Source organism: Mesorhizobium sp. WSM4841, from assembly GCF_055811515.1.
In genome coordinates this window covers 156106-211832 of the sequence record NZ_JBVVQC010000005.1, presented here as the reverse complement: position 1 = coordinate 211832, position 55727 = coordinate 156106, and the positions used below count along the sequence as shown (strand labels likewise).

The following is a 55727-nucleotide window of genomic DNA, read 5'->3' as shown; positions in this document are numbered from 1 at the left end:
TACGAGTGTGGGCACGAGCATGGCGCCGGCGACCGCTGCCTCTCCTATCATTTCAGCCCGGCCTATATGGAACAGATCGTCGCCGACACGCCGGGCACGAAGAAGCTGGCCTTCGAGACGCCGCGGCTGCCGCCGTTACCGGCGCTGGCACCGCTGCTGGCCGAGGCGGAAGCCGCACGCGAGATGGCCGACATCGAGGCGTTCGAGGAACTCGCTTTGCGCATTGCCGGCGCAGCCGTTGCCTCCGGCGTCACGCCTGCTGCCCGGGTGCCGAGCCGCCGTGACCAGAAACGTGTCGCGGAGGCGGTGCGGCGCATTGAGCTGGATGCCGACCGGCCGGTCTCAATTGCCGAGCTTGCAAGCGAGACGGCGACTAGCCCCTACCATTTCCTGCGCACCTTCCGACACGTCGCGGGCATGGCGCCCTACCAGTTCCTGCTGAAAACCCGGCTGCACAGGGCAGCGGTGCGGCTGCGCATGTCGGACGAGCCAATCTCGACGATCGCCTTCGAGGCCGGGTTCAACGATTTGTCGACCTTCAACCGTCGTTTCCGGCGCGTGATGGGGGTGGCGCCCGGCGCCTATCGGCTCCAGCGGCGAGGCGATAAAGCGCTGAACGCATCTGCCGTTACGGCTTTGTGAAGCAAAATTGGCCTGACAATGAGCTTTGCCGCGACAGCCACGAAAAAGCGCCTCGGCCATATCGTCGCAATCAGTGATATCCTTTTGAAATCACCACAAAAATCGCCACTGGAAAACTGCCGCGGACATTGGAGTTTCGACCCGGCTTCCTATATAAGCACCGAGTGATTCCCGATTAGATTGTGACCTGATTTGACCGACCAGAAGACACCGCGCGGCGCCGACGGCGGCCCGACCGGCATCGAGCCGATATCCATCATCGAGGAGATGCAGCGCTCCTACCTCGATTACGCCATGAGCGTGATCGTCAGCCGTGCGCTGCCCGACGTGCGAGACGGGCTGAAGCCGGTGCATCGCCGCATCCTCTATGCCGCGCATGAGAGCGGCTACCACTGGAATCGCAAATATGTGAAGTCGGCGCGCCCGGTCGCCGACGTGATGGGCAAATACCATCCGCATGGCGACGCCTCGATCTACGACGCCTTGGTGCGCATGGCGCAGGATTGGTCGCTGCGCGTGCCGCTGATCGACGGGCAGGGCAATTTCGGCTCGATCGACGGTGATCCGCCGGCGGCGATGCGTTACACCGAATCGCGCCTGACCAAGGTCGCGCATGAGTTGCTGGAAGACATCGACAAGGACACCGTCGATTTCCAGGACACTTATGATGCGTCCGGCAGTGAACCGAAAGTCCTGCCGGCGCGCTTTCCAAATCTGTTGGTCAACGGCTCCGGCGGTATCGCCGTCGGCATGGCCACCAACATCCCGCCGCACAATCTGGGCGAGGTCTGCAACGGCGCCATCGCCCTCATCGACAATCCGGCGATCGATCTGCCGGCGCTGATGGAGATCATTCCGGGGCCGGATTTCCCGACCGGCGGCATCGTGCTCGGCCGCTCCGGCATCTACAGCGCCTATTCGACCGGCCGCGGTTCCATCGTCATGCGCGGGCGCGTCAACGTCGAGGCGCGTGGCAACGACCGTGAATCGATCGTCATCACCGAGGTTCCCTACCAGGTGAACAAGTCGTCGATGATCGAGAAGATGGCCGAGCTTGTGCGCGACAAGCGCATCGAGGGCATTTCCGACATTCGCGACGAGAGCGACCGCCAGGGCTACCGCGTCGTCATCGAACTGAAGCGCGATGCGGTCGCCGACGTCATCCTCAACCAGCTCTACCGGTTTACGCCGCTGCAGACGTCGTTCGGCGCCAATATGGTGGCGCTGAACGGCGGCAAGCCGGAATTGCTGACGCTGACCGGCATGCTGAAGGCGTTCGTCGCCTTCCGCGAGGACGTGATCAGCCGGCGCACGAAATTCCTGCTGCGCAAGGCGCGCGACCGCGCCCATGTGCTGGTTGGCCTTGCCATTGCCGTCGCCAACATCGACGAGGTCATCAAGCTGATCCGCAGCGCGCCGGACCCGCAAACGGCGCGCGAGCAGTTGATGGAGCGGCGCTGGCCCTCGGGCGACGTCGAATCGCTGATCCTGCTGATCGACGATCCGCGCCACCGCATCAATGAGGACGGCACCTACAATCTGTCCGAGGAACAGGCCCGCGCCATCCTCGAACTGCGCCTGCAGCGGCTGACCGCGCTCGGCCGCGACGAAATCGCCGACGAGTTGAACACGATAGGCGACGAGATCAAGGATTACCTGGACATCCTGTCGTCCCGAGCCCGCATTCAGCAGATCGTCAAGGACGAGCTTGCCGCCGTGCGCGACGAGTTCGGCACGCCGCGCCGCACCGAACTCTCAGAGGGCGGGGCTGATATGGAAGACGAGGACCTGATCCAGCGCGAGGACATGGTCGTGACGGTCAGCCATTCCGGCTACATCAAGCGTGTGCCGCTGTCGCTCTACCGGGCACAGCGCCGCGGCGGCAAGGGCCGCTCCGGCATGTCGACCAAGGAAGAGGATTTCGTCACCCGGCTGTTCGTCGCCAACACCCACACGCCGGTGCTGTTCTTCTCCTCGCGTGGCATCGTCTACAAGGAAAAGGTCTGGCGCCTGCCGATCGGCAATCCGCAGTCGCGCGGCAAGGCGCTGATCAACATGCTGCCGCTGGAGCAGGGCGAACGCATCACCACCATCATGCCGCTGCCCGAGGACGAGACCAGCTGGGGCGAGCTCGACGTGATGTTCGCCACGACGCGCGGCACGGTGCGCCGCAACAAGCTGTCGGACTTCGTCCAGGTCAACCGCAACGGCAAGATCGCCATGAAGCTGGAAGAGGAAGGCGACGAGATTCTCGGCGTCGAGACCTGCACCGATAATGACGACGTGCTTCTGACCGCAAGCTCCGGCCAGTGCATCCGCTTCTCGGTCAGCGACGTGCGCGTCTTCCAGAGCCGCAACTCGGTCGGCGTGCGCGGCATCGCCATGGCTGCCACCGACCGGGTGATCTCGATGGCGGTGATCGAACATGTCGAGGCGCCGCCGGCCGAGCGCGCCGCCTATCTCAAGCGGGTGGCGGCCGAAAGGCGGCTCGCCGCCGGCATTGCGGCGGGCGAGGACGAAGATATCCAGCTCACTAATGAGGAGGTCGGCGAGGAGACGGAGCTTTCCGACGAGCGCTACGAATTCCTCAAGGAACACGAGCAGTTCGTGCTGACGGTGACGGAATATGGCTACGGCAAGCGTTCGTCTTCCTATGATTTCCGCCTCACAGGGCGCGGCGGCAAGGGCATCCGCGCCACCGATGTGTCGAAAGCGGCTGAGATCGGCCGCCTGGTGGCGACTTTCCCGGTAGGCAACGACGATCAGATCATGCTTGTCTCGGACGGCGGCACCGTCATCCGCGTGCCGGTCAACGGCATTCGTTTCGCCAGCCGCGCCACCAAGGGCGTGACCATCTTCAACACGGCTGACGGCGAGAAGGTCGTTTCGGTGGAGCGGATAACGGAACCGCAATCAGACGAGGAAGCCGAAGAGAGCGTCGACGGCGACGCAACTCTGGATATCGGTACTGAAGGCGCTGGCCCGGAGAACAACGCCGACTAAGCCTTGATTGGGGTGTGCCGGCCCGTGGGTCCGGCGCCGTCAACAGATAGCGGCCGGTTCAGAAGTGGCGATAAGGCTTGCGGATACCGAAGCCTTCGAACCGTTTGGTATTGACCTTGGCGCGGATACGCCCTGCTTCCTGATGCAGCCCGAATACAGTGGCTATCAGCATGGCGACGGTCATTGCGGCGGCGAGCATGTAGATCAGCATGTGCGTGTTCTCCTGCACCTAGCAACGATTAAATGGGGTTTTGGTTTCATCTTCTGAAGCTGCAACCTAGTGAACGCTGCGTGAAGCCTTCGTGATCGGCCCATTCATTGGTCGTTCATCTCGGCCAAAAGGTTCACTCAAAGCGCATCGCGATTAACGTGGCTCAGCCGATGCGCTTCGAGTCCCTTTCTGGGTGCATGTCGTTGTCCCAAAGCCGCCGCGCACCCTCGGGTCAGGCCCGAGGGCATGCTTTTGCGGCGACATGCATTGGCGGCTCGCTGATCGGATTGCCTTTGCGAGAGAGGCTCGCTAGAAGCACCCTGCCATGACCGAACGCATCGCCCTTTATGCCGGCTCCTTCGACCCGCCGACCAACGGCCATCTCGACGTGCTGAAGGCGTCGCTGGCCGTGGCGGACACCGTGTATGCGGCGATCGGCACTCATCCTGGCAAAAAGCCGCTGTTTTCGTTCGAGGAACGGGTCGGCCTGATCGAAGCAGCGACGAAGGCCGAATTCGGCCGCGACGGCGCGCGCATCAAGGTTGTCGCTTTCGACGGGCTGGTCATCGACGCGGCCAGGAAGCAGGGCGCCTCGATCATGATCCGCGGCCTGCGCGACGGCACCGATCTCGACTACGAGATGCAGATGGCCGGCATGAACGAGACCATGGCGCCGGAATTGCAGACGGTTTTTCTGCCCGCCAGCCCCTCGGTGCGAACCATTACCGCCACACTTGTCCGTCAGATAGCCTCGATGGGAGGTGACATCCGCCCCTTCGTGCCGGCGGCTGTGGCCGGCGCACTTACCGCCAAATTTGCGAAATAATGCGTGTCGCCCCAACGTGGAACCCGGTTTTGGGACAACGACATGCATGAAACAAAGGTTTTCGGAGAAATATCCATGCCGCTCAAAAGGCTCGCCACCTGCTTTGTCGTTGTTTTCGGTCTTGTGGCTGCAACCGTTTCGGCGTTCGCCGCCGATCCGGAAAACACCATGATCATCACGCTGAAGGGCGGCGACGTGACCATCGCGCTCAGGCCCGATCTCGCGCCGAAGCATGTCGAGCAGATCAAAAAGCTGGTGCGTCAGGGCGCTTACGACAACGTCGCTTTCCACCGCGTCATCGACGGCTTCATGGCGCAGACCGGCGACGTGAAGTTCGGCAACATGAAAAACGGCTTCAACGCCGATGCTGTGGGTACCGGCGGTTCCGATCTTCCCGACCTGCCGGCCGAATTCTCGACGTCCGAGCGCTACGAGCGCGGCGTGGTCGGAATGGCCCGCTCGCAGGACCCGGATTCCGCCAATTCGCAGTTCTTCATCATGTTCGCGCCGGCGCCGCCGCTCGATGGCCAGTACACCATCGTCGGTAATGTCGAGAAAGGCATGGAATTGGTGGACCAGATAAAGAAAGGCGACGAGGCGCAGAACGGGGTCGTCACCGGTCCCGATCGCATGATCAAGGTGCGCATCGCCGCCGACGGCAAGTAAACCTATTTGTTTCAAAGGATATTCTGACATGGCCGAGATCAAGGACCGCGAGAACGCGCTCATCATGGAAACGACCAAGGGCAAGGTCGTCATCGAACTGTTTCCCGATCTGGCACCCGGCCATGTCGGCCGTATCAAGGAACTGGCGCGCGAAGGCGCTTATGACGGCGTGGTGTTCCACCGCGTCATCGACGGCTTCATGGCGCAGACCGGGGACGTGAAATTCGGCAATTCCAGCAAGCCCTCTTTCGCACCGTCGCGCGCCGGCACCGGCGGCTCCGACAAGCCCGACCTGAAGGCGGAGTTCTCCAACGCCAATCACGGCCGCGGCACCTGCTCGATGGCACGCTCGCAGAACCCGAACTCGGCCAACTCGCAGTTCTTCATCTGCTTCGACGATGCCGCCTTCCTCAACCGCCAATACACGGTCTGGGGCCAGGTCATCGAAGGCATGGACAATGTCGACAAGATCAAGCGCGGCGAGCCGGTGCCGGATCCTGACAAGATCGTGTCGCTGAAGGTGGCGGCCGACGTAAAATGACCTACCGAGCTGTCGCGGCGATCACTCTGATGCTTGTCGCGGCGGCTACTCCGGCGCTGGCGACAGAATCGATTGTTTGCAGCGCTGAGGGCGACGCGGCATCGATCGACGTCCTGATGGGGCACACTGCCGTCATCGCGGTTGCGCGCGTATGGCTTGATGCCGGCGGCAGGAACTGGACCACCGACGGTCAGCCGGGTTCGACGAAAGTCATCGTCGGACAGGCATTCGAGGACGACCAGCAGATGGCGATCGACCTCACCGATGAGGGCATCAGCTCGATCGTAGCCAAATTGCGACTGGTCAAGGCCAGCGAACAGTCCAATTTCGCAATGGGCGGCACGCTGAGCATCGACGGTGTTGGCGCCTGGGCGGTGACCTGCCCGGAATTTTGAGGCGGGGTTTTCTTGCGCGTCGATCTATTCGACTTTGATCTGCCGGAGGAGCGCATCGCGCTTCGACCGGCGGAACCGCGCGACAGCGCCAAAATGCTGGTTGTCAGGCCGGGTGAGGGACTTGAGGACCGGACGGTGCGCGAGCTGCCGTCCCTGCTCGAGACCGGTGACGTGCTGGTCTTCAACGATACCAAGGTCATCCCGGCGCAGCTGAAAGGCATCAGGCGGCGCGGCGAAGCAGCGGCGCAGGTCGAAGCCACGCTGCACATGCGAGTGGCTCCCGACCGCTGGCTGGCTTTCATGCGGCCGGGCAAGCGCATCGCCGTTGGCGACCGCATCCATTTCGGCCATGACGCCAATTCCTGCTTTCTCGGCCAGCTCGATGCCACGGTGATCGAGAAGGGCGAGGCCGGCGAGGCTTTGCTCGGTTTTGACCTGTCAGGTCCGTTTCTCGATGAGGCGCTACACGCCGTCGGCCACATTCCGCTGCCGCCTTACATCGCTTCGAAGCGCGACGACGACGAACGCGACCGCAGCGACTACCAGACCATCTATGCCAGGGAGGAGGGGGCTGTGGCGGCACCCACTGCCGGCCTGCATTTCACGCCCGAGCTTTTCGCCGCTCTCGATGCCAAGGGCGTCGAGCGGCGCTTCGTCACCCTGCATGTCGGCGCCGGCACGTTCCTGCCGGTGAAAGTCGACGACACCGCCGACCACAAGATGCATGCCGAGATCGGTTCTGTCAGCCCGGAAACCGCCGCGGCGCTCAACGCGGCGAAGGCGCGCGACGGGCGCATCATCGCCGTCGGCACGACGTCGCTGCGCCTGCTGGAGAGCGCCACGCGGGAGGACGGCACATTGGCCGGATGGTCGGGTCCGACCGACATCTTCATCACACCCGGTTACCGATTCAAGGCCGCCGACATGCTGATGACCAATTTCCATCTGCCGCGTTCGACGCTGTTCATGCTGGTTTCGGCGTTTTGCGGTCTGGAAACGATGCGTGCGGCCTATGCGCATGCCATCGAGACCCGCTACAGGTTCTACTCCTACGGAGATGCAAGCCTTCTGTTCAAAGAGGACAACGATGGACGCGCTCCCGGTATAGAACAAGGAATTCAATGACTAAGGCGTTCACCTTCGAGGTGCTGGCGACCGACGGCAAAGCGCGGCGCGGCTCCATCACCATGCCGCGCGGAGAAGTCCGCACGCCGGCCTTCATGCCGGTCGGCACCGGCGGCACGGTCAAGACCATGTATATGGACCAGGTGCGCGGTGTCGGCTCGGACATCATCCTGGGCAACACCTATCATCTGATGCTGCGGCCCGGCGCCGAACGTGTGGCGCGGCTTGGCGGCCTGCATGAATTCGCCCGCTGGCCGCATCCGATCCTGACCGACAGCGGCGGCTTCCAGGTGATGTCGCTGTCGAAGCTTAGGAAACTGACCGAAAACGGCGTCACCTTCCGCTCGCATATCGACGGCGCCGCCCATGAGATGTCGCCCGAGCGCTCGATCGAGATCCAAGGGCTGCTCGATTCCGACATCCAGATGCAGCTCGACGAATGCACCGCGCTGCCGGCCATGGAGAAGGAGATCGAGCGGGCCATGGACCTGTCGCTGCGCTGGGCCGAGCGTTGCAAGACGGCGTTCGGCGACCAGCCGGGCAAGGCGATGTTTGGCATCGTCCAGGGCGGCGACATACCGGCCCTGCGGCTGCGCTCGGCGCAGGCGCTGAAAGCGATGGACCTCAAGGGCTATGCGATCGGCGGGCTGGCGGTCGGCGAGCCGCAAGCGGTGATGCTCGAAATGCTCGACATCACCTGCCCGGAACTGCCCGCCGACAGGCCGCGTTATCTGATGGGTGTCGGCACGCCCGACGACATATTGAAATCGGTGGCGCGCGGCATCGACATGTTCGATTGCGTGATGCCGACGCGCGCCGGCCGCCATGGCCTCGCCTATACAAGGCGCGGCAAGGTCAATCTGCGCAACGCCCGCCATGCCGAGGATCCGCGTCCGCTCGACGAGGAAAGCGACTGCCCGGCCGCCAGAGATTATTCACGCGCCTATCTGCATCATCTGGTCCGCTCGCAAGAGGCGCTGGGGGCGATGCTTCTGACCTGGAACAACCTTTCCTACTACCAGAGGCTGATGCAGGACATTCGTGCCGCCATCGACGCCGGCGCCTTCGAGGCGCGGGCGGCGGAAATTTCCGAGGGCTGGGCTAGGGGCGATATCCCGGCGATGTGATCGAGCGCTCAGGTGCTCAGCGAAGTGCCGCGCGCAGGTTGCAGCCAGTGATGCGGGAACTGCCGTCGGGTAATCCTTGCCGTCCGGCCCGACGATCAGCGGGCGCGAACATTTCGGCGATTGGCTGCACTTAAGCCGGGTTCCGCCTGAGCGCCGTCCTGATGCTTGAAAGCCGGGCGGCAGTCTGCCACAAGGGCCGATATGCGTGCAAGCTTGAGCAGGACCGGGCAATGAAGGCATTTTTCGTGCAGATAAAGTGCGATCTGGGCAAGTCCTATGACGTTGCCGGCGCGTTGGCCGATGCCGAGATCGCCTCGGAAATCTACTCGACAGCCGGCGACTACGATCTGCTCGCCAAATTCTATGTCGACGACGAGGAAGACATCGGCCATTTCGTCAACGAGAAGGTGCAGATTCTTCCAGGTATCAAGGACACGTTTACAGTCGTCACCTTCCGCGCGTTCTGAGCGGCGCCGGCCGCCTGCCCGGGCACGAGGCAAAGCCTGACCCAGCCATATCGGCGATGCCCTAATTTTAGGCAGGTCGCGACATACTGATCGCCAGCATCCTCCAAATCACCGATTGCGCTTGATTTTCTCGCGTGACGCCAGTGAAATGGCCTCACAGGGGAGTATGCGATTGGCAGCGTTCGACGAAATGCTTCCGGAAATCTCCGGATTGAGAAAACCGTATTCGGCTTACGACCGCTGGCTGAAGGAGCAGGATCCGGCCAGGCTTAGCGAGAAGATGCAGGACGCCGAACGCGTCTTTCGCAAGACCGGTATCACCTTTGCCGTCTATGGCGAGCAGGAAGCCTCCGAACGCCTTATTCCCTTCGATATCGTCCCGCGCATCATTTCCGGCAATGAATGGCGACGGCTGACGCAGGGCATCGAGCAGCGCGTCCAGGCGCTGAACGCGTTTCTCGACGATATCTACCACCGCCAGGAGATCTTGCGCGCCGGGCGCGTCCCCAAGGAATTGATCGCCAAGAACGAGGCGTTCCTGCCGGAGATGATCGGGGTACGGCCGCCGGCCGGCGTCTACACCCATATCATCGGCGTCGATATCGTTCGCATCAGCGAGAACGAGTTCTACGTGCTGGAGGACAATGCGCGCACGCCGTCCGGCGTCTCCTACATGCTGGAGAACCGCGAGACGATGATGCAGCTCTTCCCAGAGCTGTTCCAGCAGATCAAGGTGCGGCCGGTGGAAAACTATCCGCAGCTCTTGCGCCAGTCGCTGGCAGCGGTGCGACCGCTGAGCACCAAGGGTGCGCCGACCATTGCCGTGCTGACGCCGGGCAGCTTCAACTCAGCCTATTTCGAACATGCCTTCCTTGCCGACCAGATGGGCGTGCAGCTTGTCGAGGGGCAGGATCTGCGCGTCGTCGATGGCCACGTCGCGATGCGTACGACCGAAGGCTACAAGCAGATCGACGTGCTTTATCGAAGGGTGGACGATTCTTTCCTCGATCCGTTGACCTTCCGTCCGGACTCAGCACTTGGCGTGCCGGGCATCATGGATGTCTACCGCGCCGGCAACATCACCATCGCCAATGCGCCGGGAACCGGCATCGCCGACGACAAGGCGATCTATTCCTACATGCCCGAGATCGTCGAATTCTACACCGGCCGCAAGGCAATCCTCGGCAACATCCCGACTTGGCGCTGCTCGGAGCCGGACAGCCTGAAATACGTGCTCGAACATATCGACGAGTTGGTGGTGAAGGAGGTGCACGGCTCCGGCGGCTACGGCATGCTGGTCGGGCCGGCGGCGACCAAGAAGGAATGCGAGGACTTTTCCAAAAAACTCGCGGCAAAACCGTCGAACTACATCGCCCAGCCGACGCTGGCGCTGTCGACCTGTCCGATCCTGACCGACAAGGGGCTGGCGCCGCGCCATGTCGATCTCAGGCCCTACGTGCTGGTTTCCGACCGCATCCAGATCGTGCCGGGCGGGCTGACGCGCGTGGCGCTGAAGGAGGGCTCGCTGGTGGTCAATTCGTCCCAGGGCGGCGGCACCAAGGATACATGGGTGCTGGATGATTAGTGAATAGTGAATAGTGAATAGTGAGTAGTCAGTAGTCAGTAGTCAGTAGTCAGTAGTCAGTAGTCAGTAGTCAGTAGTAAGTATTCAGTAGTCGGCAGCAGAGGAAAGCACAATGTCATATTCCGTCGAAATCCAAACATTCACTATTCACTACTCACCACTCACTACTCACTAGCCCCGAAGGGCCGCTTTCCATGCTTCTCGGCCGCACCGCCAACGGGCTCTACTGGATGAACCGCTACATCGAGCGGGCGGAAAACATGGCGCGGCTGGTCGATGCCGGGCTGCGCATGGCGCTGACTCGTACCCAGAACGCCTCCGAAGAGTGGAATTCGGTGCTTCTCAGTGCCGGTTCGGACGCTGCCTTCACGCAGAAATATTCCGACTATACCGCCGCCAACGTCGCGGATTTCCTGCTGCGCGACACATCGAACCCGTCGAGCACGATGGTGTCGATCGAGACGGCCCGCAACAACGCCCGCATGGTGCGCACCGCGCTGACGCGCGAAACCTGGGAAAGCATCAACGAGGCCTGGATGTCGCTGAAGCGCATGCTGGCCAAGCCGATCGACGAACGCGACCTGCCCAGCGTGCTCGACGCGATCAAGCGCGAAACGGCGCTGATCCGCGGTTCGTTCTACGGCACCATGCTGCGCAACGAGATCTTCGATTTCTCGCAGCTCGGCACCTATGTCGAACGCGCCGACAACACGGCGCGCATCCTGGACGTGAAATATTACGTGCTGTTGCCGTCGATCTCGTGGGTCGGCTCGACGCTCGACAACTACCAGTGGGAATCGATCCTGCGTTCGGTGTCGGCGCACCGCTCCTATCGCTGGGTCTATGAGGCAGACTACAAGCCGAGCAACATCGCCGACTATCTGATCCTCAACGTTCGCATGCCGCGCTCGCTGACATTCTGCTACCGTTTCCTGACGGAGCACCTCAGATTCCTGGGCGACGACTATGGCGAGCGCCATGCCTGTCATGCGACAGCGGGCAAGACCCAGGCCATGCTGACGGCCGGCTCGATCAAGGACATATTCGACGCCGGCCTGCATGAATTCCTGGCCAATTTCATTCGCGACAACACCAGGCTCGGCGACGAGATCGCGCAGGACTACAGGTTCTATTGAGCATGATCCCGGAAAGTGAAAGCCTGTTTCCGGAAATGATCATGCTCAGGGGACGAGAGCAATGCGGCTGAGGATCACCCACCGGACCGAATACCGCTACGATGCGCCGGTGCACTATCTGTTGCAGCGGTTGCGGCTGCTTCCGGTCAGCGGGCCGACGCAGACCGTTTTGTCCTGGGCGCTGACGATCGAGGGGGCGCGCGAGGAAGTTCGCTTCACCGACCATTTCGGCAATGACACGCGGCTGTTGAGCGTCGAAGGCGAGCGCGATTTCATCACCGTCGAGGCATCAGGCGAGGTGGTGACACGCGACACATCTGGCGTCTCCGGGCCACATCAGGGTTTCGCGCCGCTCTGGCTGTTTGGCCATGAAACCCCGTTGACCACGGTCGGCAGCGGCATTCGCGAACTCGCGGCCTCGGTCGGCGAGGGGACTGATATCGAAAGATTGCACCGGCTGATGGCGGTGATCGGCGAGCGCGTCGCCTATACGCCGGGCACCACCAATGCGGCGACGCCGGCCGAGGACGCGCTGGCGCTCAAGACCGGCGTCTGCCAGGACCACAGCCACATCTTTGCCGCCGCCGCACGCGCCATGGGCTTTCCGGCCCGCTACGTCAGCGGCTATTTGATGATGGATGCGGCGGTCGAGCAGGCGGCTAGCCATGCCTGGGCCGAGGCGCATGTTGCGGGCCTTGGCTGGGTCGCGTTCGACGTCGCCAACGGCATTTCGCCCGACGAACGCTATGTAAAGGTGGCGACCGGCCGTGATTACCGCGACGCCACGCCCGTATCAGGAATTCGGCTGGGACAAGCGGAAGAACAGCTTGCGGTCATCGTCACCGTGGAGCAGTAATCCACGGCAAGATTGCCGCCAAAGAGATTCGATGACCTATTGCGTCGGCCTGAAGATCGATCGTGGGCTCGTGTTCATGTCTGACACGCGTACCAATGCCGGCATGGATTCAATCTCGACCTTCAAGAAGATGCATGTCTGGGAGGAGCCGGGCGAGCGCGTCATCGTGCTGATGTCGGCCGGCAATCTGGCGACGACGCAGGCCGTCGTCAGTTTGCTCGACGAACGCACCAAGGCGGTGGCCGATCGCCACGCGACGCTGCTCGAAACGCCTTCCATGTACCAGACGGTACGGATGGTCGGCGACACCGTCAAGGAAGTCATCGCCAGTTCGTCGCCGGCGGGCGAGAAGGCCGATTCCTATTTCAATGCCTCCTTTATCCTCGGCGGCCAGATCAAGGGCAGCGCGCCGCGGCTGTTCATGATCTATCCGGAAGGCAATTTCATCGAATCCACCGACGACACGCCGTTTTTCCAGATCGGCGAGACCAAATACGGCAAGCCGATCATCATCCGCGCCTATGAAAAGACGATGAGTTTCGCCGAGACGGTGAAACTGCTGCTGGTGTCGTTCGACTCGACGCTGAAATCGAACCTGTCGGTGGGTCTGCCGCTCGACCTGCTATTCTATGAAAAGGACGCCTTCAAGGTCAGCCTGAAGAAGCGGATAGCCCAGGACGATCAATACTACCGCACGATCTCGGACGGCTGGTCGAATGCACTGAAGGCTGCTTTTGCGAGCCTGCCCGATTTTCCCGAATGAAAGCCTCCGTTTTTCGTGCTCTTTGATTGCTGGGCTCGATGCGACGGAGAGGAAAATGAATAGCAACGAATTCCGGGAATGGTCGCTGTACGCGGCCGAATGGGGTGCCGACTACAGAAGCACACTTCGCGAAAGGCCGGTGCGGCCGCTTGTCGAACCGGGCGAAATCTTTAGAAGCATCGATGTCTCGCCGCCGGAAAAAGGCGAAACGATGCAGGCAATCTTCGCCGACTTCGAGCAAAAAATCCTGCCGGGCATGACGCATTGGCAGCATCCGCGCTTCTTCGCCTACTTCCCGGCCAATGCCGCACCAGCTTCCGTGGTGGCCGAATATCTGGTCTCGGTGATGGCCGCGCAATGCATGCTCTGGCAGACCTCGCCGGCAGCGACCGAACTCGAGACGCGCGTCGTCGACTGGATGCGTCAGGCGCTTGGCCTGCCGGAAGGATTTTCCGGCGTCATGCAGGATTCGGCATCGTCGGCGACGCTTGCCGCCGTGCTGACCATGCGCGAGCGCGCGCTGAACTGGCAGGGCAACAAGAAGGGTCTGCAAGGCCAGCCGATATTGCGCGTCTATTCTTCCGACCAGGTCCATACCTCCATCGACCGGGCAATCTGGGTATCGGGCATCGGCGAGGACAATCTCGTGCGCATTCCGGTTGCCGGTCGCCTTCGCGCCATGGATGTCACAGCCCTCGAAGCGGCGATCGTCGCCGACCGGGATGCCGGCATGCTGCCGGCCGGCATCATCGCTTGTGTCGGCGGCACCAGCACCGGCGGCACCGATGACATCGCCGGCGTCGCCGCCGTGGCAAAGCGGTACGGGCTCTATCTGCATGTCGATGCCGCCTGGGCCGGATCGGCGATGATATGTCCGGAATACCGGCATTTCTGGGCGGGCGTGGAGGAGGCGGATTCCATCGTCTTCAACCCACACAAATGGCTGGGCGCGCAGTTCGACTGCTCGATGCAGTTCATCCGCCGACCGGAAGACCTGGTGCGGACGCTCGCCATCAAGCCGGATTACCTGAAGACGCATGGACGCGACGGCATCATCAACTATTCCGAATGGTCAGTGCCGCTCGGGCGGCGCTTTCGCGCACTGAAACTGTGGTTCCTGCTGCGCGCACACGGGCTGGAAAATCTGCGGACCATGATCCGCAGCCATGTCGCCTGGAGCGAAGGTCTTGCCGCCCGGCTGGCCAGGGAACCGGATTTCGAGATCGTCACGGAACCGATGCTGTCGCTGTTTTCGTTCCGGCATCTGGCCGCGGCCGGCATCGATTCGGACGAACACAATCTGCGACTGGTCAATGCGATCAACGACGATGGCCGCATCTACCTGACGCAGACACGGGTGGACGGGCAGATCGCGATCCGCTTTCAGGTCGGTCAGTTCGAGACGACGGCGGCGGATGTCGACACCGCTTTCGAGGTCATCACCGAAATCGCCCGCGGCATGGCCTGAAATTGGTCGGCAAAGTTGCGTCGAGGTTTGTCTTTGGACGCATGTAATTTCGTTAGCCGGCTCATGCCTTTTCATCACTTTCGTTTTCCGCTATAGACAAGAAAAACGAAAACGGGAGGTCCCCAATGTATCTGTCGCCGCGTCATTCCGAAATCGTCCAGATGGCCAAGGACAATGGCCGCGTGCTGGTCGACGACCTGGCGACGCATTTCAACGTGACGCCGCAGACCATTCGCAAGGACCTTAACGATTTGTGCGACCAGCGGCTGCTATCGCGCGTTCATGGCGGGGCGCTGTTCCCATCCGGCATCGAGAACATGGAATATGAGGCACGGCGCAAGATCGCCGCCGATGAGAAGGAGGCGATCGGCCGCGCAGCAGCCAGGCTGATCCCGGACAATGCCTCGCTGTTCATCAATATTGGCACCACGACGGAGTCGGTCAGCAAGGCGCTCCTTGATCACAGCGGCCTGATGGTCATCACCAATAACATCAATGTTGCCAACAGGATGCGCATATATCCTTCGATCGAAGTGGTGATCGCCGGCGGCGTCGTGCGCGGCTCAGACGGTGGCGTGGTCGGCGAGGCGGCGGTTGATTTCATCAGGCAGTTCAAGGTCGACTACGCGGTGATCGGCGCCTCGGCGATCGACCATGACGGCGCGCTGCTCGATTTCGATTTTCGTGAAGTGAAGGTGGCGCAGGCGATCATCGCCAATGCCCGGCATGTTATCCTCGTTTCCGACCAGACCAAGTTCGAACGGACAGCGCCGGTCCGCATCGGCCATCTGTCGCAGGTCAACACTTTCATCACCGACCGCTGCGACATCCCGTCGGTGCGCAAGATCTGCCAGGAGGCAGAGGTTCAACTGATCGAAACGTCGCTCTCCTAGTGGGTGCCGTTGCGGCAATTGTCGCCGTTTATATTTCGTTTGACATTCGTTCTCATTTCGAAATAATCCCATCACGGTTTCGTAAAAACCTAAAAATGCTGCAATGCGAAATCCGGGAGGACTATTGTGAGCGCACCCCCGATCCATGACATCTTCGTCATCGGTGGCGGTATCAACGGCTGCGGCATCGCCCGCGATGCGGTTGGGCGCGGCTTCTCGGTCTTCCTTGCCGAAATGAACGATCTGGCCAGCGGCACTTCCTCCGGCTCGACCAAGCTGATCCATGGCGGCTTGCGCTATCTCGAGTTCTACGAGTTCCGCCTAGTGCGCGAGGCGCTGATGGAGCGCGAGGTTCTCTGGAAAAACGCGCCGCACATCATCTGGCCGATGCGCTTCGTGCTGCCCTACGCCAAGGGCCTGCGCCCGGCCTGGCTGATCAGGCTCGGCCTTTTCCTTTACGACCACATCGGCGGGCGCAAATTGCTGCCGGCGACCAAGACGCTGGACATGGCAAAGGACCCAGCCGGCAAGCCGCTGAAGCCGTTGTTTCGAAAGGCCTTCGAATATTCCGACGGCTGGGTCAACGATGCGCGGCTGGTGGCGTTGAACGCCCGGGACGCCGCCGATCGCGGCGCAACGATCCGAACCCGCACGAAAGTCATCAGCGCACGCCGTGAAGGCGAGTTTTGGGCGGTCAGGCTGGAAAACATGCAGACCGGGGACACCGATGAGGTCAAGGCGCGGCTTTTGGTCAACGCCGCCGGTCCATGGGTCGACCACGTGCTGTCCGCTACGGTCGGCTTGAACGATGTGCACAATGTCCGGCTGGTACAGGGCAGCCATATCGTCATCGGCAAGAAGTTCGACGATCCGCGCGCCTATTTCTTCCAGAACAAGGATGGCCGCATCATCTTTGCTATCCCCTACGAGGAAGAGTTCACGCTGATCGGCACCACCGACCAGGACTATTCTGGCGACCCGCACGACGTGAAGATCAGCGACGCCGAGATCGATTATCTCTGTGCTGCGGCGAGCGAATATTTCGCGCAACCGGTCAAGCGTTCGGATATCGTCTGGACCTATTCCGCCGTGCGCCCGCTTTATGACGACGGCGCCTCGAAGGCGCAGGAAGCGACCCGCGATTATGTTCTGAAGACCGACGGCGGCGATGGCACGGCGCCGATCATCAACACCTTCGGCGGCAAGATCACCACCTATCGCCGGCTATCGGAATCGATGCTCGAGAAAATCGAGGGTTTTCTCGGCAAGCGCGGCAAACCGTGGACGGCAAACGCGTCGCTGCCGGGCGGCGATTTCCCGGCCAGCGGCTTCGACGCCGAAGTGGCGAAACTGAAGACGGCCTATCCGTTCCTCGATGCGCGTCTGGCGCGCCGCCTGACCCGGCTTTACGGGACTCGCGCAAGGATGCTGCTGGGCCTCGCCAGGTCGAATGCCGACCTTGGCCGCAACTTTGGCGCCGATCTCTACGAGGCCGAGGTGCGCTACCTCGTTCAAAATGAATGGGCGATGACGGCCGAAGATGTATTGTGGCGCAGGACCAAGCGCGGCCTGCATCTGAACCGCGAGCAGGCGGCAGCGCTCGACGAATTCATGCGCGGGATAAGCCGGCGCCATGTCGCGGCTGCCGAATAGTGATGCAGAAAGCCTGGGAGGAGGCATCATGCTGGAACTGAGAAACGTGACGAAGACGATCGGCGCGACGGAGCATATACGCGACGTGTCGCTGACGCTCCAGCACGGCTCGCTCAACGTCCTTCTCGGACCGACGCTTTCCGGCAAGACCAGCCTGATGCGGCTGATGGCCGGCCTTGATGTGCCGACATCCGGTTCGGTCTGGTTCGATGGCAAGGATGTCACCGGCATCCCGGTGCAGAAGCGCAACGTCGCCATGGTCTACCAGCAGTTCATCAACTATCCGGCGATGACCGTTTACGAGAACATCGCCTCGCCGCTGAGGGTGGCCGGAACCGAGCGGGCAAAGATCGACAAGGAGGTGCGCGATGCCGCAGCCCTTCTCAAGCTGACGCCCTTCCTCGACCGCACACCGCTCAGCCTCTCCGGCGGCCAGCAGCAGCGCACCGCGCTGGCGCGCGCCATCGTCAAGAACGCCAGCCTGGTGCTGCTCGACGAGCCGCTCGCCAATCTCGACTACAAGCTACGCGAGGAGCTGCGTGCGGAATTGCCGAAAATCTTCGCGGCGACCGGCACCATCTTTGTCTACGCCACGACGGAGCCGCATGAAGCCTTGCTGCTCGGCGGCAACACGGCGACGCTTTCCGAAGGCCGCATCACCCAGTTCGGCCCGACGATCGACGTCTTCCGCAGGCCGAACGACCTCGTCACGGCCAAGACATTCGCCGATCCGCCGCTCAACACGATCGTGCTGAAGAAGAGCGGTTCGAGCTTCCTTCTTGATGGTGGGGTGAACCTCCCGGTGCCGGCTGAACTCGCCGGTATTGCCGATACGAGTTACACGATCGGCTTCCAGCCCCACCATCTCTCTCTTGCCCGGCCGAGCCCGTCGGCGGTTCCGGTGAAAGCCAAGGTCTCGGTGACCGAGATCACCGGTTCTGAAAGCTTTGTGCATCTCGACTTCGCCGATGTCCGCTGGGTGATGCTGGAGCACGGCATCCTGGTGTTCGAGCCGGACCAGACCATCGAGGTGTTCATCGATCCGCGGCACATCATGGTTTTCGACGCGAACGGCCGCTCGGCCGCGCCGCCACAGATGCTGGCGGCTTGAGGGAGGAGGGCACATGGCGCGCATCGACTGCAACCATATCCGCCACGCCTACGGGCCGCATCCGAAGTCGGACAAGGACTATGCGCTGAAGGAGGTGCATCACGCCTTCGAGGACGGCGGCGCCTATGCGCTGCTGGGGCCGTCGGGCTGCGGCAAGACCACGCTGCTCAACATTATTTCCGGCCTGTTGTATCCGTCGCATGGCGAGCTTCTGTTCGACGGCAAGGACGTGACCAATCTGTCGACGCAGGAGCGCAATATCGCGCAGGTGTTCCAGTTCCCGGTCATCTACGACACCATGACCGTCTACGACAATCTGGCCTTCCCGCTGCGCAACCGCGGCGTTCCGGAACCCGACGTCGACCGCAAGGTGCGCGAAACGCTGGAAATGACGGGGTTGGCCGATATGGCTATGAGAAAGGCGAGGGGGCTGACCGCCGACCAGAAGCAGAAGATCTCGCTCGGGCGCGGGCTGGTGCGCTCCGATGTCAACGCGATCCTGTTCGACGAGCCGCTGACCGTCATCGACCCGCATATGAAGTGGGTGCTGCGCTCGCAACTGAAACAGCTGCACAGGCGCTTCGGTTTCACCATGGTCTATGTCACGCACGACCAGACCGAAGCGCTCACCTTCGCCGAAAACGTCGTCGTCATGTATGAGGGCGAGATCGTGCAGATCGGCTCTCCAGCCGAACTGTTCGAGCGGCCCAAGCATACATTCGTCGGCTATTTCATCGGCTCGCCGGGCATGAACGTCATGCCGGTCGCGGTCGAAGGCAGGAACGCGCGGCTCGGCAGCCAGACGATCGAATTGCCGGGCGCGCCCAAGGCTGGAATCACAGGCGCGATCGAACTCGGCATCCGCCCCGAATATGTCAGGCTTGGCGCCAGCGGCATGCCGGTTTCAATCCGGAAGGTCGAGGATATCGGCCGCCACAAGGTGGTGCGCGCCAGTTTCGAAGGCCGCGACATCGCGGCGATCGTCGGCGAGGACGAGGACATTCCCGCCGATCCGAAGATCGCTTTCGACCCGGCAGGAATCAATATCTATGCCGATTCCTGGCGCGTCGAGATGGGAGGCTGAGCATGGATAAGACCTGGAACAACAAGGCTTGGTTCATGGTGCTGCCGGTGCTGGTGCTGGTGGCGTTCAACGCAATCATCCCGCTGATGACGGTGGTCAACTATTCAGTTCAGGAGACGTTCGGAAACAACCTGTTCTTCTTTGAAGGCGTTAAGTGGTTCCAGGAAGTCCTTAATTCGCCGCGCTTCCACGCATCGCTCCTGCGCCAGTTCGCCTTCACCGGGTTAATCCTGCTGATCGAGGTGCCGCTAGGCGTGGCGGTGGCGCTTGCCATGCCGCGTTCCGGCCCATGGGTCGCGGTCTGCCTGGTGTTGATGTCGCTGCCGTTGCTGATCCCATGGAACGTCGTCGGCGCCATGTGGAACATCTTTGCGCTGCCGGACATCGGGCTGCTCGGCTATGTTATCAACGCGATGGGCATCAGCTACAATTTCACCAGCCAGCCGCTGTCGGCGTGGTTCACCGTCGTCCTGATGGACGTATGGCATTGGACCTCGCTAGTGGTGCTGCTTGCCTATGCAGGCCTCGTCTCGATACCCGACGCCTACTATCAGGCTGCAAAGATTGACGGTGCATCACGCTGGTCGGTGTTCCGCTTTATCCAACTGCCCAAGATGAAGCGCGTGCTGACCATTGCCATGCTGCTGCGGTTCATGGATTCCTTCATGGTCTACACTGAACCGTTCGTACTGACAGGCGGAGGACCGGGCAATGCCACGACCTTCCTGTCGATCGATCTTGTCAAGGCAGCGCTCGGCGAATTCAACCTCGGAATCGCGGCGGCCATGAGCATCATCTACTTCCTGATGACGCTGCTGGTGTCGTGGCTCTTCTACACCCTGATGACCCAATCCGAAGCGGAGGGCTGAGATGACATCGGTGAAGGAAGGCCTTGGGGATAAAAGGAGCGACGTTTTGATGCGAGAGCAGACAACGCCGCCACCGGCGTCGAATGCGGCGGGTCTCCGGTCGGCGAGCGTAATGAGCGGACGCGGCCGGGAGGCGCGCTTCCTTTGGCTCGTGCCGACGGTCTACATCATCTTCCTGATGCTGCCGATCTACTGGCTGCTCAACATGTCGTTCAAGACTACGAACGAAATCCTCGGCGGCTTCTCATTGTGGCCACGCAGTTTCACGGTGGCGAGCTATGTCGAGATCCTCACCAACCCCGTTTGGTACAATGGCTACATCAGCTCCATCAGCTATGTATTTATCAACACTGCGATTTCGGTCAGCGTGGCGCTGCCCGCTGCCTATGCCTTCTCGCGCTACCGCTTCCTTGGGGACAAGCACCTGTTCTTCTGGCTGCTGACCAACCGCATGGCGCCGCCGGCGGTTTTCGCGCTGCCGTTTTACCAGCTCTACTCGGCCATCAATCTCTTCGACACGCCATGGGCCGTTGCGCTGGCGCACTGCCTGTTCAACATACCGCTCGCAGTGTGGATTCTCGAAGGCTTCATGTCCGGCGTGCCGAAAGAGATCGACGAGACGGCCTTCATAGACGGCTATTCCTGGTCGCGGTTCTTCGTGAAGATATTCATGCCGCTGATCGCTTCCGGCATCGGTGTCACGGCGTTCTTCTGCTTCATGTTCTCTTGGGTCGAGCTGTTGCTCGCCAAGACGCTGACGTCTGTCGCCGCGAAGCCGATCGCCGCCGTGATGACCCGGACGGCGAGCACATCGGGCTACGAACTCGGATTGCTGGCGGCCGCCGGCGTGCTCACCATCGTTCCGGGCGCGATCGTCATCTGGTTCGTCCGGAACTATATCGCCAAGGGGTTTGCGCTCGGCCGCGTCTAGCGGCGGCGCAGGGAAGGAGTAAAGACGATGGATCTGTCATGGATGGCCTGGACTTGGCAGACCGCCACCTTCTTCGGCGTGATCCTGCTTCTTCTGGTCGGGATGACCGCGTGGGAGTGGGCCAGTCCTGGCGGAGCGCCGCGCCATGGCATTCTCGGCCTCGATACTACGCGTGGCGACCGACTGTTCATTTCGCTGCTAGGCAGCGCCTACATCCATCTCGCTTGGCTGGGTCTTGTCGGACCCAACCTGTGGTGGGCACTCGCCCTCTCGATCGTCTACGCCATCGGCGTTTTTCGATTCGTCTAGGGGGAGAAACTGTTGGAGCGGCCGCACAACGACCGCTCCGATCGCACTTGAAACCGAAATGGGAGGAACCTCATGCGACGTCACCTACTAACATCGACAACGGCACTAGTCCTGCTGCTCGGGGCCAGTCAGGCCTACGCAGGCATGGACGAAGCCAAGACATTCCTTGACACGGAAATCAATGGCCTTTCGACCCTCGATCGCTCGGCTCAGGAAGCCGAAATGCAATGGTTTGTCGATGCTGCGAAACCCTTCGCCGGCATGGAAGTCAACGTGCTGTCGGAAGGTATCCCGACACACACTTATGAATCGACCGTGCTCACCAAGGCGTTCGAGGCGATCACCGGCATCAAGGTCAACCACCAGATCCTCGGCGAGGGCGAAGTCGTCCAGGCCGTGCAGACCCAGATGCAGACCAACCGCAACCTCTATGACGCTTATGTCAACGACAGCGACCTGATCGGCACCCATTCGCGGCTGCAGCTTGCCGTGAATCTCACCGATTTCATGGCCGGCGAAGGCAAGGATGTCACCCTTCCGACGCTCGATCTCGAAGACTTCATTGGCATCAAGTTCACGACCGGCCCGGACGGCAAGCTCTACCAGCTCCCGGACCAGCAGTTCGCCAACCTCTACTGGTTCCGCAAGGACTGGTTCGACAAGCCGGAACTCAAGGAAAAGTTCAAGGCCAAGTATGGCTACGATCTCGGCGTCCCGGTGAACTGGTCCGCCTACGAAGATATCGCCGAATTCTTCTCCAAGGACGTGAAGGAAATCGACGGCGTGCAGGTCTTCGGACACATGGACTACGGCAAGCGCGCACCCGATCTCGGTTGGCGCATGACTGACGCGTGGCTGTCCATGGCCGGCACCGGCAGCCCCGGCGAGCCGAATGGCATCCCGATCGACGAATGGGGCATTCGCATGGAGGCGGGCACCTGCAATCCGGTCGGCGCGAGCGTTTCGCGCGGTGGCGAGGCGAATGGTCCGGCGTCGGTCTATGCCATCGCAAAGTGGGACGAGTGGCTGCGCAACTTTGCGCCTCCCGGAGCAGCGAGCTACGATTTCTACCAGTCGCTGCCCGCGCTGAGCCAAGGCAACGTGGCCCAGCAGATCTTCTGGTACACGGCTTTCCTCGCCGACATGGTGAAGCCCAAGTCGGAAGGCAACAACACGGTCGATGATCAGGGCAATTTGTTGTGGCGCATGGCCCCGTCGCCGCACGGCCCGTACTGGAAGGAAGGGCAGAAGATCGGCTATCAGGACGTGGGCTCTTGGACGATCCTGAAATCGACCCCGGCCGATCGTGCCAAGGCCGCCTGGCTTTATGCGCAGTTCGTCGTGTCGAAGACCGTGTCTTTGAAGAAGTCCCATGTCGGGCTCACTCTGATCCGCGATTCCGACATTCGGCATCAGTCGTTTACCGACCGTGCGCCCAAACTCGGCGGCTGGGTGGAGTTCTACCGCTCTCCAGACCGGGTCGCCTGGTCGCCGACCGGCATCAACGTGCCCGACTACCCGAAGCTCGCCCAGATCTGGTGGCAGCAGATCGGCGACGTGAACTCCGGGGCGTTCACTCCGCAACAGGCGATGGATCGCCTCGCTGAGGAAATGGACATCACGATGGCCCGCATGCAGGCCGCCGACGAGTCCGCTAAGGTCTATGGCGGCTGTGGTCCGCGACTCAACGAGCCGAAAGATCCGGCCGAATGGTTGGGCAAGCCGAACGGTCCTAAGGCCAAACTCGAGAACGAGAAGCCGAAAGGCGAGACCATCGTCTATGAGGAACTGATCAAGCGCTGGACCACCCAGTAGGCTTGCCGAACCGCCAAAGCGGAAAGAGACCACAGGGAGGCGGCGCGAGCCGTCTCCCTTCGTTGTAACTGAGGGTAGACAGCATGACCGGATACATCTTGTCGATCGACCAGGGCACCACGTCCAGCCGCGCCATCGTGTTCGACGGGTCCATGAAACTCGTGGGCAGCGGACAAAAGGAGTTTGCCCAGCACTATCCGGCCTCCGGCTGGGTCGAGCACGATCCAGAGGAAATCTGGGACACGGTCGTTTCGACCTGCAAGGCAGCCTTGGCTGCTGCCAGGCGAAAGGCCGCCGACATCTCGGCAATCGGCATCACCAATCAGCGCGAGACCGTCGTCATCTGGGACCGGGCGACCGGCAAACCGATCCACAACGCGATTGTCTGGCAGGACCGCCGCACTGCACCGCTGTGCCAGAAATTGAAGAAGCAGGGGCTGGAGAAGAAGTTTACCAGAAAGACCGGCCTGCTGCTCGATCCCTACTTCTCCGGCACCAAGATCGCCTGGATGCTGGACAAGGTGAAAGGCGCCAGGAAGCGCGCCGAAAAGGGCGAATTGCTGGCCGGCACAATCGACAGCTTTTTGATCTGGCGGCTGACCGGCGGCAAGGTTCACGCCACAGACGCCACCAACGCCTCGCGCACACTCGTCTACAACATCGAAAAGAATACCTGGGACGACGAGCTTTTGGCGATCCTGAACATACCGGGAAAAATGCTGCCGCAGGTGAAGGATTGCGCCGACGATTATGGAATCACGGAGAAAAGTCTCTTTGGCTCGGAGATAAAAATCCTCGGTGTGGCTGGCGATCAGCACGCGGCGGCTATCGGCCAGGCCTGTTTCGAGCCGGGCATGATGAAGTCCACCTATGGCACCGGCTGCTTCGCGCTGCTCAACACCGGCAGTGATCTGGTGCGCTCGAAGAACCGGTTGTTGACCACCATTGCATACAGGCTGAACGGCAAGACCACTTATGCGCTGGAAGGGTCGATCTTCATCGCGGGTGCTGCCGTGCAGTGGCTGCGCGACGGCATCAAGGTGATCGGCAAGGCCGAGCAGAGCGGCGTGCTGGCGGCGAGCGCCGATCCGACTCAAGAAGTCTATCTGGTGCCGGCTTTCGTCGGGCTTGGCGCGCCGCACTGGGACGCCGACGCACGCGGCGCCATCTTCGGGCTGACCCGCAATTCGGGCCCGGCCGAATTTGCCCGCGCCGCATTGGAATCCGTGGCTTTCCAGACCCGCGACCTGCTCGATGCCATGCGCAAGGACTGGAAGGGCGCTTCAGCGAAGACCGTTCTCAGGGTCGATGGCGGCATGGTGGCGTCGGACTGGACGATGCAGCGGCTTGCCGACATCCTCGATGCGCCGGTCGACCGTCCAACCATTTTGGAGACGACGGCACTCGGCGCGGCTTGGCTGGCCGGCTCGAAGGCGGGCGTCTGGCCTAAGACAAGGGAATTCGCCAAGAGCTGGGCGCTCGAACGGAGATTCAAGCCGGATATGGGAGCTTCGGTCCGTTCCGCCAAGCTGGCGGGTTGGCGCGATGCTGTGCGCCGGACGCTGAGCATGCTGTAAGTTCGCGCACCGAAAAGCCTGCGCCGTTGCCGGCGCGGGCTCTTCAACAACCCTTACTCAACTCTGCCCGGGCTTGATCAATAGGGCGAGATGCACTGCCGGCGGGGGCCGTAGTAAGGCTGGTACGTGTTGTCATAGGCCCGGTAGGATCTGTAGGGGCTGTAGCACCACCCCACGTGTGAACCGCCTCGATAGACGGGGCGGTACTGGTTGTTGATGATCGCGCCGGTGATCAGCGCGCCAGTGGCGAAGGCAGCCAGCGGGAACCAGTAGTCGCCGTGACGGCGATAGCCGCGACGATAATAGCGATAGCCGCGATGGCCGCGCCAATACTTGAAATCGTCACGGGCGAAATCGCGACGGTAAAAATCGCGATGGGAGAAATCGCGACGGGCGAAATCGCGGTTGAAACCACGCCTCCACCGCCTGTGTTCGACAGTCTGGACATCCGACGAGACGTTCTGACCCAGCGGCACGTAGATGGGCTGGGCATTGACGGGCACGATCTCCGCTACAACGAATGACGCTGACAGCGCGGTCGCCAGCAAGCCCGACATGATCCTGTTCCTGATCTTCTCCTTGAAAGCGTCGTCCCTTGTAGCGACAAAAACGGGCAGGTTGCGCAATTGTTCCGCGAAAAATAGCAAGCTGCTGATTTGTAACGCGTCTCGGTTTTTGTGCGAGACAGCAACTCCGACCTTGTCGAGACGTTTTGCGAGGCGCCATGAGACCGCGAAAAGCCCGGCTTACGTGCCCACTTTTTCCGGTTGACCGGTCGAGGCACTCTCCCTATGTTCCGCGCAATTTCGAGGGCGGCATTCTGAGCCCGCGGGAGCGCGTAGCTCAGCCGGTAGAGCAACTGACTTTTAATCAGTAGGTCCAGGGTTCGAATCCCTGCGCGCTCACCATTGTTTCACGTTAAAATTCAGTTACTTAGGCTTATCCGCGGATTACTGCCACGACAAACGCGACCAGCAACAGGCGGATGAGGCGAGCATCGGGGCAGGTTCTCCCAAGAATCGTGTGCTGAGACATCCGGAAAACTCTGATCACACCAGCGAGACCTTCCCGCCGGCGTGGCGCTCCAGCCGGCCGGCGAGGTCGAGTTCCAACAGCACCATGAAAACCTGGGCGGGATGCAGGCCGGTGTGGCGGATGATTTCGTCGACCGCCACCGGCGTCGGGCCGAGCGCTTCGATGACGCGGGTGCGGTCGTGTTCGCCGGGCGGCGGCGTTGCCGAAAAGTCGGGCGGCTCTTCGAGCGGCGGCGCCTCTCGTGTCTGCACTCCGACTAAGGGGGCGATCGCATTGCTAATATCCGATGCCTCGGTGACCAAGGTGGCGCCGTCCTTGAGCAAGGCGTTGGCGCCGGCGGCGCGCGGATCGAGCGGCGAGCCGGGGACGGCGAATACCAGCCGGCCCATCTCCCCGGCAAGCCTGGCACTGATCAGCGAGCCGGAGCGTTGCGCGGCCTCGACCACGACCAGCCCCAATGCCGCACCGGCGACAAGGCGGTTGCGGCGCGGAAAATCCTGGGCGCGCGGCTGCCAACCGAACGGCATTTCCGAAATGATGGCGCCGCCGCGCTCGGCAATCTCGTTGCACAGTCCGGCATTCTCGGGCGGGTAGGGCAGGTCGAGGCCGCCGGCCAGCACACCGATCGTGCCAGTCGCAAGGCTGCCCTGATGTGCTGCCGTGTCGATGCCGCGCGCCAGGCCGGAGACGATGCCGTAGCCGTTGCGGCCGAGTTCGGCGGCGAGCGATCGCGCCATCTTGATCCCGGCCAGCGAGGCATTGCGGGCGCCGACGATGGCGACTGCCGGCAAGCGGAACACGGCGCCTTCGCCCTTGACCGCGAGCAGCGGAGGCGGATGGTCCATGCTTTTCATCAACGACGGATAGTCGGCCTCGCCGATGCCGACGAAGCGGGCGCCGGCCCGCCGGGCCATCTCCAGTTCCGCCTCTGCCTCGGCAATCGACGGGATGCGGACGCTCTTTCTAGCGCCGCCCGAAATCATCAGCTCGGGCAGCATCTCGAGCGCCGTCTCGGCCGAACCGAAGCGGTTGATCAGATCGCGAAAGGTGGCCGGGCCGACATTCGGCGTGCGGATCAAACGAAGCCAGCTCAACCGCTGCCGGTCGCTGAGTCGCGGCCCGGCGGCGCGCTGGCTCACTCCCTGGCCCCGATCTTGCTCTCGGTGCCGGCCAGCAGCCGCGCAATGTTGGCCCGGTGTTTTATGAAGACGATCAGGCTCATCAGCACGAACAGCCCGGCAATCTCAGGCGTGCTAAGGACATAGAGTGCAATCGGCACGACGACTGCAGCCGTCAGCGCCGCCAGCGAGGAATAGCGGAACAGGAAAGCAGCGGCCAGCCAGACGACGGCGAAGATCAGCGCCACCTGCCAGGCAAGGGCGGTCAGCACGCCGAGATAGGTGGCGACACCCTTGCCGCCTTTGAAGCCGAGCCAGACCGGAAAGAGATGGCCGAAAAAAGCGCCGAGGCCGGCCCAAGGCCCGAGTTCCGGTGCAAAGCGACCAGCGATCAGCACAGCCGCCGTGCCTTTCAGCGCGTCGAGCAGCAGCGTGGCGGCGGCCAGGCCCTTGTTGCCGGTGCGCAGTACATTGGTGGCGCCGATATTGCCGGAGCCGATATTGCGGACGTCGCCAAGGCCGGCGGCGCGGGTGATCAGGAGCCCGAACGGGATCGAGCCGAGCAGATAACCGAACACCAGCGCCAAGACGATGCCGTAAGCCATTGTTCCCCCAGATATGCCCCTAGGCTGAAAACACTGTGCGGCCCGCCACCATCGTTTGCAAGACCTTGCCCTGCAGCCGCGCGCCTTCGAAACAGGTGTTTTTCGAGCGCGAACGGATGCCGCTTTCGCTGACGATCCATGGCTCGTCGAGATCGACCAACGCAAGATCGGCGACCGCACCCGGCTTCAGCGTGCCACCGGGCAGGCCGAACAGTCTTGCCGGCGCCGTGGACAATGTCTCAACCAATCTAAGCAGCGTCACGTCGTCATTGTGATAGAGCCGCAGCGCCGCACCCAGCAGCGTTTCCAGTCCGATGGCACCGGCCGCGGCGTCGGCGAAGGGCAGGCGCTTGGTGTCGACGTCCTGCGGGTCGTGCGAGGATACGATGAGGTCGATCGTGCCGTCCTTGACCGCCTCGATCATCGCCATCCGGTCTTCCTCGGCGCGCAGCGGCGGTGTCAGCCGGAAGAAGGTGCGGTATTCGCCGACATCGTTCTCATTGAGCGACAGATTGTGGATCGAGACGCCTGCTGTGACATTCGCGCTGTCGGCTTTCGCCCGCGTTACCGCGTTTGCCGCCATGGCCGTCGAGATCTTGGCCGCGTGATAGGCGCCGCCGGTCAGCCGCGCCAGCGCAAGGTCGCGCTCCAGCGGAATGGACTCGGCCTCGCGCGGAATGCCGGCAAGGCCGAGCCAGCTGGCATAGAGGCCTTCATTCATGACGCCTGACGAGGCGAGGTCGGGGTCTTGGGTTTCATGAGCGATCACGCCGCCGAAATCGCGCGCATAGGTCAGCGCGCGGCGCATTACCAGTGCGCTTGATATGGTGTGCCGCCCGTCGGTGAAGGCGACCGCGCCGGCCTCGCGCAGCAGCCCGAATTCGGTCATCTCGCGGCCTTCGAGGCCCTTGGTGATCGCAGCCGCCGGAAAGATGTTGACGATGGCCGTGTCCTTGGCGGTGCGCAGCACGAATTCGACGAGCGCGACATTGTCGATCACCGGGTCGGTGTCGGGCATCATGACGATGGAAGTGACGCCGCCGGCGGCCGCCGCCACGCTGGCCGAAGCGATGGTTTCGCGGTGCTCACCGCCCGGTTCGCCGATGAAGACGCGCGCATCGATCAGACCGGGGATAACAGCCTTGCCGGCGCAGTCGATGACGACGGCATCTTGCGGAGCGCCCTGGTTCAATGCCGCCTTGCCGGCAGCGACGATCCTGCGGCCCTCGACAATGACCGTGCCGACCTCGTCGATGCCGCGCGACGGATCGACGATGCGCGCCCGGCTGAAGACCGTTGTGTTCATGCGCCGCGGCCCTCGAGGTTGCGGTCCTCACGATTGCGGCGGGGGTCGAGCAGGGCTTCCATCACCGCCATGCGCACGGCAACTCCCATCTCCACCTGTTCCTGGATGACGCTCTGCGGACCGTCGGCGATTTCCGAGGCGATCTCGACGCCGCGGTTCATCGGGCCGGGATGCATGACCAGAGCGCCGTCCTTGGCCGCCTTCAGCTTCTCGGCATCGAGGCCGAAATAGTGGAAATATTCGCGCACCGAAGGCACGAAAGCGCCTTCCATGCGCTCGCGCTGCAGCCGCAGCATCATCACCACATCCGCGTCCTTGAGCCCTTCGGCCATCGAACGGGTGACGATCACGCCCATTTTCTCGATGCCGGCAGGCAGAAGCGTCGACGGCGCCACGACGCGGACCTGGGCGCCGAGCGCATTGAGAAGCATGATGTTGGAACGCGCCACGCGCGAATGCAGGATGTCGCCGCAGACCGCCACGATCAGCTTCGACAGCGGGCCCCTGGCGCGGCGGATGGTCAGCGCGTCGAGCAGCGCCTGCGTCGGGTGCTCATGGGCGCCGTCACCGGCATTGATCACCGAGCAGCCGACCTTTTGCGCCAGCAGTGCGGCGGCACCCGCCGACTGGTGGCGGATGATCAATATGTCCGGCCGCATGGCGTTCAGCGTCATCGCCGTGTCGATCAGCGTCTCGCCCTTCTTCACCGAAGAACTGGCCACCGACATGTTCATGACGTCGGCACCGAGCCGTTTTCCGGCCAGCTCGAACGACGACTGCGTGCGGGTCGAGGCTTCGTAGAAGAGGTTGATCTGGGTGCGGCCGCGCAGCGTCGAGGTCTTCTTCTCCGACTGCCGCGAGATCGCGACCGCCCGGTCCGCCCTGTCCAGCAAAAGCTCGATGTCGGCGGGGGAAAGATCGCGGATGCCCAGAAGATGGCGGTGGGGATAGAGTGGCAGGGACGAAGCGTCGGTCATCTCAAGGCGCTGCTATAGGGTGGAGGACCTTTGGCTGCAAGCACCAGCTTTGGATTGCGGCCTTTCTCCCCGGTATTTTCGTCGCGCGGGTTGCGCGGCTTGGGCTATAAACCGCCGATGGCTTCGGATTCGTGGCCTTGTGATGATGATGATAAGGACAATGCGTGACCGACGACGTGACGAACCAGCCGCCGCCGCTGGCAGGCGGCAACGCCTGGCGGGGCGATCCGTTGCTGATCCAGCTTGCCGAGCGTTTTTCCGATCCGGTGCGCAAGGATCTCGACGGGCTCGGCCGTTTCGTGCTGACGCACGAGGCGCAGGAGCTGGCCCGCCTTGCCAATGTCGAGACGCCGAAGCTCAGGACCCATGACCGGCAGGGCCGGCGCATCGATCTGGTCGAGTTCCATCCAGCCTATCACGCGTTGATGCGCCGGTCGGTGGCGAACGGGCTGCATTCGTCGGTCTGGGAAAATGGCGATGCCGAGATCGGCCGCCGTCATCAGGTGCGCGCCGCCCGTTTCTACCTGACGGCCGAGCTCGAAACCGGGCATCTCTGCCCCATCACCATGACCAGCGCATCGCTGGCAGCGCTGATGGCAAGCCCGAAGCTTTTTCGCGAATGGGCGCCGCGTGTGACGACACGCAAATACGACCAGGGCCAAAAGCCGCCGGTCGAAAAGGCCGGGCTGACGCTGGGCATGGGCATGACCGAGAAGCAGGGCGGCACCGACGTCCGCGCCAACGTCACCAGGGCCGAGCGCGCCGGCAGCAGCTTCTATCGCCTGACCGGCCACAAATGGTTCATGTCGGCGCCGATGTCGGATGCGTTCCTGGTGCTTGGACAGGCGCCGGAAGGGCTTTCGTGCTTTCTCGTTCCCCGCATTCTCGGCGATGGGTCGGGTAACGGCTTCCGCTTCCAGCGGCTGAAGGACAAGCTCGGCAACCGCTCCAACGCGTCGTCCGAGGTGGAGTTCGTCAACGCCATCGGCGAGATGGTCGGCGAGCCAGGGGCGGGTGTCAAGACGATCATGGACATGGTGACGCTGACCCGGCTCGACTGCGCGATCGCCTCGTCGGCGATCATGCGTGCCGGGCTGGCCGAGGCCGTCCACCACACCCGTCACCGCCAGGTGTTTGGAACCAATCTGATCGAGCAGCCGCTGATGCAGCGCGTGCTGGCCGACATGGCGCTCGACGTCGCTGCGGCCACCGCGCTGTCGTTCCGGCTGGCGCGCTCCTTCGACGAGGCGGCCAGCGACCGCGGCGAGGCGGCCTTCGCGCGCGCCATGACGCCGGTCGTCAAATACTGGGTCTGCAAGATCGCACCACCGCTGCTCTACGAGGCGATGGAATGCCTCGGCGGCAATGGCTATGTCGAGGAGGCGCCGCTCGCCCGCTACTATCGCGAAGCTCCGGTCAACTCGATCTGGGAGGGATCCGGCAATGTCATGGCGCTCGACGTGCTGCGCGTGCTGGGGCGTGCACCGGGCCTGTTCGAGGAGGTGCTGGCCGGCATCGATCGCGATCTCGGCGCCGGCGGACGCGGCACCGTCGGTGTGCTCAAGGCTGCAATGCAGGTCGCGGCAACCGACGAGGGCTCGGCCCGCCTGCTCACCGAGCAACTGGCGCTGTCGGCGGCAGCGGCGGAGCTTCGCAGGCTGGGGGCAGGGCGGATCGCCGACGCCTTCGTCGAGACGCGCCTCGCCGGCCAGTGGCGCAACACTTATGGCATGCTCGATTCACGCCATGATGCGCGTATGATCATCGATACGCTCTATCCGCCGGTCACCTGAGAAGAGACTTGGGAGGGTTTCTCGTCGTCTGTCGCGCCGCTGTGGATGACCGTTAACCTTAACAAATGGTTTCCATTGCGATGGCGGGCGGCAAAGCCCACTGTCCTGTTTACGGAAGCAGGAACGCCATGCGGCATATATTAAGCTCCTTTCTGGCCTTGCACTGGGCGGTCGTTTTCGCCCTGCTGGCGTTCATCTGCATCGACGGGAATCGCGGTGTTGCGGCAGCGCTTGGCGTGCTCGGCGTCGTCCTCCAGAACACCAGCTTCGTCGACCTCGAAAAGGCCGTCGTCGTGGCAGCGCTTGCCGTAGCGCTGCTGGTCGTCGCGGTGCTCTTCTGCTGGGCTTTTGTCGAGACTCTGTTTAGCGACCCGACAAATCCGGACGCCACCGACAGCGTCGTGCGGGTCGCCTTCATCTCCGCCTCCGGCGTACTGTCGCTGATTGTCGTCGGCGGCGCCGCGCAAGGCATCAACGGGCTATTCATGGCTATCGCGGTGCAACTGGCGGCACTGCTGGCTTCCTATGTCGCCATGCTCGCAGAGCGGCGGTCGGCCCTTGCCGCAACGGTTCCGGGCACCGGTGAAGTCCGTGCCGCCGCGCATATGATGGCGAAGGCGGCGGCGCACAACTCGGCGCTCTCGCGCATTTCCGGCCGGCCGGACGCAAGCTTCGGGCCGGACACAAACTTGAGGGATCGCCGCTGATGCGCACCTTGTTCGCGCTATGGGCGGCCCCGCTCGCCCTGTTCTGGGGCTGGTTCTTCCTGTCGCTCAACGATATCAATTTCGGCTACGTCATGCTGAGCCGCCAATTGCATGACCTCGTCTTCCAGCTCTATGGGGAAATGCTTGGCATCGATCCGGCGCTCATTCCCGGCATGGTGGCAAAGGCCTGCATCCTCGACAGTCTGCTGCTCATGGCGTTTTGGGCGTTCCGCCGCCGCCGGGTGATCGGTGGCTGGATCAGGATAATGCTCGACCGCTATTTCGACCAGGCACCGACGCCGAGCGCCTGAAGCCGGTCGAGAACGCCCTGCAGAATAAAGGCCGCCGCGGCGGAATCGATCTTGCCGGCGCGTTTGCGGCGCGAAAAATCCATCTCGATCAACGTCCGCTCAGCCGCCACCGTCGACAGTCGCTCGTCCCACAAAACGAAGGGCAGGTCGGTCACAGCAGCCATGTTGCGGGCGAAGGCGCGGGATTTCTGGGCGCGCGGGCCTTCCGACCCGTCCATGTTGACCGGCAGACCGAGCACCACGGCCCCGACGTTCTCTTTCTGCAGCAAGCCGAGCAGCACAGCTGCATCCAGCGAGAATTTCCTGCGCATGATGACGGGACGCGGGTGGGCGAAGGCAAAGCCCCGGTCGGAAACCGCGACGCCAATGGTCTTGTCGCCGAGGTCGAGCCCGGCCAGCGTCTTGCCGCCGCTGAGCCGCGCCGGCAGCTCTTCGATGGTGATGATGCTCAACGGCTTTCCTTCGACTGCTGCCCGCAAAGGACGCTGCGGGACTTTAATTTCACTGCCGGCGTTCTATCCTTTGGCAAAGCAAAAATCGAGGAAGGCATTCATGAAACTGACCTGGTACGGACATTCCGCATTTCGCATCGAAACCACCGACGCGAAAGTCCTCATCGATCCCTATCTGATCGGCAATCCGTCATGGAAGGGCGGCTGGGAAGAGCCGGCGGAAGGGGTGACGCATGTCCTTTTGACCCACGGCCATAGCGATCACATCAGCGGTGCGCTTGAAGTGCTTGGGAAAAGCGGCGCCATGCTGGTCGCCAATTTCGAGGTCTGCATGTACCTGGTCGGCAAGGGCGCCAGCGACAAGAAGATCAATCCCGGCAATATCGGCGGCACCGTCGATTGCGGCGGTTTCACCACCACCTTCGTCCAGGCGCTGCATTCATCGTCATTCCCAGGTGACAATGGCCAGAACACTTATCTCGGCAATCCAGGCGGTCTCGTCCTGCATTTTCCGGAGGACAAGACACTCTATCACATGGGCGACACCGACATCTTTTCCGACATGGCGCTGATCAACGAATTACATGAGCCGAAGATCGGCATCGTGCCGGTCGGCGACCGCTTCACCATGGGTGGCGCAGTGGCAGCCCTTGCCTGCCGGCGCTTCTTTCAGTTCGAGACCGTCATCCCCAGTCACTTCGGCACGTTCCCGATCATCGACCAGACCGCCGACAAGTTCGTCGCGGGGTTGCAGGGATCCGGCGTGAAGGTGGCGTTGCCGCAGATCGGCGGGACGATCACCTTGTAGAGGATGCAAAGCCGGCAGCTATTTCCTCTGCGACGGCGTGGCCCTGCCTTGGACCTTCTGGGCCGGTTCTCGGCACGATGTATGTTGCGCGGCACGCGCCGCGCCGCTATAGCGCGGACTGGTTTTCCCGAGGCACAAACAAATATGTCCGTTGATGTCAAGACTGTGAAGCGCGTCGCGCATCTCGCCCGTATTGCGGTGAGCGAGGAGGATGCCGAGCGCATGACCGGCGAGTTGAACGCCATTCTGGGCTTTGTCGAGCAATTGAACGAGGTCGACGTTTCCGGCGTCGAGCCGATGACTTCAGTTATCCCGATGGAGATGAAGAAGCGCCCGGACGTCGTCACCGACGGCAGCAAGGCGGCCGACATCGTCGCCAACGCACCGGCCACCGAAGAGAATTTCTTCCTCGTTCCGAAGGTCGTGGAGTAGCGGGCCGATGGCAATCGAGATCGCCATCGAGACGCCGCTGCAGGACGACGTGCGCGGGCTGGTTAAGGAACTCAACGACACGCTGCTGGAACTGACGCCGCCGGAGCACTGCTTCCACATGACCGTCGAACAGATGGCCGACAATGACACAACCGTCTTCATCGCTCGCGACACCGGCCTTGCCATCGGCTGCGGCGCGCTGAAGCGCCACGATGGCGCCGTCGGCGAGGTCAAGCGCATGTACGCGCGGCCTTCGCATCGTGGACGGAAGATCGGCGCCAGGATCGTCGAGCGGATCGAAGCGTTGGCGCGCAATGAAGGGCTGAAGCGTTTGGTGCTGGAAACCGGCGACCGCCATCCGGCTGCGTGGACCGTCTATGAACGCGCCGGATTTTCGCGCTGCGGCCCGGTGCTGGACTACCCTGATGCCGAGTGGTCGGTGTTTTACGAAAAGAGCCTTGCTTGATGAGCGACCTGACCCACCTGACGATTTCGCAGGCCCGCGCCATGCTGCGCACCAAGGAAATCACCGCAACCGAGATCACCGAAGCCTATCTCCAGGCGATCGAGCGGGCCAATCCGGCGCTCAACGCCTATGTCGTCGTTACCGATGACAAGGCGCGCGACATGGCCAAGGACTCGGACGCGAAGCTGGCGAAGGGCGAGGGCGGGTCGCTCGAAGGCATTCCGCTCGGGATAAAGGACCTGTTCGGCACCGAAGGCATTCACACCCAGGCCTGCAGCCATGTGCTGGACGGGTTCAAGCCGCACTACGAATCGACCGTCACCGCCAATTTGTGGGCCGACGGCGCCGTCATGCTCGGCAAGCTCAACATGGACGAGTTCGCCATGGGCTCCTCCAACGAGACCTCCTACTACGGCCCTGTCGTCAATCCGTGGAGGCGTTCGCGCCTCGACACGGTGGTGATGCCGACCACGCATCAGGGCGATGGCGGTTTTGTCTCGGCCGGCGGCACCCGGACTGCGCGTACGCTCGACAATGCCCAGCTTGTGCCGGGCGGCTCGTCGGGTGGCTCGGCCTCCGCCGTTTCGGCGCTCCTGTGTGCCGGCGCCACCGCCACCGACACCGGCGGGTCGATCCGCCAGCCCGCCGCCTTCACCGGCACCGTCGGCATCAAGCCGACCTACGGCCGCTGCTCGCGCTGGGGTATTGTCGCCTTTGCTTCGTCGCTCGACCAGGCCGGACCGATCGCCCGCGATGTGCGTGACGCCGCGATTCTCTTGAAATCCATGGCCTCGGTCGATCCGAAGGACACCACCTCGGTCGACCGGCCGGTGCCGGATTACGAGGCGGCGATCGGCAAGCCGATCAAGGGCATGAAGGTCGGGATCCCCAGGGAATACCGCGTCGACGGCATGCCTGAGGAGATTGAGGCGCTGTGGCAGAAAGGCATTGCCTGGCTGAAAGATGCCGGTGCTGAGATCGTCGACATTTCGCTTCCGCATACCAAATATGCGCTACCCGCCTATTACATCGTCGCGCCCGCCGAAGCCTCATCAAACCTCGCCCGCTATGACGGCGTCCGCTACGGGCTGCGCGTGCCGGGCAAGGACATCGTTGACATGTATGAAAAGACCCGCGCCGCTGGCTTCGGCCGCGAGGTCAAGCGCCGCATCATGATCGGCACCTATGTCCTCTCCGCCGGCTACTACGATGCCTACTATCTGCAGGCGCAGAAAGTGCGGAATCTCATCAAGCGGGATTTCGAAAATGCATTCGCGGCGGGCGTTGATGTCATCCTGACACCGGCAACGCCATCGGCGGCCTTCGGCATCGCCGACGAAGACATGGCCGCCGACCCGGTCAAGATGTACCTCAATGACATCTTCACGGTGACGGTGAACATGGCTGGACTGCCGGGCATCGCCGTGCCCGCAGGGCTAGACGCCAAGGGCCTGCCGCTCGGCCTGCAGCTCATCGGCCGGCCCTTCGACGAGGAAACTTTGTTCCAGACCGCCCATGTGATCGAGCAGGCGGCGGGTACGTTCCAGCCGGAAAAGTGGTGGTAGTGTCGTCTCCCAGCTGAGGGTGAGGGATGTTCTACTATCTTTCCAAGGTATTTTGGCTCCTCGTCCAGCCGTTGAATCTGGCGATCATCCTGCTGCTGGTTGCGTTGCTTGCTGCCTTGGTCGGGCGTAAAAAGCTGTTTGCCACCGGCAGCTGGCTGGCCTTTCTCATCCTCGCCCTCTCGACCTGGACCTCGCTCGGCGCGCTGATGCTCAACCCGCTCGAAGAGCGGTTTCCGCGCCCGCCGCTGCCGGAAAAGGTCGATGGCATCGTCGTGCTCGGCGGCGGCATGGAGGGCGCCATCAATTTCGTGCGTGGCGGCTATGAACTGAGTGCAAGCGGCGATCGGATGCTCGCGGCGGCCGTGCTGGCACGGCATTTTCCGACAGCGACAGTCGTCATCTCAGGCGGCACCATCGCAATGATCGGCGAAGGCGAGGGCGATGCAGAGACGGCGCCGCGTCTGTTCGCCGCGCTTGGCGTGACGGCCGATCGGCTGATCCTCGAGAAAAAATCCCGCAACACCTACGAGAACGCCGTCTTCACCCGGCAACTTGTCACCCCGAAACCGGGCGAGACCTGGCTGCTGGTGACCTCGGCCTTCCACATGCCGCGCGCCAAGGCGCTGTTCGACAAGGCCGGCTTTGCCACCGTTCCTTGGCCGGTCGATTACCGCACCTCCGGCAAGGAAGGCATCGGCATGTTCCGCGACGATCCCTTCGGTTCGCTGCAAACCGCCAGCACGGCGGTCCGCGAATGGATCGGGCTCGTCGCCTACTGGCTGTCGGGCCGCATCGATCGGCTTTTCCCCGGACCGGGTGTTGGTTCGGGCGGCTGACCGATCACGGCTTGCCGCGCCGCCGAGAAGAACTGGCGACGCACCAGAACCGCCAGCAACAGCAGCGTCGACAGTACGAACACCGTTGGGTCGACGAACCAGCCGAGATAGCCGATCGAGAAGAAGACGCCGCGCATGCCGGAATTGAAATGTTTTCCGGCCAGCATGTTCATGCGCGCCGCCCGCCATACCGCGGTTTCGCTGACCGGGTTGCGTGAAGCCTTGCCGTGCCGGATCGGCACCGCACCGATCAGGATCGAGCAATAGTTGAACAGCCGGTAGGCCCAGCCGAACTTGAAAAAGGAATAGGCAAGGATCAGCACCAATCCGAACACCTTCATCTGAAAGGCGGAGCGGGATGATGTCGCGCCGAGGGGCAGATCGCTCAGCATCGAAACAACCTGATCGGAGGCGCCGAGCAGGGCAAAACAGCCGCCGATCGCAATCAGCGAACTGGAGGCGAAGAAGGCGGTTCCCTGTTGAAGACCTGCCATAATGGCGGTGTCGACGATGCGGATCTCGCGTTCGGCCATGGTCCGCATCCAGGCTTCGCGCTGGACGTTCATCGCTGTCGTCAGCGACATGCGGCTGACCAGCTTCCCGTCGGAGGCGAGCGTATGCAGCACCCATACGAAAAGGAAGAAGGCCAGCGCCACGAGGTCGGCCGTCGACAAATGAAAGGAATCGCCCATGCGACCCTTTTACCACAAGCGGTGGCCCCGCTTCGATGGCGGAACGCAACGATGTCGCTGCCGGAGCAAACAAGGTCGGCAGGTGCAGCGCCGCGATCTTCGAAAGAGCGGAAACATCACAGGAATTCCTATATGTAAATTCCAATAGGAGAGAGCGGCGCGTGTTCCTTTCGGTTTTCGACCTGTTCAAGATCGGCATTGGACCATCGAGTTCGCACACGATGGGGCCGATGACGGCTGCGCGGCGTTTTCTCGACGAGGTCGCGGGAGATGACTGGCCACGCCCGGCCGGCGCCAAGGTCGACCGCCTCGCTGCCAGCCTGCACGGCTCGCTTGCCTATACCGGCATCGGCCATGGTTCCGACCGTGCCGTCGTGCTCGGCCTTGCCGGCCAGATGCCGCAGACGGTGGACCCCGATCAAGCGGACAGCATCGTCGACCGTATTGCCGCCGACAAGCGGATTTCGCCGCCCGGCCATCCCTCCTATCGCTTCGACCCGGCAACGGACCTGGTGCTGGACCGCAAGACGCCGCTTTCCGGCCACGCCAACGGCATGGCCTTCTCCGCCTATGATGCCGACGATCGCCTGCTGCTCAAGCGCATCTATTATTCGATCGGCGGCGGCTTCGTGGTTTCCGAGGAAGAACTGCAGCGGATGAAGGTGAAGGGCTCGGTGACGACGGAAGGCAAGAAGGTTCCATACCCCTTCAAGAACGCCGTCGAGATGCTGTCGATGGCGGCAAAAAGCGGTCTTTCCATCGCCGACATGAAGCGCGTCAACGAAGAGACGCAGATGCCGCGCGAGGAACTCGACGCCGGCCTCGACGGCATCTGGAGCGCCATGAAGAGCTGCATCGAGCGTGGCCTGTCGCAGGACGGCATCATGCCGGGTGGGTTGAAGGTGCGCCGACGCGCGCGGCGATTGCATGACAAGCTGCAGGAGCAGTGGCAGCAGAACCGGCCCAATCCGCTGCTCGCCAACGACTGGCTGTCGATCTATGCCATGGCGGTGAACGAGGAGAACGCCGCCGGCGGGCGCGTCGTCACCGCGCCGACCAATGGTGCTGCAGGCACGCTGCCCGCGGTGCTGCGCTACTGGCTGCATTTCCATCCCGAGGCCGACCAGCCAAGCATCCGCGATTTCCTGCTGACCGCGGCGGCGATCGGCGGCATCATCAAGACCAACGCTTCGATCTCAGGCGCCGAGGTCGGCTGCCAGGGCGAGGTCGGTTCGGCCTCGGCGATGGCGGCAGCGGGGCTGTGCGCCGTCATGGGCGGCACGCCCGAGCAGGTCGAGAACGCCGCCGAGATCGCACTTGAACATCATCTCGGCATGACCTGCGATCCGGTCGGTGGGCTGGTGCAGGTGCCTTGCATTGAGCGCAACGCGCTCGGCGCCGTCAAGGCGGTGACCGCTGCTTCGCTGGCCATCAAGGGCGACGGCGTTCATTTCGTGCCGCTCGATGCCGCAATCGAGACCATGCGCCAGACCGGGCTCGACATGAACGAGAAATACAAGGAAACCAGCCTCGGCGGACTGGCCGTCAATATCGTGGAATGCTGACCCAGACTCGGCACTGCGAACACTGGCACTGTGGAGAAAGTCGACCCGACCGTTGACGCCTTCGCACGCCGGACTAAACCTTAATCCATGTCTCTCAATCTCATAAAGCTCTGTGTCGGCTGCGACAGCGTCGAGGACCTCGAAGGGTGGATCGCCTTCCGCCTCGACGAACGGCGGCGCGCCGGTGAACCGGTCGAGCACTACCACACCACCCGCATGATGCCGACGCGCGGCGCCGAGGTTACCGATGGCGGTTCCCTCTACTGGGTGATCAAGGGCAATGTGCAATGCCGCCAGTTGATCACGGAGATCCGTCCTTTCACCGATGACGACGGCATCGGCCGCTGTCATCTGATGCTCGATCCCGCGGTCGTGCGCACCGAATGGCAGCCGCGCCGCGCCTTTCAAGGCTGGCGCTACCTGAAACCGTCGGACGCACCGGCCGATCTCGGCAAGGGTAAAGCGGGACTGGTCGAGATGCCGCCGAAACTCAGGCGCGAGCTTGCCGATCTCGGCCTTCTCTAGGAAGGCCCCCCAAAATTCAAAGCTGCCGTGACCGCTGGCCCTCCAGTCGCCTCATGCTGGGCTTGCAAGCTGTGCGACAACGCCACATCTTGAATGTCATGAGCGACAAGAAGCAGCCCGTGCCCGCAAAGGCCAATCCTGCGCCGGTCGAGTTCCAATCGAGCACCGGCGAGATCGACGCCTTTATCCGTCAGGCGAGGACGCTCGCTGCGTCCGCGACCGGTTCAGGCAGGCTGATCCTTTCCCTCGACGCGACGATGAGCCGCCAGCCGACCTGGGATCTCGCCTGTGCGCTGCAGGGCGAGATGTTCGACGCCGTCGGCAAGGCCGGGGCGCTCAAGGTCCAACTGGTTTATTTTCGTGGTCTTGGCGAGTGCCGCTCATCCGCTTTCGTCACCGATACGGACGCGCTGAAGCAGCTGATGACGCGGATCGAATGCCGCAGCGGCCATACCCAGATCGGCAAGGTGCTCGCCCATGCGCTGAAACAGACGGCGGCGGCCAAGGTCAACGCGCTGGTCTATATCGGCGATGCGATGGAAGAAAATATAGACGACCTGGCCGAAAAGGCCGGCAGCCTCGGCCTGCACGGCGTTCCTGTCTTCGTCTTTCAGGAGGGCCACGATGCCGAGGCGGAAAAGGCATTCAAGGAAATTGCGCGGCTGTCCAAAGGGGCTTGGTTTCGATTTGATCGGCGGGCGGCCGCAACCTTGGCCAGCCTGCTTTCGGCGGTCGCCGTGTTTGCAACCGGCGGGCTGAAGGCACTGGAGGCCAGGGGGAGGCCGGAAGACCGGCTGATGATCGAGCATCTGCGAGGCGGCAGGAAATAATGGGCGCGATTATCGCATTCGTGGCGTTGCTTTTGGTGCTGCTCGGCGTGGCCACGGTATTTCTCCGCGCCGACCCCGCGAAACTCGCAAGCGGGATGAGGACGCTTGGCCCCGTCCTGCTGGCGCTGATCGGCGTCGCCGTGCTTCTGGTCGGACGCGAAGGCATCGGCGGCTTGATCCTGTCGACGGCGCTCGCCTGGTATGGCTCGATGCGGATGAAGCGGCCGACGGCGAAACTGGAGCCGGGCAAGCATTCGACGGTGCGCACCGCGGCACTCGAAATGGAGCTTGATCACGATACCGGCAGTCTGGAGGGGCTCGTGCTCGCCGGCCGCCATGAAGGCAAGATGCTTGGCACGATGAGCCTTGCGGAATTGCAGCAGCTTTATCGCGAACTCCCCGGCGACCCGGAGAGCCGCCAGTTGCTAGAGACGTATCTTGACGGCAGATTTCCCATCTGGCGCAAAGACGCTGAGGCGAATGGTGGCGACGGGCTGGGTGTTTCGCCAGGTTCGGGCGCCATGACTAAGGAGGAGGCCTACAAGATCCTTGGTCTTGAAGCGGGGGCCGCCGCGGCGGATGTCCGCAAGGCGCACCGCCGCCTGATGCAGCGCTTGCACCCCGATATCGGCGGCACTTCTTTTCTGGCGGCGCGGATCAATGAAGCCAAGGACGTCTTGCTCTCCGATCACAACTAGTCTCCTTCGACGCAGAATTTTTCCGGGAGATGTTTTCGACGCCGTCTATTGCTGGACGGCGTAGCACTCGATTTTCTTTTTCTTCAGGGCGTTGCAGGCTTTCCAGGCGGCAGTCTTCGAACCAAAGCCGAACCGGGCGCGGTAGTAGGTGACGCCGTCCTTTTCGAAGGCGACGGTGAAACCTGTGGCATCGGCGAGGATCGAAGGCGCCTGCTTGCTCGTCTCGTCCAGGAGAGCCTGGGCTTCGGATTGTTTTGGCGAAGAGGCGACCTGGACTGCCCAACCGGACGGCACCGATGCGGTGTTGACGGGATCGACCGCCGCCGGTTCGGCGTAGGCAGCTGCGACCCGTGCCGTCGCCACATCGTCCGCCGTGGCCGCGGCCACTGTGTTGACCTTCTTGGTCTGAGAGACGGGCCTGGTCTGGGCGACGGGGCTGGTTTCTTCAACGGAGGGCTCGGTTTCCTCAACTAGCGAGGCAATGGCATCGCCGTCCGGGGCATCGTCGTCCGGCCTGCTGTCCGGCGTCGGCGCATCGCGCTTGGGCAGGAACACTTTTGCCAGCGCGGTGATGGGATTGCCGCCGCTGGCCTTGGCGATCAGCATGCCGCTGCCGCGCGAGGATGCCTTCGGCATGTAGGTGTTGATCAATGCGGCCATCTGGTTGTCGCGGCTGCCGCCGGATTTCCCGCCTATGATCACTGCGACGATGCGGCGATCGCCGTCGTCGACCGAGGAAACGAGATTGTAGCCGGAGGCGCGGGTGTAACCGGTCTTGATACCGTCGACGCCCTTGATGCGCCCAAGCAGGCGGTTATGGCCGTTGATGCGCTTGCGGCCGTAGAGAAAGGAACGCTGCGAGAAATAGCCGTAATACTGCGGAAAATGCTCCCGCAGCGCGATGCCGAGCACCGCCATGTCGCGCGCGGTCGTGAATTGACCGGGATTTGGCAAGCCGTGGGCGTTGCGGAAAACGGTCCCCTTCATGCCCAGCGCCCGCGCCTTGGCTGTCATCATGTGGGCGAAATTGGCTTCATTGCCACCAAGAAGCTCGCCGAGCGCCGTTGCCGAGTCGTTTGCCGACTTGGTCACCATCGATAGGATCGCGGTCTCGACCGTGATCGCGCCGCCCCGTCTGACGCCGAGTTTCGTTGGCGGTTCAGCAGCAGCATTGGCCGAGAAGACGACCCGGGAGTTCTTGCTGACCTTGCCGTTCGCCATGGCCTCGAAGGCCAGGTAAAGCGTCATCATCTTGGTGAGCGAGGCCGGGTAGCGCCGACCATCGGCATTCGAAGAATAAAGCACCTTGCCGGTCTTGGCATCGATGACGATGGCCGCTGACCTCGCCGCCATCGACGAAGCAGCGTCGGCAACGACGAATGTCATCGCCAAAGCGAGGATCATGATCGTTTTCAAAGAGGACGAGGATTTGGAGAGAATGCCCGACAACGCCTGACGCACCGATGGTTCCTTTGAATTTTTTGTTGCTGGAGGCGGCAAAGGTCCTGCCTCACTTCAAGCAAGCTATCGCGGTCAGCGTTACCAATCCGTTTATGGTAACCACCGTGTTCACCATTTTCCTCGGGCTTGAGCTTCTCTTTATTCGAATCTTAGCCATTGCCGGTGGCTGGGCCTGTATGCCGCGCCGGTCGGCTGGAACCGCTCTCGGTGAAACATTGACTTTTTGTGCAGTGCACAATATATAACTTGCATTGCACAACGCGGCCCCGGACAGGGCGCGTCTACTGTTCAACGTCAACTGTCAAGGGAGCGTGAAATGACTCAGACCTATGAAGATTTCAGCAAATACGGCAAGGAGTTTGCCGACACCGGCTTGAAGAGCTTCGCATCCCTTTCCAAGGGTGCGCAGGCCATCGCCACCGAGGCGGGCGAGTACACCAAGAAAAGCTTCGAGGCCGGCAGCGCAGCAGCCGAGAAACTTTTGTCGGCCAAGTCGCTGGAGAAGGCGATCGAGATCCAGTCCGATTTTGCCAAGCAATCGTACGAAGCCTTCGTCACCGAAGCGACCAAGATCGGCGATCTCTATGCCGAACTCGCCAAAGAGGCCTACAAGCCGTTCGAATCAATGGTCGCAAAAGCGAAATAATCTCGCTATAATGTGAAGATGGCCCTCGGGCCTGCAAGACAGACCCGGTCGCGAACGCGCGGCCGGGTTTTTTCATGGCAATTTGAAAAGAGGGCTCTGCTGCCTTCACGATTTCGAAAAATCGGTCAAGTTTGGCCACCTAGCCATATTGTCAGCTAAACAGAAGGGCTTAAAATCGTCCATCGAAGACCTACATGTCGAACTCATATGGGGATTCGAAAAGGCAGGGCTACGTGACGATTGGTTTGACTGCCACGAGAGATGTAGTGCGGATGCAAAACGGCGGCGACGGCAATGAGGCCGGTCGCGGCACGGCCGTCATCACGCGCACCAAGACCAAGATCAAGAAGCCTAGCCTTTATCGGGTCCTCATTCTCAACGACGACTACACGCCCATGGAATTCGTGGTTCACGTGCTGGAGCGTTTTTTCCAGAAGGACCGTGAAGCCGCCACCCGCATCATGCTCCATGTTCACAATCATGGAGTGGGCGAGTGCGGGGTCTATACATTCGAGGTGGCCGAGACCAAAGTGTCTCAGGTCATGGATTTCGCCCGACAGAATCAGCATCCGCTGCAATGCGTGATGGAGAAGAAGTGAGGTAACATGCCGGCTTTCTCCCAAGGCCTGGAAAAGGCGCTTCACCAGGCGCTGACGCTCGCCAATGAGCGGCACCACGAATACGCAACCCTTGAACATTTGCTGCTCGCCCTTATCGACGACACCGAGGCGGCCGCGGTCATGCGGGCCTGCAACGTCGATCTCGACGAGTTGAAGCATACGGTTCTCACCTATATCGACACCGAGCTCGACAATCTCGTTACCGGCTATGACGAGGATTCCAAGCCGACGGCCGGTTTCCAGCGCGTCATCCAGCGCGCGGTGATCCATGTGCAGTCGTCCGGCCGCGAGGAAGTCTCCGGCGCCAACGTGCTCGTTGCCATCTTCGCCGAGCGCGAGAGCCATGCCGCCTATTTCCTGCAGGAACAGCAGATGACCCGCTACGACGCGGTCAACTACATCTCGCATGGCATCGCCAAGCGTCCCGGCGCATCCGAGACGCGGTCGCCGCGCGGCGCCGACGACGAGCAGGGCGGCCAGAGCGGAGCCGAGCCGCAAGAGGACGGCGGCAAGAAAAAGCAGCAGCAGGACGCGCTGACCGCCTATTGCGTCAATCTGAACAACAAGGCCAAGGCCGGCAAGATCGATCCGCTGATCGGCCGCGAGTCCGAGATCAACCGCACCATCCAGGTGCTGTGCCGCCGCTCCAAGAACAATCCGCTCTATGTCGGCGACCCCGGCGTCGGCAAGACGGCGATCGCCGAAGGCCTTGCGAAGCGCATCGTCGAGGGCGACGTGCCTGAAGTTCTGCACAACGCCACCATCTTCGCGCTCGACATGGGAACATTGCTGGCCGGCACCCGCTATCGCGGCGATTTCGAGGAGCGGCTGAAGCAGGTCGTCAAGGAACTCGAGGATTATCCGGGCGCGGTTCTGTTCATCGACGAGATCCACACGGTGATCGGGGCAGGGGCGACGTCGGGCGGCGCCATGGATGCGTCGAACCTGTTGAAGCCGGCGCTGTCGTCCGGAACGATCCGCTGCATCGGCTCGACCACCTACAAGGAGTTCCGCCAGTTCTTCGAGAAGGACCGCGCTTTGGTGCGGCGCTTCCAGAAGATCGACGTCAACGAGCCGACCATCGAAGACGCCATCGAGATCATGAAGGGTCTGAAGCCGTATTTCGAGGAGTTCCACAAGGTCCGCTACACGGCTGAGGCGATCAAGGCTTCGGTCGAATTGTCGGCGCGCTACATCAACGACCGCAAGCTGCCGGACAAGGCGATCGACGTGATCGACGAGACCGGCGCCTCGCAGATGCTGGTGCCGGAGGCCAAGCGCAAGAAGACCATCGGCATCAAGGAGATCGAAGCGACGATCGCCACCATCGCCCGCATTCCGCCGAAGACGGTTTCCGCCGACGACGAGAAGGTGCTGGCCGGTCTCGACGTCGAGCTGAAGCGTGTCGTCTACGGTCAGGACACCGCGATCACGGCGTTGACCTCGGCGATCAAGCTGGCGCGGGCAGGCTTGCGCGAACCGGAGAAGCCGATCGGCTCCTATCTATTCTCGGGACCGACCGGCGTCGGCAAGACCGAAGTGGCAAAGCAGCTCGCCGCCTCGCTCGGTGTCGAGCTGATCCGCTTCGACATGTCCGAATATATGGAACGCCACACCGTCTCGCGGCTGATCGGCGCGCCTCCCGGCTATGTCGGCTTCGACCAGGGCGGCCTGCTGACCGACGGCGTCGACCAGCATCCGCATTGCGTGCTGTTGCTGGACGAGGTCGAGAAGGCGCATCCGGACCTGTTCAACATCCTGTTGCAGGTCATGGACCACGGCAAGCTGACCGACCACAACGGCAAGCAGATCGACTTCCGCAATGTCATCCTGATCATGACCACCAACGCGGGCGCCTCGGATGCGCAGCGCGCGGCGATCGGTTTCGGCTCGACCAAGCGCGAAGGCGACGATGTCGAGGCGATCAACCGGCTGTTCACGCCGGAGTTCCGCAACCGTCTCGATGCGATCATCCCGTTCGGCTCGCTGCCGATTCCGGTCATCCACCAGGTGGTGCAGAAGTTTGTCATGCAGCTTGAGGCCCAGCTTTCCGAGCGAGGCGTTACCTTCGACCTGTCGCAGGAGGCGATCGCCTGGCTGGCCGAGAAGGGCTACGACGAACGAATGGGTGCGCGGCCGCTCGGCCGGGTCATCCAGGAGCACATCAAGAAGCCACTGGCCGACGAGGTGCTGTTCGGTAAGCTCAAGAAGGGCGGCACGGTGCGTGTCACCGTCGAGCAGAAGGAGACCGGCGAGACCGGCCTGAAGCTCGAGTCACTCGCCGACGAGGCGCCGGTCAAGCCGAAGAAGGAAGAACCGGACGACACGCCGAAACCCAAGAAAGCTGCCATCAAGAAGCCCGTCCCGAAAAAGGCGATCGCGCAGAAGGCGGAGCCTAAGGGCAAGGATGGCGGCAAGCGCAGCCTGGTGCCGCAACTGCCCCGCAAGGGGTGATGACCTGAAAGCTAAAAAGCCCCGGCAACGGGGCTTTTTTATTGGATAAAGAGTGGCCGAAGGCGTGGTGCGCGACGCCCGGCTTCAGCTTCCCAGCGCCGTTCGTATCTTGCCGGCGTTCTCAGCCAACACTTCTGGTTTCTCCATCTGGCCGCTATGCGGCTTCAAGGGGATGCCCTCGAAGCGTGGAATGATGTGAACATGGAGGTGAAAGACGGTCTGGCCCGAAGCAGGCTCGTTGAACTGCATGACTGTGACACCATCGGCATCGAAAGCGTTTTTTACTGCCCGCGCAACTTTCTGGACATTTGCGAAGAGCGGGCCGAACACTGCCGGATCGGCATCGAGCAGGTTGCGCGACGGCGCCTTCGGCACAACCAGCGTATGACCCGGCCCTTGCGGCATCACATCCATGAAGGCGACAACTGCGTCATCTTCATAGACGCGATGCGACGGGATTTCACCGCGTAGGATTTTCGCGAAGATATTGCTGCTGTCGTAGGTGGCTTCGGCCATGGCGTGCGCTCCGGATTGTGCCTTGCTCTACCGTACCGACCCGAAAATCGGAATTGATTTTCGGAAAGTACGATGCGGAGATTCAAAGTGTTAGAGCGTACTTTGTGCGTCCAATTGGACGCACGTCGCCCTAATCGTCCGCCATATCCTTGCGGAACGGTGTGTGCTCTTCAAGATAGTCGCCCATCCGCTCCACTTCGCGCCGCTCGCGCCTGAGATAGTCGGCGACTGCGTTGCGCAAGCCCGAATGCGCGATGTAATGCGCCGAATGCATGGTCACCGGCCTATAGCCGCGCGCCAGCTTGTGCTCGCCTTGCGCGCCCGCTTCGACCACTTTCAGCTTACGGTCGATCGCGAAGTCGATCGCCTGGTGATAGCAGACCTCGAAATGCAGGAACGGATGGTCTTCGATGCAGCCCCAGTTGCGGCCGTAGAGCGCATCGGAACCGATGAAATTGATAGCGCCGGCAATGTAGCGTCCATTGCGCTTGGCCATCACCAGCAGGATGTCGTCGGCCATGCGCTCGCCGATCATCGAGAAAAACTCACGGCTGAGGTAGGGCCGCCCCCATTTTCTGCTGCCGGTATCCATGTAGAAGGCAAAGAAGTCGTCCCAGATCCTTTCGGTGAGATCCCTGCCGGTCAGCCAGTCGATCGAGATGCCGTGAGCGAGCGCCTCGCGCCGCTCCTTCTTCATTGCCTTGCGCTTGCGCGATGCCAGGGTGGCGAGAAAATCGTCGTAGGTCGAATAACCTTCATTGAAGAAGTGGAACTGCTGGTCGGTGCGGTGCAGGAAGCCCGCCGCTTCCAGCGCCCCGACATCCTTCTGCTGCGCGAAGGTTACGTGCGCGGAAGACACGCCGAGCTTGTCCGTCACCGCCTTCAGGCCCGCTGCCAAGCCGGCTTTCACGGCGCGACTGTCCCCGCCCTTATTGACCAGCAGGCGAGGACCGGTGACCGGCGTGAACGGCACGGCGCATTGCAGTTTTGGGTAGTAACGCCCGCCGGCGCGCTCGAACGCGTCCGACCAGCCGTGATCGAAAACATACTCGCCCTGGCTATGCGATTTCAGGTAGCAGGGAACGGCACCGAGCAGCTTTCCCTGCGCTGTCTCCAGCCTGAGATGATGGCCCTGCCAGCCGGTTCGCCGCACGGCGCAGCCCGAATCCTCAAGTGCGCTCAGAAAAGCGAATGAAACGAGAGGGTTGTAGCCGTTTTCTGTGTCGCCGCGTGCGGTACCGCCGAGGCCATCCCATTCCGCGCAGGTGAAGGCTCCGATGCCGGAGGCAACCCGGATCGCATACGCTCCATTCGCCGTTTGCCCGTCGCCTTCATCGCCTTGATCCATGAGGCTTATTTAAGCTCCGTGCCGGTCCATGCAAGCTCGGTTTCAAGCGACCTGTACAAGATCGGGTTCGAATCCTTCGAATGTCATTTGGTCGGCGTATCTAAAGGTCAAGTCGACCGCCGGTTGGTCGAGCACGGTCCAGGTGATGACCGGCATTTTGAGCCTTTCGCGCACGAAACTGACAAACCGGTTCGGCAGGTCGCCGGCGGCGTAGGAGGCGAAGGCGATGTCGTGCGCCAGCATCGCGAAATGCGCCTCGATCAGCTTGACGTCATTGCCATAAGCAGTCAGCCCGCCCGGAATGCCGGGCGCGTGTTTCGGGAAATCGCGGATCAGCCAGTGGTCGAACGACATGATCGCCGCCTTGCCCTTGTACTGCTTGAGCATCTTGCCGACGCTTTCCACCAAGCCTTCGTCCCGACCGGGGACCCCTTTCAGCTCGACGACCATCGGCACACGACCATCGACCAGGTCGAGTGCCTGCTGCAGGGTCGGCAGATGGTCTGCTGTGCCGCCAACCGTGAGCGCAGTCATCTCCGCTGCCGTTCGCTGCCAGACGAAGCCGTCCTGGCCGGTCAGCCGCTTCAGATCGCTGTCGTGAATGACGACCGGGATGCGGTCAGACGACAGATGCACATCGCATTCGATCGCATAGCCGCGTTCGGCTGCCGCGGCAAAGGCGGAAAGCGTGTTCTCCCAGCGCGTCTTGTTCATGTCGTGGAGGCCGCGATGGGCAACGGGTCGGGCGGTCAGCCAGGAAAGATCGGTCATGACAGGCTCATTCGACTTCGAAGATGGCTTCGATTTCCACTGCGGCATTAAGCGGCAGGGAGGCGGCGCCGACGGCGGAGCGGGCATGTTTGCCGTGATCGCCGAGCACTGCAACCAGAAAATCCGAGGCGCCGTTGGCAACCAGGTGCTGTTCGACAAAATCTGGCGCCGAGGCGACGAAGACGGTGATCTTCACCAGGCGGCGGATTTTCTTGAGATCGCCAAGGGCTGCCTTGGCCTGCGCCAATATGTTGATCGCGCAGTATTTTGCCGCTTCCTTGCCGCTTGCGGTGTCGACATCGCGGCCGAGCAGCCCACTCGCCTGCAGCTTGCCCTCGCTGAGCGGCAGCTGCCCGGCGGTGAACAGCAGATTGCCCGACCTGGAATAGGGCACGTAGTTGGCGGCGGGCGCGGCGGCGACCGGAAGCGTCACGCCGAGATCGCTTAGCCGCTTTTCGATTGTTTCACTCATGGTATTTCCCTATTGCTTGATGACGCCGCGCAGGCCGGGCCGAAATTGCTATTTTTGCCTCGCTTCCGCCACGACTTTTTTTAAGCTGGACCCTCTTTCCCTGCGGCCTGCCATCAGGCGCGATGATCGGAGCCCCTCATGCGCGCAACACGCCTCGCATTCCACGCCGTCCTGCTGCCGGCGGTGTTCTCGATGGCGCCGGCTTTTGCCGTACCGGCGCTGCAGGCGCATCGCGCGGTTTATGATCTGAGCCTGGACAAAGCCTCCGATCGCTCCGGCATCACCGGCATTTCCGGCCGCATGGTCTATGAGTTCAACGGTTCGCCTTGCGAAGGCTACACGGTGAAGTTCCGCTTCGTCACCCAGATTGCCACCAACGACAATGCAACAAAGCTGACCGACCAGCAGACGACCACTTTCGAGGACGCCGAAGGCAAGACGTTCTCGTTCGTGACAAAATCCTTCGTCGACCAGAACCTCGACAAGGAGGTCAAGGGCACCGCGACGAAGGAGACGAAGGGCCTCAAGGTCGACATCGACAAGCCGGAGAAGAGCAGCCTCGAACTCGCAGCCACCCAGTTTCCGACCCAGCATCTGGCCGAACTGATCGACAAGGCCGAAAAGGGCGAAAATTTCTACGAAACCAACCTGTTCGACGGCTCGGAAGATGCCGACAAGGTGATGACCACCACCGTTGTCGTCGGCAAGAAAGCCGATGCCGACAAGGCTGATCCGGAAGCGCCGGCACTGGCGAAACTCGCCACCGACAAATACTGGCCGGTCGACATCGCCTATTTCGACGGCACCGACAAGTCAGGCGAGGAGGTGCCGGAGTACCGGATCAGCTTCAAGCTGCATGACAACGGCATCACGCGCGACCTCGTCATGGACTATGGCGAGTTCTCGATGACCGGCAAGCTGGTCAATCTGTCGTTGTTCGATCAGTCGAAAGTCTGTCCGCCGAAATAGGCTTCAGGTTAACCACGCCCCCCAAGGCGGCGGCGAATGACTTGAACACGCCGCAATTGCATCTCAACTTCTACGCCGATGGGTCGATCGGGGGGTGGGTTGAGCAGAATCGATGTGTTCGTGGCGCCGAGGCCCAATCCGGCGCTGATCAGGATCATGACTGTCGTCAACCGGGTTGTCATGCTGCATGGCATTCCCGGGGTTCGCGACCTGTTGCCGTTCAACCGCCTGGCCGGATTGCGCGGCGTCGCCAATGTCCGTCATATCGACTTTCCCGACGACGACCGGCAGCGGCTGAAGGCCTGTTGCGGCGCCGGCAAGGCGGCGTTCATCACGCCCAACCATCCGGAATTCTTTACCGACTGGATGATCGACAAGGAGATCGTCTCGCAGGTCAGTCCGCTCGCGGCATCCTGGGCCACGCATGGCGTCGTCAACGGCCTCGGCCGGATCATGCAGAAATTCTGGCTGGCCAACAATCTGATCGCCCAGATTCCCGGCAACAGTGGGGCTGCCAAGGAACACTCGATCGCCTGGGCGCTGAACGGGCATGGTGTTCTCTTGCATCCCGAAGGCGGCGTCGGCTGGCATGCCAATGTCGTCGGTCCGCTTCTTCCAGGGGCGGTCGAGATGGGGTTCGAAGCGCTCAAGCGCGGTCGCGTCACGGATCAGGATTCTAGGATTTGGATCGCGCCGGTTGTCTGGAAGCTCGCCTTCACCAAAAATGTCGAGCCGGCGCTGGCGCAGGAATGCGCGTATGTCGAGAAGACCCTGAAGATCGAACGTCGTGCCGCCGATACGCTGCCGGAGCGCGTCCACCATATCTATGCGACGCTGCTGTCGCGCGATGAGATTGCCTGTGGCATGGCGCCCGACGAACGGGCTTCGTATGCAGCGCGTCAGACGCAACTGCTGCTCGAATTGAGCCGGCGCCTGGGGGAGGGTATTTCGGTCGATCCCAGCGCCAACGAGTTCGCCGAGCTTTTGCGCCGGTCGCGCCGCTGGCTGCGGGAAAACAACGGTGACGCTGAGAGGCAAAAACAGGTCCGCACTCTGGCGGACACGATCCAGCGCCTCCAACGCGTCGGACCGTGGGCCTCAGCCAACTCGCGCATCACGCAAGAGGAGATCGCCGAGCACCTGAAGCGCATCCGCAACGACTATTGCAAGGGCACGCTGCGCGACACGATCAACCGCTTCGTGCCGCAGCCGGCCGGGCCGCGCTGCGCGCATATCCGGGTGCCGGAACCGTTGGGATTGCACGCCTTTCCGGGCTCGATCGACGATGCGCTCGCCGAACTGCACAGCCGTATGCAGGCGGCTGTCACCACGACAGTAGCCGAACTCGAACCCGGCGGCGGCTTCATTTTCTATCCGAATCCCTTCTATCATCGCTAGCGTTTGGATCTTGGCCCCAAGTGAACTGCGGCTCCGCTGGTCGGCGCAAGATGAAGGAGTGCGGCAAGCCTCATGGCGGTTTATGTCGACGCGGCGATCTGGAAATGGGTCGGCCACCGCTGGTGTCACCTGCTGGCCGACGACACCGATGAGCTGCATCGTTTTGCAGCACAGCTCGGCATCAAGCGTTCGTCCTATCAGGGACCGCCGAAGACATCGGCGCCGCATTATGACATAACCGGCTTCGAGCGCGACCGCGCGGTGCGGCTAGGCGCCATCGAATGTAGCCGCGAAGAGATCGTTGCTGTTTTCCGGCGTGTCCGGGTGCCGAAGGGGAAGATACGACCATGACGTTGACGGCATTTCTGGCTTACTGCGTTGCGATCACATTCGCCGCCGCCACGCCTGGCCCGGCGGTATTCACGGTCATTGCCAACGGCGTCTCGCGCGGGTTCGTTCGCGCGTTCCTGGCTGGCCTCGGTATCGCCGCTGGCGACGCGGTGCTGGTGACTTTGGCGCTGCTCGGTCTCGTGGCACTGGCACAGACCTTCGAATGGGTTTTTCTCATCCTGAAATATGCGGGTGCTGCCTATCTGATGTTTCTTGGCATCAGGATGTGGCGATCGGCTTCCGCGCGATCGAATGGACTGGAGGTAACGCAGGCAAGACTGTCTCGATCGTTTTACCTCGGCATCTCCATCGCATTGGGCAATCCCAAGGCGATCCTGTTCCACGCCTCCATCATGCCGTTGATCCTCGATCTCAACGCAATGACCTTCGCTGAGGGGCTGCTCGTGGTTGCGGTCGTGATCGGCGTCAACATTATCACTATGGGCGTCTATGCGGTGCTTGCCGGGCAGGCTTCGAGCTGGTTCAAGACGCCAAGGCGGATGCGCTTGATGAACAGGTTTGCCGGCGGCGCCATGATCGGCACCGGTGCGCTGATCGCCGCACGCTGAGCCGCAAGACACCGCAGCGCTTGCGTTTGTCGCGCATCCCCTCTATATGCGCGCTCATTCCACACACGGACTTTGGTGTCTGCCCGGGAGAAATCCGGCTGAAACCTCCGGTGGCGTTCGAGGACAAAGTCCAGAAATGCCTGTGTCCGTGGAGGCTAACCGGAAAGGATACTCAAGAATGGCTCTGCCTGATTTCAGCATGCGCCAGCTTTTGGAAGCTGGCATTCACTTCGGCCACCAGACTCACCGCTGGAACCCGAAGATGGCGCCCTATATCTATGGCGCCCGCAACAACATCCACATCATCGACCTCTCGCAGACGGTGCCGCTGCTGCACCAGGCGCTGAAGCAGGTTTCCGACACCGTCGCCAAGGGTGGCCGCGTGCTGTTCGTCGGCACCAAGCGCCAGGCGTCCGACATCGTCGCCGACGCCGCGCAGCGCTCGGCCCAGTACTATGTCAACTCCCGCTGGCTCGGCGGCATGATGACCAACTGGAAGACGATTTCGAATTCCATCCAGCGCCTGCGCAAGCTCGACGAGATGCTGGCCGGCGAGGCCCAGGGGCTCACCAAGAAGGAGCGCCTCAATCTTGATCGCGAGCGCGAGAAGCTCGACAAGGCGCTGGGCGGCATCAAAGACATGGGCTCGACGCCCGACCTGATGTTCGTGATCGACACCAACAAGGAAGCGATCGCCATCCTCGAGGCCAAGCGTCTCGGCATCCCGGTCGTCGCCATCATCGATTCCAACTGCGACCCGGACAAGATCGATTTCCCGATTCCGGGCAATGACGACGCGGCCCGCGCCATCCAGCTCTATTGCGATCTGATCGCCAAGGCTGCAATCGACGGCATCGCTCGCCAGCAGGGCGCGCTCGGCGTCGACGTCGGCGCTTTGGCCGAGGCTCCGGTCGAGCCGGCACTCGAGCCGACGCCGACCGCCGAAACACCGGCTGCCCAGACACCGGAAGCGTAGCAGTGAAGGCCGGTTTCGGCCTTCATCTTTCTCATATTTTGGCGCGCTAAGCGCTGGCGCCAGGCGCATCATCGAGGACCGGTGGTGCGTCGGTGCATTTTAAACAAAGAGGCGACAATGAGCATTTCGGCTGCACAGGTCAAAGAACTCCGCGACTTGACCGGCGCGGGCATGATGGACTGCAAGGCGGCGTTGAACGAGACCAACGGCAACATGGAAGAGGCCGTCGACTGGCTGCGCAAGAAGGGCATTTCCAAGGCCGACAAGAAGGCCGGCCGTACTGCCGCCGAAGGCCTGATCGGCGTCGATTCCGGTATCCGCGAGGCGGCGGTCGTCGAGGTCAACTCTGAGACCGACTTCGTTGCCCGCAACGCCGCCTTCCAGGAGATCGTCGCCAAGGTCGCCAAGGTCGCGCTCGCCTATGGCGGCAAGACCGAGGCCGTCGCAGCCGCACCGTATCCGGGTTCGGACAAGTCGGTCGCCGACACCATCAAGGATGCTGTCGGCACGATCGGTGAGAATCTTGGCTTCCGCCGTTCGGCCAAGCTCACCGTAGAGCACGGCGCTGTCGCAACCTACGTCCACAATGCGGTTGCCGACGGCCTTGGCAAGCTCGGCGTGCTGGTCGCCATCGAGACGACAGGCAACGCGCAGGCCGCCAACGCCTTTGCCCGTCAGGTCGCTATGCATGTCGCCGCCACCAACCCAATGGCGCTGACGACGGAGCAGCTCGATCCGGCCGCGGTCGAGCGCGAGAAGGCGATCTTCGCCGACCAGGCGCGTCAGTCCGGCAAGCCGGAGGCGATCATCGAGAAGATGGTCGAGGGCCGTCTGCGCAAGTTTTACGAAGAGGTCGTGCTGCTCAAGCAGGCTTTCGTGCTCAATCCCGACATCACCGTCGAGAAGGCGCTGACGGATGCCGAAAAGGAAATCGGCGCACCGGCCAAGATCACTGCCTATCTGCGCTTCGCGCTCGGCGAGGGCATCGAGAAGGAAGAAACCGATTTCGCGGCGGAAGTCGCGGCGGCGGTCAAGAAGTAAACCGCACTCTATTTTCTGAAAAGACTTTACGGCCGGGTGTCCGCGAGGATGCCCGGCCGATTTCTTGCGCGTTACCGATGAAGGCCAGGCGGTCGGCGGCAAGCCAGCTGGCTATCTGCCGGATCTGCTCGTGCCCGGATCTGCTCGTGCAAGATGCATTTGCCGGCGTAAGCTAACGACTGGAAGAGAGTTTTCCGGTTCGGGGGCCCCCGGGCCACCCGGGGCCCCGGGGGGTTGTGGGACCCAAGTTTATGGGGCGGCCCGCGCCCGGGGGCGCCCCCCGCCCGGCGGCCCCCCCCGAAAGGGGGGGCGGAGGCGGGGG

The 55727-nt window shown here is 62.2% G+C and carries 58 protein-coding genes and 1 tRNA gene (1 of these 59 running past the window's edge); 46 read left to right on the top strand and 13 right to left on the bottom strand.

The genetic code is table 11. The annotated features are described in order from the left end of the window. Together AC0L14_RS08400 and gyrA are read left to right on the top strand one after the other, a co-directional pair. Positions 1–642 carry the 3' portion of an AraC family transcriptional regulator gene (locus AC0L14_RS08400; RefSeq protein WP_473749145.1) on the top strand. The gene continues 213 nt to the left of window position 1, outside the view, so only the last 642 of its 855 coding nucleotides appear in the window; the start codon falls outside the window, past its left edge; the stop codon is at positions 640–642. Between the two features lie 192 nt (positions 643–834). Then, on the top strand, positions 835–3645 hold the full coding sequence (gene gyrA / locus AC0L14_RS08395) for a DNA gyrase subunit A (RefSeq protein ID WP_473749143.1): 2811 nt from the start codon (positions 835–837) through the stop codon (positions 3643–3645). Between the two features lie 58 nt (positions 3646–3703). On the opposite strand, the gene AC0L14_RS08390 is transcribed toward gyrA, so the two are convergent. Continuing rightward, positions 3704–3856 (bottom strand): hypothetical protein, encoded by a 153-nt coding sequence (locus tag AC0L14_RS08390; RefSeq protein ID WP_473487054.1) that lies wholly within the window; start codon positions 3854–3856, stop codon positions 3704–3706. Between the two features lie 325 nt (positions 3857–4181). Between AC0L14_RS08390 and coaD the strand changes: the two genes are divergently transcribed. From coaD to glpK, 21 genes are all read left to right on the top strand, one after another. Beyond that, positions 4182–4682, top strand: a complete 501-nt coding sequence (coaD, locus tag AC0L14_RS08385; protein WP_473487053.1) for a pantetheine-phosphate adenylyltransferase — start codon at positions 4182–4184, stop codon at positions 4680–4682. A 75-nt stretch (positions 4683–4757) separates the two neighbouring features. Next, complete coding sequence (locus AC0L14_RS08380; protein WP_258116836.1) at positions 4758–5348, top strand: peptidylprolyl isomerase; 591 nt, start codon at positions 4758–4760, stop codon at positions 5346–5348. Positions 5349–5376: 28 nt separating this feature from the next. Next, a complete protein-coding gene (locus AC0L14_RS08375) occupies positions 5377–5889 on the top strand; it encodes a peptidylprolyl isomerase (protein WP_023801171.1) in 513 nt (170 codons plus the stop codon). Then, positions 5886–6284, top strand: a complete 399-nt coding sequence (locus tag AC0L14_RS08370) for a hypothetical protein (RefSeq protein WP_473487051.1) — start codon at positions 5886–5888, stop codon at positions 6282–6284. The genes AC0L14_RS08375 and AC0L14_RS08370 overlap by 4 nt, the downstream gene beginning before the upstream one ends. 12 nt (positions 6285–6296) lie before the next feature. After that, on the top strand, positions 6297–7409 hold the full coding sequence (gene queA, locus AC0L14_RS08365) for a tRNA preQ1(34) S-adenosylmethionine ribosyltransferase-isomerase QueA (RefSeq protein ID WP_473749141.1): 1113 nt from the start codon (positions 6297–6299) through the stop codon (positions 7407–7409). Further along, entirely contained in the window at positions 7406–8536 is a 1131-nt protein-coding gene (tgt, locus tag AC0L14_RS08360; protein WP_473526790.1) for a tRNA guanosine(34) transglycosylase Tgt, read from the top strand. The genes queA and tgt overlap by 4 nt, the downstream gene beginning before the upstream one ends. A 230-nt stretch (positions 8537–8766) precedes the next feature. Then, complete coding sequence (locus AC0L14_RS08355) at positions 8767–9003, top strand: Lrp/AsnC ligand binding domain-containing protein (protein ID WP_095492825.1); 237 nt, start codon at positions 8767–8769, stop codon at positions 9001–9003. Between the two features lie 172 nt (positions 9004–9175). Then, on the top strand, positions 9176–10588 hold the full coding sequence (locus AC0L14_RS08350; protein ID WP_473487048.1) for a circularly permuted type 2 ATP-grasp protein: 1413 nt from the start codon (positions 9176–9178) through the stop codon (positions 10586–10588). Between the two features lie 194 nt (positions 10589–10782). Next, on the top strand, positions 10783–11724 hold the full coding sequence (locus tag AC0L14_RS08345; protein ID WP_473487047.1) for an alpha-E domain-containing protein: 942 nt from the start codon (positions 10783–10785) through the stop codon (positions 11722–11724). Between the two features lie 61 nt (positions 11725–11785). Next, positions 11786–12580, top strand: coding sequence for a transglutaminase family protein (locus AC0L14_RS08340; protein WP_473487046.1), 795 nt, complete (start codon positions 11786–11788; stop codon positions 12578–12580). Between the two features lie 31 nt (positions 12581–12611). Next, the gene (locus tag AC0L14_RS08335; RefSeq protein WP_095492829.1) at positions 12612–13343 is read left to right on the top strand and encodes a proteasome-type protease; all 732 of its coding nucleotides are present in this window, start codon (positions 12612–12614) and stop codon (positions 13341–13343) included. A 55-nt stretch (positions 13344–13398) separates the two neighbouring features. Next, positions 13399–14811: a pyridoxal phosphate-dependent decarboxylase family protein gene (locus AC0L14_RS08330; RefSeq protein WP_473749139.1), complete on the top strand. Its 1413-nt coding sequence runs from the start codon at positions 13399–13401 to the stop codon at positions 14809–14811. A 125-nt stretch (positions 14812–14936) separates the two neighbouring features. Continuing rightward, complete coding sequence (locus tag AC0L14_RS08325) at positions 14937–15704, top strand: DeoR/GlpR family DNA-binding transcription regulator (RefSeq protein ID WP_473487044.1); 768 nt, start codon at positions 14937–14939, stop codon at positions 15702–15704. A 126-nt stretch (positions 15705–15830) separates the two neighbouring features. Next, positions 15831–17357: a glycerol-3-phosphate dehydrogenase gene (gene glpD / locus AC0L14_RS08320; RefSeq protein ID WP_473749138.1), complete on the top strand. Its 1527-nt coding sequence runs from the start codon at positions 15831–15833 to the stop codon at positions 17355–17357. A gap of 28 nt (positions 17358–17385) precedes the next feature. Further along, positions 17386–18468: an ABC transporter ATP-binding protein gene (locus AC0L14_RS08315; protein ID WP_473639175.1), complete on the top strand. Its 1083-nt coding sequence runs from the start codon at positions 17386–17388 to the stop codon at positions 18466–18468. Between the two features lie 13 nt (positions 18469–18481). Next, a complete protein-coding gene (locus AC0L14_RS08310) occupies positions 18482–19552 on the top strand; it encodes an ABC transporter ATP-binding protein (protein WP_473526785.1) in 1071 nt (356 codons plus the stop codon). 2 nt (positions 19553–19554) lie between these two features. After that, the gene (locus AC0L14_RS08305) at positions 19555–20421 is read left to right on the top strand and encodes a carbohydrate ABC transporter permease (protein WP_065007669.1); all 867 of its coding nucleotides are present in this window, start codon (positions 19555–19557) and stop codon (positions 20419–20421) included. A gap of 112 nt (positions 20422–20533) precedes the next feature. Next, the gene (locus AC0L14_RS08300) at positions 20534–21352 is read left to right on the top strand and encodes a carbohydrate ABC transporter permease (RefSeq protein WP_473526784.1); all 819 of its coding nucleotides are present in this window, start codon (positions 20534–20536) and stop codon (positions 21350–21352) included. A 27-nt stretch (positions 21353–21379) separates the two neighbouring features. Continuing rightward, positions 21380–21661 (top strand): DUF2160 domain-containing protein, encoded by a 282-nt coding sequence (locus tag AC0L14_RS08295; protein WP_473487039.1) that lies wholly within the window; start codon positions 21380–21382, stop codon positions 21659–21661. Positions 21662–21733: 72 nt separating this feature from the next. Next, a complete protein-coding gene (locus AC0L14_RS08290) occupies positions 21734–23476 on the top strand; it encodes an ABC transporter substrate-binding protein (RefSeq protein WP_254025941.1) in 1743 nt (580 codons plus the stop codon). Between the two features lie 83 nt (positions 23477–23559). Continuing rightward, positions 23560–25053, top strand: coding sequence for a glycerol kinase GlpK (gene glpK, locus AC0L14_RS08285; protein ID WP_473526783.1), 1494 nt, complete (start codon positions 23560–23562; stop codon positions 25051–25053). Positions 25054–25130: 77 nt separating this feature from the next. On the opposite strand, the gene AC0L14_RS08280 is transcribed toward glpK, so the two are convergent. Next, on the bottom strand, positions 25131–25610 hold the full coding sequence (locus AC0L14_RS08280) for a BA14K family protein (RefSeq protein ID WP_473749137.1): 480 nt from the start codon (positions 25608–25610) through the stop codon (positions 25131–25133). 275 nt (positions 25611–25885) lie between these two features. Between AC0L14_RS08280 and AC0L14_RS08275 the strand changes: the two genes are divergently transcribed. Further along, a tRNA-Lys gene (locus tag AC0L14_RS08275) sits at positions 25886–25961 on the top strand. A gap of 141 nt (positions 25962–26102) precedes the next feature. Here the strand turns inward: AC0L14_RS08275 and dprA are convergent. The 4 genes from dprA to AC0L14_RS08255 are packed head-to-tail and all read right to left on the bottom strand — an operon-like array spanning position 26103 to position 30094. Next, complete coding sequence (dprA, locus tag AC0L14_RS08270; RefSeq protein ID WP_473526781.1) at positions 26103–27227, bottom strand: DNA-processing protein DprA; 1125 nt, start codon at positions 27225–27227, stop codon at positions 26103–26105. After that, the gene (gene plsY, locus AC0L14_RS08265; protein ID WP_473526780.1) at positions 27224–27811 is read right to left on the bottom strand and encodes a glycerol-3-phosphate 1-O-acyltransferase PlsY; all 588 of its coding nucleotides are present in this window, start codon (positions 27809–27811) and stop codon (positions 27224–27226) included. The genes dprA and plsY overlap by 4 nt, the downstream gene beginning before the upstream one ends. A gap of 19 nt (positions 27812–27830) precedes the next feature. Beyond that, a complete protein-coding gene (locus AC0L14_RS08260) occupies positions 27831–29117 on the bottom strand; it encodes a dihydroorotase (protein ID WP_473526779.1) in 1287 nt (428 codons plus the stop codon). Next, positions 29114–30094, bottom strand: coding sequence for an aspartate carbamoyltransferase catalytic subunit (locus AC0L14_RS08255; protein ID WP_123145822.1), 981 nt, complete (start codon positions 30092–30094; stop codon positions 29114–29116). Before AC0L14_RS08255 ends, AC0L14_RS08260 begins: the two co-directional genes overlap by 4 nt. 164 nt (positions 30095–30258) lie before the next feature. Between AC0L14_RS08255 and AC0L14_RS08250 the strand changes: the two genes are divergently transcribed. The 3 genes from AC0L14_RS08250 to AC0L14_RS08240 all read left to right on the top strand — a co-directional run bounded on the left by AC0L14_RS08250 (position 30259) and on the right by AC0L14_RS08240 (position 32905). Beyond that, positions 30259–31887 (top strand): DNA alkylation response protein, encoded by a 1629-nt coding sequence (locus tag AC0L14_RS08250; protein ID WP_473487033.1) that lies wholly within the window; start codon positions 30259–30261, stop codon positions 31885–31887. Between the two features lie 128 nt (positions 31888–32015). Continuing rightward, on the top strand, positions 32016–32594 hold the full coding sequence (locus AC0L14_RS08245) for a hypothetical protein (protein ID WP_473749135.1): 579 nt from the start codon (positions 32016–32018) through the stop codon (positions 32592–32594). Further along, the gene (locus AC0L14_RS08240; protein WP_123145824.1) at positions 32594–32905 is read left to right on the top strand and encodes a DUF6105 family protein; all 312 of its coding nucleotides are present in this window, start codon (positions 32594–32596) and stop codon (positions 32903–32905) included. The genes AC0L14_RS08245 and AC0L14_RS08240 overlap by 1 nt, the downstream gene beginning before the upstream one ends. On the opposite strand, the gene ruvX is transcribed toward AC0L14_RS08240, so the two are convergent. Then, complete coding sequence (gene ruvX, locus AC0L14_RS08235) at positions 32872–33357, bottom strand: Holliday junction resolvase RuvX (protein WP_123145825.1); 486 nt, start codon at positions 33355–33357, stop codon at positions 32872–32874. The genes AC0L14_RS08240 and ruvX overlap by 34 nt on opposite strands. A 100-nt stretch (positions 33358–33457) precedes the next feature. Between ruvX and AC0L14_RS08230 the strand changes: the two genes are divergently transcribed. The 5 genes from AC0L14_RS08230 (at position 33458) to AC0L14_RS08210 (ending at position 37464) form a co-directional block, all read left to right on the top strand. After that, a complete protein-coding gene (locus AC0L14_RS08230) occupies positions 33458–34165 on the top strand; it encodes a metal-dependent hydrolase (protein WP_473526777.1) in 708 nt (235 codons plus the stop codon). A 144-nt stretch (positions 34166–34309) separates the two neighbouring features. After that, the gene (gatC, locus tag AC0L14_RS08225; protein WP_473487030.1) at positions 34310–34597 is read left to right on the top strand and encodes an Asp-tRNA(Asn)/Glu-tRNA(Gln) amidotransferase subunit GatC; all 288 of its coding nucleotides are present in this window, start codon (positions 34310–34312) and stop codon (positions 34595–34597) included. A gap of 7 nt (positions 34598–34604) precedes the next feature. Further along, positions 34605–35063, top strand: a complete 459-nt coding sequence (locus AC0L14_RS08220; protein WP_473487029.1) for a GNAT family N-acetyltransferase — start codon at positions 34605–34607, stop codon at positions 35061–35063. Continuing rightward, positions 35063–36628 carry an amidase gene (locus tag AC0L14_RS08215; protein ID WP_473487028.1) on the top strand — a complete coding sequence of 522 codons (1566 nt, stop codon included), beginning with the start codon at positions 35063–35065 and terminating at the stop codon, positions 36626–36628. Before AC0L14_RS08220 ends, AC0L14_RS08215 begins: the two co-directional genes overlap by 1 nt. A 26-nt stretch (positions 36629–36654) precedes the next feature. Beyond that, complete coding sequence (locus AC0L14_RS08210; protein WP_473487027.1) at positions 36655–37464, top strand: YdcF family protein; 810 nt, start codon at positions 36655–36657, stop codon at positions 37462–37464. Here AC0L14_RS08210 and AC0L14_RS08205 read toward each other — a convergent pair. Beyond that, positions 37401–38156, bottom strand: a complete 756-nt coding sequence (locus AC0L14_RS08205) for a DUF599 domain-containing protein (RefSeq protein WP_473487026.1) — start codon at positions 38154–38156, stop codon at positions 37401–37403. The genes AC0L14_RS08210 and AC0L14_RS08205 overlap by 64 nt on opposite strands. A gap of 161 nt (positions 38157–38317) precedes the next feature. Between AC0L14_RS08205 and AC0L14_RS08200 the strand changes: the two genes are divergently transcribed. From AC0L14_RS08200 to AC0L14_RS08185, 4 genes are all read left to right on the top strand, one after another. After that, the gene (locus AC0L14_RS08200; protein WP_473487025.1) at positions 38318–39721 is read left to right on the top strand and encodes an L-serine ammonia-lyase; all 1404 of its coding nucleotides are present in this window, start codon (positions 38318–38320) and stop codon (positions 39719–39721) included. A gap of 87 nt (positions 39722–39808) precedes the next feature. Further along, positions 39809–40246: a DUF1489 family protein gene (locus tag AC0L14_RS08195; protein ID WP_473487024.1), complete on the top strand. Its 438-nt coding sequence runs from the start codon at positions 39809–39811 to the stop codon at positions 40244–40246. Between the two features lie 98 nt (positions 40247–40344). Then, positions 40345–41076, top strand: a complete 732-nt coding sequence (locus AC0L14_RS08190) for a vWA domain-containing protein (RefSeq protein WP_473487023.1) — start codon at positions 40345–40347, stop codon at positions 41074–41076. After that, a complete protein-coding gene (locus AC0L14_RS08185) occupies positions 41076–41774 on the top strand; it encodes a DnaJ domain-containing protein (RefSeq protein WP_473487022.1) in 699 nt (232 codons plus the stop codon). The genes AC0L14_RS08190 and AC0L14_RS08185 overlap by 1 nt, the downstream gene beginning before the upstream one ends. Positions 41775–41819: 45 nt before the next feature. Here AC0L14_RS08185 and AC0L14_RS08180 read toward each other — a convergent pair whose 3' ends face one another. Then, positions 41820–43235, bottom strand: a complete 1416-nt coding sequence (locus AC0L14_RS08180) for a D-alanyl-D-alanine carboxypeptidase (protein ID WP_473749133.1) — start codon at positions 43233–43235, stop codon at positions 41820–41822. A 2-nt stretch (positions 43236–43237) separates the two neighbouring features. On the opposite strand from AC0L14_RS08180, the gene AC0L14_RS08175 reads away from it, so the two are divergent. The 4 genes from AC0L14_RS08175 (at position 43238) to clpA (ending at position 46955) form a co-directional block, all read left to right on the top strand. Then, positions 43238–43480, top strand: a complete 243-nt coding sequence (locus AC0L14_RS08175) for a hypothetical protein (RefSeq protein WP_473487020.1) — start codon at positions 43238–43240, stop codon at positions 43478–43480. A gap of 71 nt (positions 43481–43551) precedes the next feature. Next, on the top strand, positions 43552–43881 hold the full coding sequence (locus AC0L14_RS08170; protein ID WP_123145836.1) for a phasin family protein: 330 nt from the start codon (positions 43552–43554) through the stop codon (positions 43879–43881). Positions 43882–44153: 272 nt separating this feature from the next. After that, the gene (gene clpS / locus AC0L14_RS08165) at positions 44154–44480 is read left to right on the top strand and encodes an ATP-dependent Clp protease adapter ClpS (protein WP_473487098.1); all 327 of its coding nucleotides are present in this window, start codon (positions 44154–44156) and stop codon (positions 44478–44480) included. Between the two features lie 6 nt (positions 44481–44486). Continuing rightward, on the top strand, positions 44487–46955 hold the full coding sequence (gene clpA / locus AC0L14_RS08160; protein ID WP_473487019.1) for an ATP-dependent Clp protease ATP-binding subunit ClpA: 2469 nt from the start codon (positions 44487–44489) through the stop codon (positions 46953–46955). An 84-nt stretch (positions 46956–47039) separates the two neighbouring features. Here the strand turns inward: clpA and AC0L14_RS08155 are convergent, their stop codons facing one another. The 4 genes from AC0L14_RS08155 to AC0L14_RS08140 form a co-directional block, all read right to left on the bottom strand. Then, positions 47040–47471 (bottom strand): HIT family protein, encoded by a 432-nt coding sequence (locus AC0L14_RS08155; RefSeq protein WP_473749132.1) that lies wholly within the window; start codon positions 47469–47471, stop codon positions 47040–47042. Positions 47472–47601: 130 nt separating this feature from the next. After that, positions 47602–48819 carry a GNAT family N-acetyltransferase gene (locus tag AC0L14_RS08150; RefSeq protein ID WP_473487017.1) on the bottom strand — a complete coding sequence of 406 codons (1218 nt, stop codon included), beginning with the start codon at positions 48817–48819 and terminating at the stop codon, positions 47602–47604. Positions 48820–48861: 42 nt separating this feature from the next. Beyond that, a complete protein-coding gene (locus tag AC0L14_RS08145; RefSeq protein ID WP_473487016.1) occupies positions 48862–49590 on the bottom strand; it encodes a glycerophosphodiester phosphodiesterase in 729 nt (242 codons plus the stop codon). A 7-nt stretch (positions 49591–49597) separates the two neighbouring features. Continuing rightward, positions 49598–50062, bottom strand: a complete 465-nt coding sequence (locus AC0L14_RS08140; protein ID WP_123145841.1) for a RidA family protein — start codon at positions 50060–50062, stop codon at positions 49598–49600. Between the two features lie 138 nt (positions 50063–50200). Here AC0L14_RS08140 and AC0L14_RS08135 point away from each other — a divergent pair, with 138 nt between their 5' ends. From AC0L14_RS08135 to tsf, 6 genes are all read left to right on the top strand, one after another. Beyond that, the gene (locus AC0L14_RS08135; protein ID WP_065009579.1) at positions 50201–51031 is read left to right on the top strand and encodes a cell envelope integrity EipB family protein; all 831 of its coding nucleotides are present in this window, start codon (positions 50201–50203) and stop codon (positions 51029–51031) included. A gap of 99 nt (positions 51032–51130) precedes the next feature. Next, positions 51131–52429 (top strand): hypothetical protein, encoded by a 1299-nt coding sequence (locus tag AC0L14_RS08130; RefSeq protein WP_473749130.1) that lies wholly within the window; start codon positions 51131–51133, stop codon positions 52427–52429. A 72-nt stretch (positions 52430–52501) separates the two neighbouring features. Beyond that, positions 52502–52780 (top strand): DUF4031 domain-containing protein, encoded by a 279-nt coding sequence (locus AC0L14_RS08125; RefSeq protein ID WP_095492862.1) that lies wholly within the window; start codon positions 52502–52504, stop codon positions 52778–52780. Beyond that, complete coding sequence (locus AC0L14_RS08120) at positions 52777–53388, top strand: LysE family translocator (RefSeq protein WP_473487014.1); 612 nt, start codon at positions 52777–52779, stop codon at positions 53386–53388. The genes AC0L14_RS08125 and AC0L14_RS08120 overlap by 4 nt, the downstream gene beginning before the upstream one ends. Before the next feature lie 178 nt (positions 53389–53566). After that, positions 53567–54364, top strand: coding sequence for a 30S ribosomal protein S2 (gene rpsB, locus AC0L14_RS08115; protein WP_095492864.1), 798 nt, complete (start codon positions 53567–53569; stop codon positions 54362–54364). A 117-nt stretch (positions 54365–54481) separates the two neighbouring features. Next, positions 54482–55405, top strand: coding sequence for a translation elongation factor Ts (gene tsf / locus AC0L14_RS08110; protein WP_473487013.1), 924 nt, complete (start codon positions 54482–54484; stop codon positions 55403–55405). Positions 55406–55727 lie beyond the last annotated feature (322 nt).

Bases quoted from the DNA above. Each gene is read 5' to 3' on its own strand.
- AC0L14_RS08390 (WP_473487054.1), bottom strand. From the start codon at position 3,856: ATGCTGATCTACATGCTCGCCGCCGCAATGACCGTCGCCATGCTGATA.
- coaD (WP_473487053.1), top strand. From the start codon at position 4,182: ATGACCGAACGCATCGCCCTTTATGCCGGCTCCTTCGACCCGCCGACC.
- AC0L14_RS08380 (WP_258116836.1), top strand. From the start codon at position 4,758: ATGCCGCTCAAAAGGCTCGCCACCTGCTTTGTCGTTGTTTTCGGTCTT.
- AC0L14_RS08375 (WP_023801171.1), top strand. From the start codon at position 5,377: ATGGCCGAGATCAAGGACCGCGAGAACGCGCTCATCATGGAAACGACC.
- AC0L14_RS08370 (WP_473487051.1), top strand. From the start codon at position 5,886: ATGACCTACCGAGCTGTCGCGGCGATCACTCTGATGCTTGTCGCGGCG.
- tgt (WP_473526790.1), top strand. From the start codon at position 7,406: ATGACTAAGGCGTTCACCTTCGAGGTGCTGGCGACCGACGGCAAAGCG.
- AC0L14_RS08355 (WP_095492825.1), top strand. From the start codon at position 8,767: ATGAAGGCATTTTTCGTGCAGATAAAGTGCGATCTGGGCAAGTCCTAT.
- AC0L14_RS08345 (WP_473487047.1), top strand. From the start codon at position 10,783: ATGCTTCTCGGCCGCACCGCCAACGGGCTCTACTGGATGAACCGCTAC.
- AC0L14_RS08340 (WP_473487046.1), top strand. From the start codon at position 11,786: ATGCGGCTGAGGATCACCCACCGGACCGAATACCGCTACGATGCGCCG.
- AC0L14_RS08335 (WP_095492829.1), top strand. From the start codon at position 12,612: ATGACCTATTGCGTCGGCCTGAAGATCGATCGTGGGCTCGTGTTCATG.
- AC0L14_RS08330 (WP_473749139.1), top strand. From the start codon at position 13,399: ATGAATAGCAACGAATTCCGGGAATGGTCGCTGTACGCGGCCGAATGG.
- AC0L14_RS08325 (WP_473487044.1), top strand. From the start codon at position 14,937: ATGTATCTGTCGCCGCGTCATTCCGAAATCGTCCAGATGGCCAAGGAC.
- AC0L14_RS08315 (WP_473639175.1), top strand. From the start codon at position 17,386: ATGCTGGAACTGAGAAACGTGACGAAGACGATCGGCGCGACGGAGCAT.
- AC0L14_RS08310 (WP_473526785.1), top strand. From the start codon at position 18,482: ATGGCGCGCATCGACTGCAACCATATCCGCCACGCCTACGGGCCGCAT.
- AC0L14_RS08305 (WP_065007669.1), top strand. From the start codon at position 19,555: ATGGATAAGACCTGGAACAACAAGGCTTGGTTCATGGTGCTGCCGGTG.
- AC0L14_RS08300 (WP_473526784.1), top strand. From the start codon at position 20,534: ATGAGCGGACGCGGCCGGGAGGCGCGCTTCCTTTGGCTCGTGCCGACG.
- AC0L14_RS08295 (WP_473487039.1), top strand. From the start codon at position 21,380: ATGGATCTGTCATGGATGGCCTGGACTTGGCAGACCGCCACCTTCTTC.
- AC0L14_RS08290 (WP_254025941.1), top strand. From the start codon at position 21,734: ATGCGACGTCACCTACTAACATCGACAACGGCACTAGTCCTGCTGCTC.
- glpK (WP_473526783.1), top strand. From the start codon at position 23,560: ATGACCGGATACATCTTGTCGATCGACCAGGGCACCACGTCCAGCCGC.
- AC0L14_RS08280 (WP_473749137.1), bottom strand. From the start codon at position 25,610: ATGTCGGGCTTGCTGGCGACCGCGCTGTCAGCGTCATTCGTTGTAGCG.
- plsY (WP_473526780.1), bottom strand. From the start codon at position 27,811: ATGGCTTACGGCATCGTCTTGGCGCTGGTGTTCGGTTATCTGCTCGGC.
- AC0L14_RS08260 (WP_473526779.1), bottom strand. From the start codon at position 29,117: ATGAACACAACGGTCTTCAGCCGGGCGCGCATCGTCGATCCGTCGCGC.
- AC0L14_RS08255 (WP_123145822.1), bottom strand. From the start codon at position 30,094: ATGACCGACGCTTCGTCCCTGCCACTCTATCCCCACCGCCATCTTCTG.
- AC0L14_RS08245 (WP_473749135.1), top strand. From the start codon at position 32,016: ATGCGGCATATATTAAGCTCCTTTCTGGCCTTGCACTGGGCGGTCGTT.
- AC0L14_RS08240 (WP_123145824.1), top strand. From the start codon at position 32,594: ATGCGCACCTTGTTCGCGCTATGGGCGGCCCCGCTCGCCCTGTTCTGG.
- AC0L14_RS08230 (WP_473526777.1), top strand. From the start codon at position 33,458: ATGAAACTGACCTGGTACGGACATTCCGCATTTCGCATCGAAACCACC.
- gatC (WP_473487030.1), top strand. From the start codon at position 34,310: ATGTCCGTTGATGTCAAGACTGTGAAGCGCGTCGCGCATCTCGCCCGT.
- AC0L14_RS08220 (WP_473487029.1), top strand. From the start codon at position 34,605: ATGGCAATCGAGATCGCCATCGAGACGCCGCTGCAGGACGACGTGCGC.
- AC0L14_RS08215 (WP_473487028.1), top strand. From the start codon at position 35,063: ATGAGCGACCTGACCCACCTGACGATTTCGCAGGCCCGCGCCATGCTG.
- AC0L14_RS08210 (WP_473487027.1), top strand. From the start codon at position 36,655: ATGTTCTACTATCTTTCCAAGGTATTTTGGCTCCTCGTCCAGCCGTTG.
- AC0L14_RS08205 (WP_473487026.1), bottom strand. From the start codon at position 38,156: ATGGGCGATTCCTTTCATTTGTCGACGGCCGACCTCGTGGCGCTGGCC.
- AC0L14_RS08195 (WP_473487024.1), top strand. From the start codon at position 39,809: ATGTCTCTCAATCTCATAAAGCTCTGTGTCGGCTGCGACAGCGTCGAG.
- AC0L14_RS08190 (WP_473487023.1), top strand. From the start codon at position 40,345: ATGAGCGACAAGAAGCAGCCCGTGCCCGCAAAGGCCAATCCTGCGCCG.
- AC0L14_RS08185 (WP_473487022.1), top strand. From the start codon at position 41,076: ATGGGCGCGATTATCGCATTCGTGGCGTTGCTTTTGGTGCTGCTCGGC.
- AC0L14_RS08175 (WP_473487020.1), top strand. From the start codon at position 43,238: ATGGTTCCTTTGAATTTTTTGTTGCTGGAGGCGGCAAAGGTCCTGCCT.
- AC0L14_RS08170 (WP_123145836.1), top strand. From the start codon at position 43,552: ATGACTCAGACCTATGAAGATTTCAGCAAATACGGCAAGGAGTTTGCC.
- clpS (WP_473487098.1), top strand. From the start codon at position 44,154: ATGCAAAACGGCGGCGACGGCAATGAGGCCGGTCGCGGCACGGCCGTC.
- clpA (WP_473487019.1), top strand. From the start codon at position 44,487: ATGCCGGCTTTCTCCCAAGGCCTGGAAAAGGCGCTTCACCAGGCGCTG.
- AC0L14_RS08155 (WP_473749132.1), bottom strand. From the start codon at position 47,471: ATGGCCGAAGCCACCTACGACAGCAGCAATATCTTCGCGAAAATCCTA.
- AC0L14_RS08150 (WP_473487017.1), bottom strand. From the start codon at position 48,819: ATGGATCAAGGCGATGAAGGCGACGGGCAAACGGCGAATGGAGCGTAT.
- AC0L14_RS08145 (WP_473487016.1), bottom strand. From the start codon at position 49,590: ATGACCGATCTTTCCTGGCTGACCGCCCGACCCGTTGCCCATCGCGGC.
- AC0L14_RS08140 (WP_123145841.1), bottom strand. From the start codon at position 50,062: ATGAGTGAAACAATCGAAAAGCGGCTAAGCGATCTCGGCGTGACGCTT.
- AC0L14_RS08135 (WP_065009579.1), top strand. From the start codon at position 50,201: ATGCGCGCAACACGCCTCGCATTCCACGCCGTCCTGCTGCCGGCGGTG.
- AC0L14_RS08125 (WP_095492862.1), top strand. From the start codon at position 52,502: ATGGCGGTTTATGTCGACGCGGCGATCTGGAAATGGGTCGGCCACCGC.
- AC0L14_RS08120 (WP_473487014.1), top strand. From the start codon at position 52,777: ATGACGTTGACGGCATTTCTGGCTTACTGCGTTGCGATCACATTCGCC.
- rpsB (WP_095492864.1), top strand. From the start codon at position 53,567: ATGGCTCTGCCTGATTTCAGCATGCGCCAGCTTTTGGAAGCTGGCATT.
- tsf (WP_473487013.1), top strand. From the start codon at position 54,482: ATGAGCATTTCGGCTGCACAGGTCAAAGAACTCCGCGACTTGACCGGC.